Origin of the sequence: Streptomyces sp. NBC_00259 (assembly GCF_036181745.1) — a bacterium.
Lineage (GTDB): Bacteria > Actinomycetota > Actinomycetes > Streptomycetales > Streptomycetaceae > Streptomyces > Streptomyces pratisoli.
The window spans coordinates 7,048,148-7,103,972 of sequence record NZ_CP108080.1; the positions used below are offsets into that span (position 1 = coordinate 7,048,148).

51 protein-coding genes, 2 tRNA genes and 1 pseudogene (1 of these 54 only partly in view) are annotated in these 55,825 nt (G+C 71.4%); 26 read left to right on the top strand and 28 right to left on the bottom strand.

The genetic code is table 11. The features are described from left to right. Both OG766_RS31615 and OG766_RS31620 read left to right on the top strand, forming a co-directional pair. A protein-coding gene (locus tag OG766_RS31615) for a hypothetical protein (protein ID WP_266385880.1) crosses the window boundary here: on the top strand, positions 1-86 show its 3' portion. The gene continues 241 nt to the left of window position 1, outside the view; 86 of the gene's 327 nt are visible here — the last part of the coding sequence; its start codon lies off the left edge, out of view; the stop codon is at positions 84-86. A gap of 167 nt (positions 87-253) precedes the next feature. After that, positions 254-1,294: a DUF6745 domain-containing protein gene (locus tag OG766_RS31620; RefSeq protein ID WP_266385877.1), complete on the top strand. Its 1,041-nt coding sequence runs from the start codon at positions 254-256 to the stop codon at positions 1,292-1,294. Here the strand turns inward: OG766_RS31620 and OG766_RS31625 are convergent. The 6 genes from OG766_RS31625 to OG766_RS31650 all read right to left on the bottom strand — a co-directional run bounded on the left by OG766_RS31625 (position 1,285) and on the right by OG766_RS31650 (position 7,392). Next, a complete protein-coding gene (locus OG766_RS31625; protein WP_266385875.1) occupies positions 1,285-2,205 on the bottom strand; it encodes a carbohydrate kinase family protein in 921 nt (306 codons plus the stop codon). The two genes, OG766_RS31620 and OG766_RS31625, sit on opposite strands and share 10 nt — an antisense overlap. Before the next feature lie 28 nt (positions 2,206-2,233). Then, a complete protein-coding gene (locus OG766_RS31630; protein WP_266385873.1) occupies positions 2,234-2,854 on the bottom strand; it encodes a TetR/AcrR family transcriptional regulator in 621 nt (206 codons plus the stop codon). 43 nt (positions 2,855-2,897) lie between these two features. Beyond that, the gene (locus tag OG766_RS31635; protein WP_328726890.1) at positions 2,898-4,139 is read right to left on the bottom strand and encodes a GDSL-type esterase/lipase family protein; all 1,242 of its coding nucleotides are present in this window, start codon (positions 4,137-4,139) and stop codon (positions 2,898-2,900) included. 106 nt (positions 4,140-4,245) lie between these two features. Then, a complete protein-coding gene (locus tag OG766_RS31640; RefSeq protein ID WP_328726891.1) occupies positions 4,246-5,418 on the bottom strand; it encodes an amidase in 1,173 nt (390 codons plus the stop codon). 112 nt (positions 5,419-5,530) lie between these two features. Further along, positions 5,531-6,718: a glutamate dehydrogenase gene (locus tag OG766_RS31645; protein ID WP_328726893.1), complete on the bottom strand. Its 1,188-nt coding sequence runs from the start codon at positions 6,716-6,718 to the stop codon at positions 5,531-5,533. Positions 6,719-6,783: 65 nt separating this feature from the next. After that, positions 6,784-7,392 (bottom strand): carboxymuconolactone decarboxylase family protein, encoded by a 609-nt coding sequence (locus OG766_RS31650; RefSeq protein WP_266385862.1) that lies wholly within the window; start codon positions 7,390-7,392, stop codon positions 6,784-6,786. 229 nt (positions 7,393-7,621) lie between these two features. Here OG766_RS31650 and OG766_RS31655 point away from each other — a divergent pair, with 229 nt between their 5' ends. Next, positions 7,622-8,824 (top strand): MBL fold metallo-hydrolase, encoded by a 1,203-nt coding sequence (locus OG766_RS31655; RefSeq protein ID WP_328726894.1) that lies wholly within the window; start codon positions 7,622-7,624, stop codon positions 8,822-8,824. Positions 8,825-8,911: 87 nt separating this feature from the next. Here OG766_RS31655 and OG766_RS31660 read toward each other — a convergent pair whose 3' ends face one another. Further along, positions 8,912-9,463, bottom strand: coding sequence for a histidine phosphatase family protein (locus OG766_RS31660; RefSeq protein WP_266385856.1), 552 nt, complete (start codon positions 9,461-9,463; stop codon positions 8,912-8,914). Between the two features lie 491 nt (positions 9,464-9,954). Here OG766_RS31660 and OG766_RS31665 point away from each other — a divergent pair, with 491 nt between their 5' ends. The 4 genes from OG766_RS31665 (at position 9,955) to OG766_RS31680 (ending at position 14,923) form a co-directional block, all read left to right on the top strand. Next, a complete protein-coding gene (locus OG766_RS31665; protein WP_266385853.1) occupies positions 9,955-10,962 on the top strand; it encodes an ABC transporter permease in 1,008 nt (335 codons plus the stop codon). Continuing rightward, positions 10,959-11,888: a carbohydrate ABC transporter permease gene (locus tag OG766_RS31670; protein WP_328726895.1), complete on the top strand. Its 930-nt coding sequence runs from the start codon at positions 10,959-10,961 to the stop codon at positions 11,886-11,888. The genes OG766_RS31665 and OG766_RS31670 overlap by 4 nt, the downstream gene beginning before the upstream one ends. 186 nt (positions 11,889-12,074) lie before the next feature. Continuing rightward, the gene (locus tag OG766_RS31675) at positions 12,075-13,736 is read left to right on the top strand and encodes a hypothetical protein (protein ID WP_328726896.1); all 1,662 of its coding nucleotides are present in this window, start codon (positions 12,075-12,077) and stop codon (positions 13,734-13,736) included. After that, positions 13,733-14,923, top strand: a complete 1,191-nt coding sequence (locus OG766_RS31680) for a Gfo/Idh/MocA family protein (RefSeq protein WP_328726897.1) — start codon at positions 13,733-13,735, stop codon at positions 14,921-14,923. The genes OG766_RS31675 and OG766_RS31680 overlap by 4 nt, the downstream gene beginning before the upstream one ends. Positions 14,924-15,084: 161 nt before the next feature. On the opposite strand, the gene OG766_RS31685 is transcribed toward OG766_RS31680, so the two are convergent. Together OG766_RS31685 and OG766_RS31690 are read right to left on the bottom strand one after the other, a co-directional pair. Beyond that, on the bottom strand, positions 15,085-15,531 hold the full coding sequence (locus tag OG766_RS31685; RefSeq protein ID WP_328726898.1) for a hypothetical protein: 447 nt from the start codon (positions 15,529-15,531) through the stop codon (positions 15,085-15,087). Positions 15,532-15,533: 2 nt separating this feature from the next. Beyond that, positions 15,534-16,094, bottom strand: a complete 561-nt coding sequence (locus OG766_RS31690) for a MarR family winged helix-turn-helix transcriptional regulator (protein WP_328726899.1) — start codon at positions 16,092-16,094, stop codon at positions 15,534-15,536. 285 nt (positions 16,095-16,379) lie between these two features. On the opposite strand from OG766_RS31690, the gene OG766_RS31695 reads away from it, so the two are divergent. The 5 genes from OG766_RS31695 to OG766_RS31715 are packed head-to-tail and all read left to right on the top strand — an operon-like array spanning position 16,380 to position 20,375. Further along, positions 16,380-18,287 (top strand): sensor histidine kinase, encoded by a 1,908-nt coding sequence (locus tag OG766_RS31695; RefSeq protein ID WP_328726900.1) that lies wholly within the window; start codon positions 16,380-16,382, stop codon positions 18,285-18,287. 7 nt (positions 18,288-18,294) lie between these two features. After that, positions 18,295-18,729 carry a roadblock/LC7 domain-containing protein gene (locus OG766_RS31700; protein WP_266385836.1) on the top strand — a complete coding sequence of 145 codons (435 nt, stop codon included), beginning with the start codon at positions 18,295-18,297 and terminating at the stop codon, positions 18,727-18,729. A gap of 2 nt (positions 18,730-18,731) precedes the next feature. Beyond that, a complete protein-coding gene (locus tag OG766_RS31705) occupies positions 18,732-19,103 on the top strand; it encodes a DUF742 domain-containing protein (RefSeq protein ID WP_328726901.1) in 372 nt (123 codons plus the stop codon). Continuing rightward, on the top strand, positions 19,081-19,812 hold the full coding sequence (locus OG766_RS31710) for a GTP-binding protein (RefSeq protein WP_328726902.1): 732 nt from the start codon (positions 19,081-19,083) through the stop codon (positions 19,810-19,812). The genes OG766_RS31705 and OG766_RS31710 overlap by 23 nt, the downstream gene beginning before the upstream one ends. Then, entirely contained in the window at positions 19,809-20,375 is a 567-nt protein-coding gene (locus tag OG766_RS31715; protein WP_266385828.1) for a GAF domain-containing protein, read from the top strand. The genes OG766_RS31710 and OG766_RS31715 overlap by 4 nt, the downstream gene beginning before the upstream one ends. Before the next feature lie 208 nt (positions 20,376-20,583). Here the strand turns inward: OG766_RS31715 and OG766_RS31720 are convergent, their stop codons facing one another. Together OG766_RS31720 and OG766_RS31725 are read right to left on the bottom strand one after the other, a co-directional pair. Next, entirely contained in the window at positions 20,584-21,780 is a 1,197-nt protein-coding gene (locus tag OG766_RS31720) for an acyl-CoA dehydrogenase family protein (protein ID WP_266385826.1), read from the bottom strand. A 479-nt stretch (positions 21,781-22,259) separates the two neighbouring features. Then, entirely contained in the window at positions 22,260-23,348 is a 1,089-nt protein-coding gene (locus OG766_RS31725; RefSeq protein ID WP_328726903.1) for a LacI family DNA-binding transcriptional regulator, read from the bottom strand. A gap of 158 nt (positions 23,349-23,506) precedes the next feature. Between OG766_RS31725 and OG766_RS31730 the strand changes: the two genes are divergently transcribed. From OG766_RS31730 to OG766_RS31750, 5 genes are all read left to right on the top strand, one after another. Next, complete coding sequence (locus tag OG766_RS31730) at positions 23,507-24,370, top strand: ABC transporter permease (protein ID WP_328726904.1); 864 nt, start codon at positions 23,507-23,509, stop codon at positions 24,368-24,370. Between the two features lie 38 nt (positions 24,371-24,408). Next, a complete protein-coding gene (locus OG766_RS31735) occupies positions 24,409-25,431 on the top strand; it encodes an ABC transporter substrate-binding protein (protein WP_266385820.1) in 1,023 nt (340 codons plus the stop codon). Beyond that, positions 25,428-26,294, top strand: coding sequence for an ABC transporter ATP-binding protein (locus OG766_RS31740; protein WP_266385819.1), 867 nt, complete (start codon positions 25,428-25,430; stop codon positions 26,292-26,294). Before OG766_RS31735 ends, OG766_RS31740 begins: the two co-directional genes overlap by 4 nt. Positions 26,295-26,387: 93 nt before the next feature. Beyond that, on the top strand, positions 26,388-26,972 hold the full coding sequence (locus tag OG766_RS31745; RefSeq protein ID WP_266385818.1) for a helix-turn-helix domain-containing protein: 585 nt from the start codon (positions 26,388-26,390) through the stop codon (positions 26,970-26,972). Further along, positions 26,969-27,511, top strand: coding sequence for a GNAT family N-acetyltransferase (locus tag OG766_RS31750; RefSeq protein WP_328726905.1), 543 nt, complete (start codon positions 26,969-26,971; stop codon positions 27,509-27,511). The genes OG766_RS31745 and OG766_RS31750 overlap by 4 nt, the downstream gene beginning before the upstream one ends. 132 nt (positions 27,512-27,643) lie before the next feature. Here OG766_RS31750 and OG766_RS31755 read toward each other — a convergent pair whose 3' ends face one another. The 3 genes from OG766_RS31755 to OG766_RS31765 all read right to left on the bottom strand — a co-directional run bounded on the left by OG766_RS31755 (position 27,644) and on the right by OG766_RS31765 (position 33,134). After that, positions 27,644-28,627 carry a tetratricopeptide repeat protein gene (locus OG766_RS31755; RefSeq protein WP_266385813.1) on the bottom strand — a complete coding sequence of 328 codons (984 nt, stop codon included), beginning with the start codon at positions 28,625-28,627 and terminating at the stop codon, positions 27,644-27,646. Positions 28,628-28,759: 132 nt separating this feature from the next. Next, on the bottom strand, positions 28,760-29,653 hold the full coding sequence (locus tag OG766_RS31760; protein ID WP_266385810.1) for a sugar phosphate isomerase/epimerase family protein: 894 nt from the start codon (positions 29,651-29,653) through the stop codon (positions 28,760-28,762). Positions 29,654-29,666: 13 nt separating this feature from the next. After that, complete coding sequence (locus OG766_RS31765; RefSeq protein ID WP_328726906.1) at positions 29,667-33,134, bottom strand: ThuA domain-containing protein; 3,468 nt, start codon at positions 33,132-33,134, stop codon at positions 29,667-29,669. A gap of 426 nt (positions 33,135-33,560) precedes the next feature. Here OG766_RS31765 and tgmA point away from each other — a divergent pair, with 426 nt between their 5' ends. Together tgmA and tgmB are read left to right on the top strand one after the other, a co-directional pair. Further along, positions 33,561-33,752 (top strand): putative ATP-grasp-modified RiPP, encoded by a 192-nt coding sequence (gene tgmA / locus OG766_RS31770; protein WP_266385804.1) that lies wholly within the window; start codon positions 33,561-33,563, stop codon positions 33,750-33,752. A 15-nt stretch (positions 33,753-33,767) separates the two neighbouring features. After that, a complete protein-coding gene (gene tgmB, locus OG766_RS31775) occupies positions 33,768-34,706 on the top strand; it encodes an ATP-grasp ribosomal peptide maturase (RefSeq protein WP_328726907.1) in 939 nt (312 codons plus the stop codon). Positions 34,707-34,841: 135 nt separating this feature from the next. On the opposite strand, the gene OG766_RS31780 is transcribed toward tgmB, so the two are convergent. Together OG766_RS31780 and OG766_RS31785 are read right to left on the bottom strand one after the other, a co-directional pair. Then, the gene (locus OG766_RS31780; RefSeq protein WP_328726908.1) at positions 34,842-35,048 is read right to left on the bottom strand and encodes a hypothetical protein; all 207 of its coding nucleotides are present in this window, start codon (positions 35,046-35,048) and stop codon (positions 34,842-34,844) included. A 114-nt stretch (positions 35,049-35,162) separates the two neighbouring features. Then, a pseudogene (locus OG766_RS31785) lies at positions 35,163-35,270 on the bottom strand (transketolase); the annotation flags it as partial. A gap of 183 nt (positions 35,271-35,453) precedes the next feature. Here OG766_RS31785 and OG766_RS31790 point away from each other — a divergent pair. After that, positions 35,454-35,527, top strand: a tRNA-Pro gene (locus OG766_RS31790). Positions 35,528-35,623: 96 nt separating this feature from the next. On the opposite strand, the gene OG766_RS31795 is transcribed toward OG766_RS31790, so the two are convergent. Next, positions 35,624-36,322 (bottom strand): SDR family oxidoreductase, encoded by a 699-nt coding sequence (locus OG766_RS31795; RefSeq protein WP_328726909.1) that lies wholly within the window; start codon positions 36,320-36,322, stop codon positions 35,624-35,626. Between the two features lie 342 nt (positions 36,323-36,664). Here OG766_RS31795 and OG766_RS31800 point away from each other — a divergent pair, with 342 nt between their 5' ends. Beyond that, a complete protein-coding gene (locus OG766_RS31800; RefSeq protein ID WP_443045628.1) occupies positions 36,665-38,701 on the top strand; it encodes a DUF1996 domain-containing protein in 2,037 nt (678 codons plus the stop codon). A gap of 96 nt (positions 38,702-38,797) precedes the next feature. Here the strand turns inward: OG766_RS31800 and OG766_RS31805 are convergent, their stop codons facing one another. From OG766_RS31805 to OG766_RS31815, 3 genes are all read right to left on the bottom strand, one after another. Further along, positions 38,798-39,031: a hypothetical protein gene (locus OG766_RS31805; RefSeq protein WP_266385794.1), complete on the bottom strand. Its 234-nt coding sequence runs from the start codon at positions 39,029-39,031 to the stop codon at positions 38,798-38,800. Between the two features lie 127 nt (positions 39,032-39,158). Then, entirely contained in the window at positions 39,159-42,161 is a 3,003-nt protein-coding gene (locus OG766_RS31810) for a helix-turn-helix transcriptional regulator (RefSeq protein ID WP_328727556.1), read from the bottom strand. A 202-nt stretch (positions 42,162-42,363) separates the two neighbouring features. After that, positions 42,364-44,163, bottom strand: coding sequence for a S8 family peptidase (locus OG766_RS31815; RefSeq protein WP_266385788.1), 1,800 nt, complete (start codon positions 44,161-44,163; stop codon positions 42,364-42,366). Between the two features lie 581 nt (positions 44,164-44,744). On the opposite strand from OG766_RS31815, the gene OG766_RS31820 reads away from it, so the two are divergent. Then, positions 44,745-45,164, top strand: a complete 420-nt coding sequence (locus tag OG766_RS31820) for a DoxX family protein (RefSeq protein ID WP_328726911.1) — start codon at positions 44,745-44,747, stop codon at positions 45,162-45,164. A 6-nt stretch (positions 45,165-45,170) separates the two neighbouring features. Here OG766_RS31820 and OG766_RS31825 read toward each other — a convergent pair whose 3' ends face one another. Continuing rightward, the gene (locus OG766_RS31825) at positions 45,171-46,154 is read right to left on the bottom strand and encodes an ArsR/SmtB family transcription factor (protein ID WP_328726912.1); all 984 of its coding nucleotides are present in this window, start codon (positions 46,152-46,154) and stop codon (positions 45,171-45,173) included. A 60-nt stretch (positions 46,155-46,214) separates the two neighbouring features. On the opposite strand from OG766_RS31825, the gene OG766_RS31830 reads away from it, so the two are divergent. Further along, a complete protein-coding gene (locus OG766_RS31830) occupies positions 46,215-47,426 on the top strand; it encodes an MFS transporter (protein WP_328726913.1) in 1,212 nt (403 codons plus the stop codon). A gap of 183 nt (positions 47,427-47,609) precedes the next feature. On the opposite strand, the gene OG766_RS31835 is transcribed toward OG766_RS31830, so the two are convergent. From OG766_RS31835 to OG766_RS31845, 3 genes are all read right to left on the bottom strand, one after another. Further along, the gene (locus OG766_RS31835; RefSeq protein WP_328727557.1) at positions 47,610-48,872 is read right to left on the bottom strand and encodes an RNA polymerase sigma factor; all 1,263 of its coding nucleotides are present in this window, start codon (positions 48,870-48,872) and stop codon (positions 47,610-47,612) included. A 3-nt stretch (positions 48,873-48,875) separates the two neighbouring features. After that, positions 48,876-49,280 carry a YciI family protein gene (locus OG766_RS31840; protein ID WP_266385779.1) on the bottom strand — a complete coding sequence of 135 codons (405 nt, stop codon included), beginning with the start codon at positions 49,278-49,280 and terminating at the stop codon, positions 48,876-48,878. Positions 49,281-49,426: 146 nt separating this feature from the next. Beyond that, complete coding sequence (locus tag OG766_RS31845) at positions 49,427-49,912, bottom strand: DUF309 domain-containing protein (protein ID WP_266385777.1); 486 nt, start codon at positions 49,910-49,912, stop codon at positions 49,427-49,429. A 147-nt stretch (positions 49,913-50,059) separates the two neighbouring features. On the opposite strand from OG766_RS31845, the gene OG766_RS31850 reads away from it, so the two are divergent. Then, positions 50,060-50,133, top strand: a tRNA-Pro gene (locus tag OG766_RS31850). Between the two features lie 147 nt (positions 50,134-50,280). On the opposite strand, the gene OG766_RS31855 is transcribed toward OG766_RS31850, so the two are convergent. Further along, positions 50,281-50,940 carry a 4'-phosphopantetheinyl transferase family protein gene (locus OG766_RS31855; protein WP_266385755.1) on the bottom strand — a complete coding sequence of 220 codons (660 nt, stop codon included), beginning with the start codon at positions 50,938-50,940 and terminating at the stop codon, positions 50,281-50,283. 97 nt (positions 50,941-51,037) lie between these two features. Continuing rightward, positions 51,038-51,499 (bottom strand): Crp/Fnr family transcriptional regulator, encoded by a 462-nt coding sequence (locus OG766_RS31860; RefSeq protein ID WP_266388662.1) that lies wholly within the window; start codon positions 51,497-51,499, stop codon positions 51,038-51,040. Positions 51,500-51,745: 246 nt separating this feature from the next. Between OG766_RS31860 and OG766_RS31865 the strand changes: the two genes are divergently transcribed. Next, on the top strand, positions 51,746-53,332 hold the full coding sequence (locus tag OG766_RS31865) for an adenosine deaminase family protein (protein ID WP_328726914.1): 1,587 nt from the start codon (positions 51,746-51,748) through the stop codon (positions 53,330-53,332). 51 nt (positions 53,333-53,383) lie between these two features. On the opposite strand, the gene OG766_RS31870 is transcribed toward OG766_RS31865, so the two are convergent. Then, positions 53,384-54,274 (bottom strand): LysR family transcriptional regulator, encoded by an 891-nt coding sequence (locus OG766_RS31870; protein WP_266385749.1) that lies wholly within the window; start codon positions 54,272-54,274, stop codon positions 53,384-53,386. A gap of 120 nt (positions 54,275-54,394) precedes the next feature. Between OG766_RS31870 and OG766_RS31875 the strand changes: the two genes are divergently transcribed. Further along, positions 54,395-55,384, top strand: coding sequence for a DMT family transporter (locus tag OG766_RS31875; protein ID WP_328726915.1), 990 nt, complete (start codon positions 54,395-54,397; stop codon positions 55,382-55,384). Between the two features lie 9 nt (positions 55,385-55,393). Here OG766_RS31875 and OG766_RS31880 read toward each other — a convergent pair whose 3' ends face one another. Beyond that, positions 55,394-55,825 carry a hypothetical protein gene (locus tag OG766_RS31880; RefSeq protein WP_328726916.1) on the bottom strand — a complete coding sequence of 144 codons (432 nt, stop codon included), beginning with the start codon at positions 55,823-55,825 and terminating at the stop codon, positions 55,394-55,396.

The window sequence follows — 55,825 nt, forward strand, 5'->3', positions numbered from 1 at the left end:
CGCCGATACCGCTGCCCAAGGGCTGGTACCGGGTGGTGCGCCAGCGGGAGTACATCCCGGGCGCGGTGCGGATCGTCGCGGACTGAGGGCGTCGGCCCGGTCGGGCGGCACGGGCCGCGGCGATCGGGAGATCGGACGCAGACGCAGACACATCCGCATACGCAGCCGCCGGCGCGCATCAGGCAACCGGCAACAGGCAACCGGCGGCAGCCGACTGACAGCAGATGACAGGGAATCAGGGGACGGGGCTTCGATGCAGTACGTGGACAAGTGGCGGGCCGTGGCGGCGGCGACCGGGCAGGCCGACCGGGCGGCCGCGGAGGAAGGCGTCCGGCTGGCCTACCGCACCGCCGGGCTCGCCGAGCCCGAGCGGTTCGTGTGGGCAGCGTCGCCCAGGGCCGGGGCGACGGCGGTGCGATCCCTGGAGGACGCGGGCCGCTCGGTGCGTGAGGAGGTCAGGACGCTGCCCTGGGCCGAGGAGCGCCGCCGGGTGCACGACGCACTCGGCCCCGCGGGCTGGACCGAACTGTGGGGGAGCAGCGGCGCGCTGCTGTGGGAGTCCACGCGCGCCCTCGCCGAGCGGATACGGGCCGGAGTGGCCGACTCCTGCGCCGACGAGGCGGCGGCGCTCGCCCCGGGAGACGCCGAAGCGGCGGCGGACGCCGAGCGGAAGGCCGTCCGGCTGGTGCTGCTGGACGCGGTGCTGGGCCAGCACGACGCGGCCTGGCTCGCCGCCTTCGAAGGCCGCGGCGACCGGCTCACGGGCCTGGCCCGGGTGGCGGAGCACGCGGGATGGTGGTGGCCCTTCGAGAAGGCCGTGGTGATCTGCGAGCGCCCGGTGGAACTGCACCGCGACGAAGCCGGCCGGCTGGACCGCGGTGACGGCCCGGCACTGGCGTTCTCCGACGGCTTCGAGCTGCACGCCTGGCGTGGAATGCCCGTTCCCGCCGCGTTCCTCGCCGGACTGGCCACCCTGACCCCGGAGCGCATACGCGCCGAGGAGAACGCGGAACTGCGGCGCGTCATGCTCGAGTTCTACGGCTACGACCGCTACCTGTCCGAATCGGACGCGCGGCCCGTCCACCGCGACGAGACCGGCGTGCTGTGGCGCATCGCGCTGGACGACGACGAGGACGTCACGATGGTCGAGGTCGTCAACTCCACGCCGGAGCCGGACGGTACGCACAAGACGTACTGGCTGCGGGTGCCGCCCACCACCGGCACCGCGAAGGAGGGCGTCGCCTGGACCTTCGGCCTGGACGCCGGGGCCTACGCCCCGCTGCGTCAGACCTGAGCCGCCGCCAGTTCCGCGGGACCGATCAGCGCCGAACTGCCGACGCCCGTACAGGCGTAGGCCCCCGCGACCGCGCCCAGCCTCGCGCAGTCCTCGATGTGGCGTCCCCCCAGCCGCCCGTAGAGGAAGCCGCAGACATACGCGTCGCCCGCGCCGTTGGAGTCCACCACCGGTGTGGGCGGCACCGTCGCCGGTATGGGACGCGGGGTCCGGCCGCCGTCGCGCGTCATCAGATACGAGCCGCCGGCCCCGGCCGTCGCGATGACCGCCTCGGCCCGGCCCTCCCGCAGGATCTCCCGCATCACCGACGCGATCCGCCCACCGGCACCCGCCGCGCTCAGGAAGACCACGTCGGAGCGCAGCGCGAACTCCCTGTGGTAGTCGTCCACTCCGTCCCAGTCGTGGAGATCGGTCGACACGGTCACCCCGAGCTCCGCGATGTCGTCGTACAGGAACCGGGCGAAGTCCATGATCGACAGATGCACATGGCGGGCCCGCCGGAGATGGGGGAGGTAGAAGTCGCGCGGCATCCGCAGATCACCGGAGTCGCGGGGGTCGTAGAACGACATCCTGCGGCCCGTCGCGTCCACGAGGTTCACCGCACGCCGCGTGCCGGAAGGGGAGACCAGATGCTCGAAGTCCACACCCCCGTCGGCCAGCCGCTCACGGACCTGTTCGCCCGGCCGGTCGTCACCGATGAAGTCCAGGAAGGTCACGCCGAGTCCGAGGGCCCGGCAGCCGAGGGCCACATTGCCGCCCGTCTGGCCGGGCCACTCCACTATCGGCGGTACCCCGACCGAATCCGCCGGCGGGACCGGCAGCGATCCGACACGGACCACCGTGTCGACCCCGCTGCCACCGATCACCAATACGTCGAGGTCCGGCCGATCCGTAAGCTGCTGCGCCGACACCGTCTTCCCTTCTGCGCGCCTTCGGTGGCTACGCACTCTGCCGGGTCAGCGCCTCGCGGTCGAGCCCCAGTTCACGGGCGAGCGCCTCCTCCGCCCACTCCAGCATGGCGGAGCGGCTGAGCGAGCCCGCGTACGACGTCATCTGCACGGCCAGACCGTCCAGCAGAGCCGTCAGCCGCCAGGCCGCCGAGGCCGGGTCCGCGCAGGGGAATTCGCCCGCCGCCGCACCCTCCGCGATGACCGCGGTCAGCTCCGCCTTCCACTGCCGGTCCAGATCGCGGGACACATCGCGCAGCGCGGGTTCCCGCAACGCCGCGGCCCAGCCCTCGATCCACAGCCGCCATCCCTTGGCCTGCCCGGTCGGTGCGTACCAGCGGACCGCGGCCCGCAGCCGCCGTACCGCCGACGTCCGGCGCCCGAGGAGCTTGCGCAGATGGGCCAGGTCACCCTCCGCGGCATAGGTGAAGGCGGCCGCGACGAGCTTCTCCTTCGTCGAGAAGTGGTACAGCACCAGCGCGTTGCTCACCCCGAGGGCCGAGGCGACGTCGGCGATCCGCAGGGCGGCCACACCACGGGCCTCGATCTGCTCCACGGCGGCCCGCAGCAGCTCTTCCTGCCGCTCCGCCACGCTCAACCGGACTCTCGCCACGGCGCCACCCTATGCCGTGGTGACCATGGCGTGGAGCGGCGTCTCAGGAATGCCCGGCGGCGAACGGTCCGGCGGAGCCGAAGGCCGCGGCGGCGAAGCGTTCGCCGATGCGGCGATGGGTCGCGGCGTCCGGGTGGAGCTGGTCGGGCAGCGGCAGTTCGGCGAAGTCCGCCTCGCCGTAGAGGGCGCGCCCGTCGAGGTGGTGGAGGTTCGGGTCGTCGGCCGCGCGCTGCTTCACGACACGCGCCAGTTCGTCCCGGATGACGTTGAGCGTCAGCTTCCCGCCGGCCCGCTCCGCGGGATCGCCCGCGGCCCGGAACCGGAGCCGTCCCTCCTGGAGCATGCTGAAGTCCGGTTCGGTGGGGCCCGGGGTGTCCTCGTGGATGGGGCAGTAAAGGGGCGAGACGACCAGCAGTGGTGTGGTGGGGTGTCCCTCGCGGACGGTGTCGAGGAAGCCGTGCACCGCCGGGGTGAAGGCGCGCAGGCGCATCAGGTCGGTGTTGACCAGATTGATGCCGATCTTGATGCTGATCAGGTCCGCGGGGGTGTCACGCAGGGCGCGGGCGGTGAAGGGGTCGAGCAGGGCGCTGCCGCCCAGGCCGAGGTTGATCAGTTCCACGGCGCCGTGGGACGCGGCCAGCGCCGGCCAGGTCGTGGTGGGACTCTCGGCGTCGGAGCCGTGACTGATCGAACTGCCGTGGTGCAGCCACACCCTGCGGCCCCGCTCCCGCACCGGCTCGACGGGGGCGTCGGTGCGCAGGGCGACCAGCTGGGTGATCTCGTTGTGCGGCAGCCAGATCTCGATGTCCTTCACACCCTCGGGCAGCGGGGGAAAGCGCACGGTGCCGACCGGGCCGGGCCGGGTCTCCACGGACCCGTCGGCCATGTCCACCATCAGGACGTTCCCGCCGGTCGTGCCGGCCCGGGCGGTCAGACGGCCGTCGACGAGCAGGTCGTACACGCCGTCAGGGCGGGGCGGCGCACCTCGATAAGCCGTCTTGGTACGGAGGGTGTCCAGCTCGACGACGGTGGCCTCGGTACGGAACACCAGCCGTACGCCGGACGGCTGTGCCTCGGCCATCGCCAGCTGCCCGTCGGAGCACTGGGCGCGGGCCGTGGCGGGCAGCCGGTGCGGCAGCAACCCGTGCTCGGTGCGTTCCACTTCGAGCGCGCCGAGCAGGAGGTCCTCGGTGACGGGCGTGGCGAACCGCTCCGTTCCCCGGGACGGTCCGGAAGGGCGGGACGGTCCAGAAGGGCCGGCGGTGGGGTCGTGCCGTGCGTTCATGAACTCAGCCTGCCAACGGGATACCTGATCCACACATGGTTTTCCGCTCTCCTTCCGCCCGGTGTCCCGGTCTCTCCTCGCCCGGTGCGCCGTCGTCCGCCCGCGATCAGCCGGCGAGCTCCAGCAGGCGTCGGTCCGCCCCATGGCCACCGACCACCGCAAGGCCGACGGGGAGTCCGTCCACCGACATCCGCGGCAGCACCAGACACGGGAGGCCCGCGCTGCTCGCCGGGCACGTGAGGCGGAAAGTGGCGTCCCGGAGCGCGGACTTGCGCTCGGGGGACTCGTCGATGAGCGGAGCGGGGCCGCCCGCCGCGGGCAGCAGCAGCACCGTGTCCTCGCGGAGGGCCGCCCGCAGGGTGCGGCCCGCCCGGTGGACCGCCACCTCGGCGGTTGCCCGGCGCTCGGCGGTGACCTCCGAGGCGCGGGCGAAGCGGGCGCCGATCCCCGGCCCCAGCACACCGGGATGGGCACTCAGCCAGTCGCCGTCGCACTCCCAGGCCTCGGCCGCCTGGGCGATCGCGAACGCCTGGGCCAGGTCCGTCGGATCGGCGCCCAGGGTCGGTACGTGTGCGAGGTGCAGTCCGGCCCGCTCCGCGAGTTCCGCGGCCGCCGCGGGGAAGGCCTCACGTACCCCCGGATCGGCGAGTGCGAGGAGGTCCGCGACCACCAGCGCCGTACGGAACGGAGCGCCGGCCTCCGCGCCGGCCGGCAGGAGGACGTCGCCCACACGCGCCAGGGTTCCCGCGTCCCGCGCGAGCCAGGCGACGGTGTCGAACGACGGCGCCAGCGGCAGCATCCCGGTGACGGGTACGGCGCCATGGGACGGCCGCAGCCCGTACAGCCCGCAGTACGAGGAGGGCACCCGGATCGAACCGGCCGTGTCGCTCCCGAGACCGGCGTCGGCCTCGCCGAGCGCCACCGCGGCGGCGGGACCGCTGGAGGAGCCGCCGGGCACCCGGCCGGGCGCGGCCGGGTTGGGAGGGGTGCCGTAGTGCGCGTTCGTACCGTTGAGGCTGTAGGCGAACTCGTCGGTCCGGGCGATCCCGGTCACCTCGGCCCCGGCGTCCAGCAGGGCCGCCACCGCCCAGGAGTGGGCGGGCTGCGGTTCGGCCTCGGCCAGCCATGCCGGGTTGCCGGCGCCGGTCGGGTGCCCGGCGACGGCGTACACGTCCTTCACCGCCAGCCGCAGCCCGCGCAGCGGCCCGCGGCCGGAGCCGGCGACCAGGGGCTCACCGCGCTCCCGCCACACCGTCGTGTCCATGTCCGCCGACTTCATCGTGGGCCTCCTTGTCTGCGAGGACAGCCCGCTCATCGAAGCATCCCCGGGACGTGCGGGTGGGCAGCCGGGACGTGCGGGTGGGCAGGCTGAGCAGGCCTGCCCGCAGGCGTCAGGGGGCGTACCACCCGAAGCGGTCCGCGATCTCCGGAAGCCGGTCGGCGACGATCGCGTGGGCGGCGGCGCGGGGGGTGGTGCCGTCCGCCTCCGCACGCGTGAGCATCCGGTCGACCAGGGCGCGCATGGACCGGCGTGTGTACGCGAACGCCTCGTCCGCGTCCGCGCCGATGTCGCCGAAGAGGGTCCACCACCACCAGGCGTTCGTGCCGGAGTTCACGACGACGTCCGGCAGTACGGTGATCCCGCGCGCCCGGAGCAGCTCCTCCGCCTCCGGGAGGACCGGCATGTTGGCCGCCTCGACGATCCAACGCGCCCGGATCAGGGCCTGGTTGGCGAGGTCGACGGCATAGGAGACAGCGGCCGGTACCAGCACCTCCACGTCGGCGGACAGCCAGGCGTCACCGGAAAGTTCGAGGTCGCCGGGCCGCAGCGCCGCACGGTCCACCGTCCCGAAGGCGTCCCGCGCGGCGAGCAGGGCCTCCACGTCCAGGCCCTCCGGGTGGGCGATCGTCCCCTTGATGTCGGCCACGGCGACGATCCTGAGCCCCGCCCGGGACAGGAAGCGCGCCGTCGCCCCGCCCATCGTGCCGAGGCCCTGCACGGCGACCCGGGTCCCCTCGTGCCGCACACCCGCGCGGTCCAGCGCGGCGAGCACCGACTCGGCGACCCCGCAGCCGCCGACCAGCTCGTCGAGGCCGATGCCGTCGACCTCGACGGCGAACGCGTCGGCGAGCCTCTCGCGTGCCGCCGTCTCGTCGTCGAGCAGCGGGTACACGGCCTGCACGGACGAGACGAGCCCTGCCTCGGCGGCGGCCCTGTCGACGAGGTCCTGGGTGAGCCCGAGGTCCTCCCCGGTGGTCCACATGTGCTCGACGTACGGCCGCATCGCGCGCAGATAGCGGACCAGGACGCCGTAGGCCTCCGGGTCGCGCGGGTCGCAGTCGATTCCGCCCTTCGCCCCGCCGAGCGGGACGTACCGGCCCTCCGGGTTGTAGTGCAGCGCCTCCTTCATGGACATGCCCCGCGCCAGCCCGGCCACCTCGTCGAGCGTGCAGCCCTCGCGCATCCGCAGCCCGCCGCTGCACACCCCACGGACGAGCCGGTCGACCACGAGATGGCCCTGGCGCCCGGTGACGTGATCCGTCCAGGTGAGCGAGACCAGCGGGCTGGGGTGGGACATCAGGGCCTCCGGATACGGCTTCGAACTGAACCGTCGGTCAGTATCCGGAGGGGGTCGCAACCATGTCAACGCCGCTCGCCGGGGGCACCGGAACCGGTATCCGCGTCGGCGGCTGCGCCGGCCGGCCGCTGCGGCAGCTCGCACAGGTCCTTGAAGCCCTGGCTGGTGAGCCCCAGCGCGGAATTCATCCGCGACCGCAGGTTCTCCACCGCCACCATCGCGGTGAGCTCGACGTACGCCGCCTCACCCAGCGCCGTGACCAGCCGCTCGGCCAGCTCGTCCGTCACCTCCGGCGGATTCGCGGTCATCGCCTCCGCGTACTCCATGACGTCCCGCTCCAGCGGGGTGTACACCGTGCTCCGCCGCCACACGGGCACGTCACGCACCTTCCGTACGTCCATGCCACGCCGCTGGTTCTCCCAGTGGCCGAAGTCCATGCACCAGCTGCAGCCGATGGAAGCCGCCGACGCCATCACGGCCAGCCCCTTGAGGTCGGCGTCCAGCCGGTTCCACTTCGCGACGGCCAGCTCGAAACGGAGGTCGGCGCGCAGGACCTTCGGATTGTGGCCGAGGGCCTTCGCGGGGTCGAGGACCTTTCCGTACGTCCGCGTCGAGTACCACTCCATGGCGCGGTGGAAGAGCGTACGGGGCGGGGTCAGGGAGATGCGGGCCATCAGGGGCTCCTCGGTCGTCGGGGTGTCGCGGTGTCGTGCCGTTGTGCGGCGACACCCGTACGACGGACGGGCCCGGTACGGATGTGACATCCGGGGCCCGCCCCGGCATTTTTCTTCGCCCTTGTACGTTGCGACTGCCGTGGGGGTTGTCGCGACCCCGGGCCCGTGGGCCCGGCGGGGCGCATACTCGCGCACATAATGGAACAACCCGAAGATCACAGGAGGTGCCGTGACCGGCGCTGCTTCCCCGCATCCGCTGCGCTCCCGGCTGCGATCGCTGCGGCCCGCCGCTTTCGGCGCCGATCCCGTGGGGGAACGCATGGAGCGGATCCGCCGCTCTCCGAACTTCGCCGACGGGGTGTTCCAGAACCCGCTCGGGGCCAGGACCCGGCCGTCCGGCTCCACGCTCGAATTCGCGAAGATCTACTTCCAGAAAGAGGCACGCAGACACCGCGGCCCCGTCGCGCCCGTGCCGCTGCACGCCGCGACCCTCGCCGACCTCGCCAAGGCCCCGGCGTCCGGGCTGCGGCTCACCTGGATGGGTCACTCCAGCGTGCTCGCCGAGATCGACGGCCGCCGGGTGCTCCTCGACCCGGTGTGGGGGCAGCGCTGCTCGCCCTTCCCCTTCGCCGGGCCCAAGCGGCTGCACCCCGTGCCGCTCCCGCTCGCCTCGCTCGGCCCGGTCGATGTCGTCGTGATCTCCCACGACCACTACGACCACCTGGATCTGCCCACGATCCAGGCGCTGGCCTCCACGGACACGCAGTTCGTGGTGCCGCTGGGCGTCGGGGCGCACCTGGAGCGCTGGGGCGTCTCCGAGGGCCGGCTGCGCGAGCTGGACTGGAACGAGTCGACGCAGCTGGACGGGCTGCGGCTGACGGCCACCCCGGCCCGGCACTTCTGCGGCCGCGGCCTGCGCAACCAGCAGCACACGCTCTGGGCGTCCTGGGTCGTCGAGGGCCCTTCGGGCCACCGGGTCTACCACAGCGGCGACACGGGGTACTTCCCCGGCTTCAAGGAGATCGGCGCGGAGCACGGCCCCTTCGACGCGACGATGATCCAGATCGGCGCGTACAGCCAGTACTGGCCGGACATCCACATGACCCCGGCCGAGGGCATGGACGCCCATCTCGACCTGCAGGGAGGCAGGCCGCACGGGGTGATGATGCCGATCCACTGGGGCACGTTCAATCTCGCCCTTCATCCCTGGGCCGAGCCGGGGGAGTGGACGAAGGACGCCGCCGAGGAGGCCGGTCAGACCGCGGCGTTCCCCCTGCCGGGCCAGCCCTTCGAGCCGGCCGGGAACGTCCCGACCGATCCCTGGTGGCGGGCTGTGTCCCACCCCATCCAGCACCCGTGGCGCCGGCCCACGACCCTGGAGGCGCCTGCCGATCCCCGGAGCAGCGGTCTCGACCTCGCGGGCGATCGCTGACCCGGAGCAGCGGCCTCGACCTCGCGGGCGACCGCTGACCGGGCGTGTTCGTGGCGTGCGTTCGGCACCGGCCCCGGATCGCCGGGTTCAGTCGAACCGGACGTCCCAACGGCCGCCCCGTGACGTGAGGGTGACGGCGGACAGCGCCGGAACGTCGTAGTGCCAGAAGGCCCGTGCCGGTGCGGCCAGGGCGTGGACGAGCGAGGCCCGGACGACGGCGGGTTCGGTGACGACCCATGTGTGGCCGTTTCCCGGAGGCACGCTGCCCAGCCATCGGGCGACCCGGCGGCAGAACTCGCGCACCGACTCCCCTCCATGGGGCGTGGCATCCGGGTCCGTGAGCCAGTCGGACAGTCCGTGAGGGTCGGTGGCGGCGACTTCTTCGACGGTGAGGCCGCACCACTTGCCGTAGTCGCAGTCGCGCAGCGCCGGCTCCGGCCTCGAACCCAGGCCGAGGGCGTCGGCGGTCTCCGAGCAGCGGATGGAAGGGGCCCGGACGGCGGGCGCGCGGGGAGGGAGTGCCGCTCCTGCCGCCCTGGCGGCACGCAGGGCGCGCTCGGTCGCAGGACTGTCGCCGAGGACCGTGTCCCTGGGGGTGTCCCCGGTGGTCGTACACAGGAATGTCAGGCGGACCATCATGTCGTTGACCTCCCCGCCGGCCCCGCAGGGCGCGTCTGAGGGTGTGAGTTCCCCGAATGCCGGAATCGGTCGTCCGGTCGGCACAGCCGGTCGTACGTCGCAGGTCACTCACTCAGGATCGGGAAGGCCGCCGGGCCAAACCATCCGGCAGATGTCCGGACCTCCCCCGCGGACTGGCTGGCGCGGCCCCGCCGCCTCGGAGGTTTCCCGCGGCGCTCGCGTCGATCGCGCGTCCCGTGGCCGCCTGCTGTCCATGGAAAGCGTTTGCTACAGATGCGCCCGATCGGCGTGTCCGTGGTGAAACCGAGGCTCAGGTGACCGGAGCGTGACACGGGGTGCCCGTTTGCTTGTTTGTGATTGAAACAGCGAGTTTCCAATCACCTATTGTCTTCACCAATCACGTCGGTGCAAGATTCAGGAGCCCCGCGGCCGGAGAGCACCGCCGCAGTGGCTCCTTGATGCGCTCCCGATCCCCTGCTGAGGTGAAAGTGATGGCCTCCGCGCCCGCGTCACCCCGCCTGGCTTCGCCGCCGTCAGATGCGATCCGTACCGGAACCACGCCCCCCGACGGGCTGAACCGGTCGCATCCGAAGCGGACGTCGTTGCGCCGGCGGTTCCGGCGTGACCGGACCCTGCTCCTGCTGTGCGTGCCCGGCATCCTGTACTTCGCGGTGTTCTTCTACGTGCCGCTGGCGGGCAACGTCATCGCCTTCCAGGACTACCAGCCCTATCTGGGCTTCCAGCAGAGCCCGTTCGTGGGCTGGACCAACTTCACGGCGCTCCTCGAGGAGCCCGAGTTCTGGTCCGCCGTGTGGAACACGCTGGAGATCAGCGCCGTCCAGCTGTTCCTCTACTTCCCGGCACCGATCGCCCTCGCGCTGTTCCTCAACTCACTGATCAGCAGCAAGGTCCGGCGGCTGATGCAGACCGTGGTCTATCTGCCGCACTTCCTGTCCTGGGTCGTGGTCGTCGGGATGTTCCAGCAGGTCTTCGGCGGTGCCGGCACGGTCAGCAGCTATCTGAACGAGCACGGTGTCCACGTCGGCAACATCATGAACAACCCCGACACCTTCATCCTGCTGCTCACCTCGCAGTCCATCTGGAAGGACGCGGGCTGGGGCGCGATCATCTTCCTCGCCGCCATGGCCTCCATCGACAACTCGCTCTACGAGTCGGCGGCGATGGACGGAGCCGGATGGCTGCGCCGCATGTGGCACATCACCCTGCCGGGCATCCGCCCCGTGCTGATCATGCTGTTGATCCTGCGGCTCGGCGACATCCTGTCCGTCGGGTTCGAGCAGATGCTGCTCCAGCGCGACGCGGTGGGCAAGGAAGCGGCCGAAGTGCTCGACACCTATGTCTACTTCCACGGCGTCGTCGACGGCGACTGGGGCATGTCCACGGCGGCCGGGCTGATGAAGGGTGTCATCGGATTCATCCTGATCGTCCTCGCCAACAAGCTCGCCCACCGCCTCGGCGAGCAGGGAGTGTACCGATGAGCACGGCACAGATATCCGGGTTCCTTCGCCGCGGCCGCCGCGGGACGGACCGGCCCGTATGGATGGAGAAGCCCTCCCCGGCGGGGCAGACGCTCAAGCTGCTGGTCATCGTCGCGATGATCGTGGCCGTCGGCTACCCCTTCCTGCTCGCCATCGGCACCAGCCTCTCCACCAAGGCCGAACTGGCCGCCAACGGCGGCTATGTGCTCTTCCCCGCGCACCCCACCCTGGAGTCCTACCAGGTGGTGCTCTCCGGCGGTGTGGTCACCCGGGCCGCGCTGGTCAGCGTGGGTGTCACCGTCGTCGGCACGGCGCTGAGCCTGCTGTGCACGATCTGCCTCGCCTACGGGCTCTCGCGGCCCGGGACCCTTGCCGGGAAGCCGCTGCTCCTCATCGTCGTGGGAACGTTCCTCTTCACGCCCGGCATCATCCCCAACTACCTGGTGGCGCAGTCGCTGGGACTGCTCGACACCTACGGGGCCATGGTCGTCCCCATCATGCTCAACGCGTTCAACGTCATCGTCGTGCGGGCGTTCTTCCAGGGCATCCCCGAGGAACTGCACGAGGCCGCACGGCTCGACGGGGCAGGCGACCTGAAGGTGCTGCTGCGGATCGTGCTCCCGCTGTCCAAGGCGGTGATCGCGGTGGTCGGCATGTTCTACGCGGTCACGTACTGGAACAGCTTCTTCAACGCGATGCTCTACATCAACGACCCGGACAAGCTGCCGCTGCAGGTCGTCCTGCGTTCGTACGTCCTCCAGGGCGACACCTTCAACGCGAAGGCGATGGGCGTCAGCGTGCTCCCGGCCTCCACGTCGCTGTCGATGGCCGTGCTCATCCTCGCCGTGCTGCCGATCATCGCCGTCTACCCCTTCCTCCAGAAGTACTTCAACAAGGGCGTGCTCACCGGCGCCATCAAGGCCTGAGCCGTCCCCCCGCCGCTCACCCTTCACCCTCACCCCCCGCCGCTCACCCTTCACCCTCACCCCCCGCCGCTCACCCTTCACCCTCACCGTTCATTGGGCTGGAGAGCAACAGCCACACCCGACATCCCTGGGTCTCCCGATCCTACGAGTGACCGGAATCAACCCACCAACAACGTAAGGAGAGCCATGTCCTCCAGAAACCTCAACCGTCGCGGTTTCCTCGGCGCCGCGGGCGCCGCCGGCCTCACGGTCGCCGGCGCCGGTGCCCTCACTGCCTGCAGCACCGGTGGGGGAGCGGCCGGTGGAGGCGGTGCGGAGGCCTCGGCCAAGCTGAAGCTGCCGACGTACGTGGCGGCGGGAGTCCCTGCCCCGGACCTGCCGGGCAACGCCGACGGTCTGGACCCGGCCTACGTGCGCTACCCCAAGGACCTGGTCCGCAGCGTCGCCGCAGCGCCGGGTGACGGAAAGCCGGTCACCGTTCTGACGGAGACGTTCACCACCGCCGCCCCCGCGATGAACCGCAACGCCTACTGGCAGGAGCTGAACAAGCGGCTCGGCTCGGAGCTGCGGATGACGATCGTCAACGGGCTCGGCGCCGACGACGTCTACCGCGCGAAGTTCAACGCCACCATCGCCGGCGGCGACATGCACGACCTGATGTGGTTCCCGCCGAACCAGGGCCTCAAGAACGTCCCGGCGCTCCTCCAGGCGAAGTTCCACGACCTCACCCCGTATCTCTCCGGCGACGCGGTCAAGAAGTACCCGAACCTGGCCAACATCCCCGACTTCGCCTGGCGGACCGCGGTCCTGGGCGGGAAGATCTGGGGAGTCGCCGTCCCGTACGGCCGGATGGGCCAGGTCTACGTGGCCAACGAGGACTTCTGGAAGCCGGTCGGCGGCGTGCGGTTCGACAGCGCCCAGGACTTCCTCGACAAGGGCAAGGAACTGCTCGACACCAAGCGCAAGAAGTACGTGCTGGAGCCCGCCTACACCAACCACCTCCTGCAGTTCGCCATGTGGCACGGCCTCCAGAACAAGTGGGCCATGAACGGCGGCAAGCTCACCTACATGTTCGAGACGGACGAGTACTTCGCCGGGCTCGAGTTCGCCCTCAAGTGCCAGGAGGCGAGGCTCTTCTGGCCGGACCCGAACCTGCCCACCACCCTGGAGAAGATCGAGGGCGGCTTCCTCGGCGTCCACGTCCAGTCCTTCCCCGGCTTCCTCGACGACAGCAACATGTACGACTGGCCGGCGAAGGTCATCGTCCCCTTCGCCGCCGAGCCCGGGATGACACCCAGCTGGCACTTCGGCTACGGCTCGGTCGGCTTCACCGCCATCAACAACACGGTGCCCAAGGACCGCATCGAGACGTTGCTACAGGTCATGAACTATCTCTGCGCCCCGTTCGGCAGCGAGGAGCGACTCTTCCTCGACAACGGTCTGCCGGGCACCCACCACTCACGCTCCAAGGACGGCGACGTCGTCCTGAACACCAAGGGCAACGCCGAGGTGCTCACCACCCGGCAGGCCATCACCTTCTTCGGCAACAGCCCGCAGACCCTGTACCTGCCCGGAAAGCCCGATGTCACCCGAGGCGTCCACGCCACCGAGGTCGAGCTGATGAAGATCGCCAAGGCCGACGCCAGCGCCGGATACTTCTCGGACACCTACGCCGACAAGGGCCCCTCCTCCTCCGACGAGCTGTACCAGAGCGTCAAGGACATCATCGCCGGGCGCAAGCCGCTCTCCTCGTACAAGAAGGAGATCCTGCCCAAGTGGCGGCGGGCGGCGGGCGACGCGATGCGCCGTGAGTACGAGAAGGCCATGGAGAAGGGCGCCGGCAAGTGACGGACGACCTGCGTATCGGTGTCATCGGCCTCGGGCTGCGCGGCAACCTCGCCGCTGTCGCGCACAGCCCGGGCGCCGGATCGGTCGTCGCCGCCGTCGCGGACACCGACCCGGCGGTGCTCGCGACCGTCGCGGACCGGTTCCTCGGCGCCGCCGCCGTCGCCGGCCATCGCACACTGCTCGACGACGACGGCATCGACGCCGTCCTCGTCCTCACCCCGGACGACACCCACGAGGAGCTCGCCTGCGCCGCCCTGGAGGCGGGCAAGGCCGTGTTCCTCGAGAAGCCCATGCACATCACCGTCGAGGGCTGCGACCGCATCCTGCGCACCGCGTACGAGACGGGCAGCCGGCTCTACGTCGGGCACAACATGCGGCACATGGGGGTCGTACGGCTGATGCGCGACATCATCGCGCGCGGTGACATCGGCGAGCCGAAGACCGTGTGGGTACGGCACTTCGTCTCGTACGGCGGCGACTACTACTTCAAGGACTGGCACGCCGACCGCCGGCGCACCACCGGCCTGCTGCTGCAGAAGGCCGCGCACGATCTGGACGTCGTCCACTGGCTGGCCGGGGGTTACACCCAGCGCGTCAACGCCCTGGGCGACCTGATGGTGTACGGGGATCTGCCGCGACGGGAGCCGGACACCCCGCGGCCGGAGGGCTGGCTGCGGGAGTTCGAGTGGCCGCCGACCGAGCGCAAGGACCTGCACCACGTCGTGGACGTCGAGGACGTGTCGGTGATGAACATGCGGCTCGACAACGGCGTCATCGCCGCGTACCAGCAGTGCCACTTCAGCCCCGACTACTGGCGTAACTACACGGTCATCGGCACCGAGGGCCGGCTGGAGAACTTCGGTGACCGGCCGGGGGACGAGGTCCGGGTCTGGAACACCGGTCCGAGCGACTACCGCGCGGACGCCGACGCGGTCCACAAGGTGCCCGATGCGACCGGCGGCCACGGCGGCGCCGACCAGCGGATCATGGAGGAGTTCTGCCGCTTCGCACGCGACGGCGGAGCCACGGACACCTCACCGGTCGCCGCCCGGATGAGCGTCGCCGCCGGCGTGATGGCCACGCGTTCCCTGCGCGAGGGCGGCGCGGCGTACGAGGTGCCACCCCTGGACCCGCGGCTGGCCGCGTACTTCGCGAACGGACAGCGACGCACGGAGGCGGTTCGGTAAGGCTCCGGGCCGCAGGGCTCCCGCCCGCGAACCGGACGGGAGCCGCCGCCGACCGCCGACCGCCGAACGCCGACCGTCGCGCCGGATTCCGCAACTGCCTCACGCAGCGGTTGAATCCGGCGCGGTCGTGCGACGGCACGCAACCGGCCGCTCCGCTCGGCCTACGCGGCCGCGTCGAGTTCGGCGTTCGCCCGTGCCAGGACCGTGGTCAGGACGCGGGCGGCGGTCTCCATGTCCTCCGCCGGGATTCCGCCGTACAGACGAGAGGTGATCGCGGCGGTCGCCTCCTTGAGACGGTGGCTCAACTCCTCGCCCGTGCCGGTGAGCCGGAGCCGCGAGGGATCGTCCGGTGCCGGTTCGACGAGCCGGGCCTCGGCGAGTTCGGTGAGGATCGCCGTGGCGGAGGTGTCGTCGACCTTCAGTCCGGTGGTCAGCCGGGTGGTCAGCTGCTCCCGGGCCATGCTGTCGCCGTTCCCCGCGAGCGCGTTGACGGCCACGGCGTGCTGGAACGTCGCCCCGCTGCCGGCCAGGGTCCGCTCCAGGACGGCGCGGGTCGCGTAGTGGGTCATGCCGATGGTCCGGCCGGTGAGCTTCGGTGCGGTGGACATGCCTACTCCTCGGTCTTGGTCTTCTTGCTCGGGCGCCCGGTGAGCGAGGCGCCGAGTGATACGTCGCCGGGTGGTACGTCGATCGGTGCTTCGAGCAGGGCCGTGAGCTCACGGGCGAACGCCTGCGTGCCCGGCCCCTCCAGCCCGCCGAGCGGCGCCAGCATCCCGTCCATGACCTGACGTACGACCGCGATCGCGCGTTCGGCGGCCTCCCGGCCCTCTTCGGTCAGCGACAGCTGGACCGCCCGGGTGTCGGCGGGGTCCTCCGCGCGCTCGATCAGGCCGGCGGCGGCCAGGGCTCGTGCCAGCTTCGAGACGTAGAGCGGTTCGAGGCCCGTGTGGTCGGCCAGCTGCCGCTGGCTGGGCCGCAGACCGGCGCGCTGCACGTCGTACAGCGAGCCCAGCAGGGAGTACTGAGCGTGCGTCACCCCCAGGGGTGCGAGCGCCCGGTCGACCGCCCCGCGCCACTTCATCGACAGGCGCCATACCAGAAATCCCGGCGTCGGTCCGGGCGTCGGGGCGTTTGTGGGGTCGTTCGTCGGTCGGCTCGACCTCTCGCTCATGACGAATAGAGTACATGGCTACTATGTCCATGGCTACTAAAAGAGAGTCCAGGGCGTCCCAGGGCGCATTTCTCGGCCAGGACGGCGGGAAATTTCGGCCCTTCGTGCGAGGCCTCATACCAGAGCGGGACGCTCTACGGGCAAGTTTGTCAACTGCACTCCGCACCTGAACGGTTGGCGACTACCGTGTGTGCCCAGTGATCAACGGTGGGCTCAACACACACCCTTGGCGCCGCCGCACACCGCTCGGTACACCGAATCCTGGGCCACGTACCAAGGACGCTGATGTCTCAACTTCGCGCACCCGCCGCGCGGCCGGACCGCCGCGAGGGCGGCGGGCGGCACGGCCGGTCGAGCGCCCGCTCTCTCTCCTCCGCGGGCAGGCCGCAGTCCACGCCGTCGACCCCCGAAGCCCGTATACGTCCCCAACTGCTGCGCACCGCCGTGCTGCCCGCCGTCGTCGTGGCGCTCAGCGGCGCCGCCGCGGTGCTGTTCACGATCCGCTCCACCGACGCACGGCCGTCGGCCGCGCTGTGGGTCGCGCTCGTCGGCTCCGCGGCCCTCGCCGTCGCCGCCGTGGTGGCGGCGGCGCTGGGCGCCGAACGCACCGCGAGATCGGTGCTCGACCGCGTCCACGGCCTGCGCCGCTCCAGCGCGCGCGGACAGGCCGAACTGCAGGCCGTCGTCGACGGCCTGCGGCGCGGCGAACGCCCGCCGGCCCGCGAGAGCCTGCCGGCCCCCGCCGCCGACGGCGACGAGTTCGACCTGCTGGCCCAGGAGCTGGGGCGGTCCTACGACGCCGCGGTGACCGCGGTGCTGCAGGCCTCCCGGCTCTCCAGCAGCGTGGGCAACGAACAGAAGGTCGAGGTCTTCGTCAATCTGGCCCGCCGCCTGCAGTCGCTCGTGCACCGCGAGATCCAGCTGCTCGACGAGCTGGAGAACGAGGTCGAGGACCCGGAGCTGCTCAAGGGCCTCTTCCACGTCGACCACCTCGCCACCCGTATCCGCCGGCACGCGGAGAACCTCGCGGTCCTCGGCGGCGCCATCTCCAGGCGCCAGTGGTCCAACCCGGTCACCATGACGGAGCTGCTCCGTTCCGCGATCGCCGAGGTGGAGCAGTACCCCCGGGTCAAACTGGTGCCGCCCATCGACGGCACCCTGCGCGGGCACGCCGTGGCCGACGTCATCCATCTGCTCGCCGAACTGGTCGAGAACGCCACGCTGTTCTCCGCGCCGCACACACAGGTCCTGCTGCGTGCCTCGCACGTCACGGCGGGCCTCGCCGTGGAGGTCGAGGACCGGGGCCTGGGCATGCCGGTCGCCGAGCAGAACAAGATGAACGCCCTGCTCGCCGACCCCGACCAGGTCAATGTGGCGCACCTCCTCCAGGACGGCCGCATCGGGCTGTTCGTGGTCTCCGCGCTCGCCCGCAGGCACGGCATCGCGGTGCGACTGCAGTCCAACATCTACGGCGGCATCCAGGCCGTACTGGTGCTGCCGCAGGGGCTGCTCGGCGTCGATCCCGGCGGCCAGGCGGGTACGGACCGGACGGCCGCCCCGCGTCATGGCGACCATCCGCCGGTGGCGGCGGCCGCCGTGGCGGGCGGAGTGGCCGGCCGCGAGCGGGCCTCCGCACCCGTCGGCGCCGCGCCGCATCCCGCCGAACAGCCGGCCCATGCCTCCGCGGAAGGGCCCCACACCGGCAGCCAGCGCACGCTGACCTACGCGACGAGCATGCCGGGCATGCCCCAGCAGCCGCCCCCGGCGGACGGTCAGGCGCCCGGACCGCTCCCGGTGCGCGGCGAGCATCCCGAGCGTCCCAACCCGGCCACCGGACGCCCCGGGGCCGGCCACAACGCGCCGCACCCGGGCGCACGGCCACCGGCCGCGCAGCCACCGGCCCCGCAGCCACCAGCCCCCCGGACCGCGCCGCCCGCGGCCGAGTCCCACGCCGTACGCGGCACCATGGGCCGCCCGCAGCTGCCCAAACGGCGGGCCCAGGAACACCTGGTGCCCCAGTTGCGAAGTGAGCCCCCCGCCCCGCGCAGTAGCGAGGACGAGGCGCTGCACGACCCCGGTCTGATGGCGGCCTTCCAGCGGGGCATCGGCCTGGCCGAGTCCCAGACGCAGGGCGCCTCCGTGGCGGCCCCGTCCCATGAACCGCAGCAACAGGACGAAAACCACAAGGAGTAGATGCACCATGGCGAGCGATGTGCCGACCGGCCATTCCTCGGATCTCGACTGGCTGCTCAGCGGTCTGGTCCAGCGGGTGCCGTACACCCGGAACGCGGTTCTGCTCTCCTCCGACGGCCTGGTGAGATCCGTGCACGGCCTCGACACCGACAGCGCCGACCACATGGCCGCCCTGGCGTCCGGGCTGTACTCGCTCGGCCGCAGCGCCGGTGCCCGGTTCGGCGACGGCGGGGAGGTGCGCCAGGTCGTGGTGGAACTCGACTCCACCCTGCTGTTCGTGTCCACCGCCGGCTCGGGCACCTGTCTCGCCGTGCTGGCGGGGCGAGAGGCGGACGCGGCGGTCCTCGGCTACGAGATGGCGATGCTCGTCAAGAGCGTACGGCCGTATCTGGTCACCCCGGCCAGAGCGGCCACCGGGGCGCCGAGCGCCACGGGGCTCTGACCGTGGCGGCCCGGCAGGACGGGCCGTGGCTCGACGACGCGGCCGGCCGTCTGATCCGCCCCTACACGGTGAGCGGCGGCCGCACTCGTCCGACGGCCGCCCTCGATCTGCTCTCCCTGGTGATGGCCACCGGTTCGGTCCCGCAGGGGCCGCTCGGGCCGGAGCACGCCCTGGCCCTCGGCCTGTGCGACGGTCCGACGTCGGTGGCGGAGATCTCGGCGCACTTACGCCTCCCGGCGGTCGTCACCAAAGTGCTTCTCTCCGATCTCGTGGACTGCGGGGCGGTCACCGCTCGGGCGCCCCGCTTCCAGGAATCTCCCACCGACCGTTCCTTGCTGGAGGCAGTGCTCGATGGCCTACGACGACGGCTTTGACCACAGCCCTGGACACAGCCCTGACAACGGCCCCGAACACGGGACCGGATTCGGGCCCGAACTCGGGCCCGGACCTGGTCCCGCGCACGGGCCCGGACACGACGCCAGCCCTCACCACCGGGCCGACCCCTTTCCCACCGCGCTGAAGATCCTCGTCGCCGGCGGCTTCGGGGTGGGCAAGACGACCTTCGTGGGCGCGGTGAGCGAGATCGAACCGCTGAGCACCGAAGAGGTGCTGACCACCGTCAGCGTCGCGACCGACAGCCTGGAGGGGGTGGAGTCCAAGACCACCACCACGGTGGCGATGGACTTCGGACGGATCACCCTCGACGACCGGCACGTGCTCTATCTCTTCGGCACACCGGGCCAGGAGCGCTTCTGGTTCATGTGGGACGAGCTCTCCGAGGGCGCGCTCGGCGCGGTCGTCCTCGCCGACACGCGCCGACTGGAGGACAGCTTCTCCGCCGTCGACTTCTTCGAACGGCGCGGCCTCGGATTCGTCGTCGCCGTCAACGAGTTCGACGGTGCCTACCGTTACGAGGCGGAGGAGGTGCGGGCCGCGATCGACCTGAAACCCGAGGTCCCGGTGGTGCTCTGCGACGCCCGCACAGCCAGCTCCGGGATCAGCACCCTGGTCACCCTTCTCCAGCATCTGCTCACCACCATCCCGGCACCGGCAGCGGCGCCGAGCTACGGAGCTCAGTCATGACCTACGACCCGACCGGCCATCTGCTGCTCACCCCTGTCGACCGGGAGGCTCCCGTGCGGGTGCAGCGGCTGCGTCAGCTGGGACTGGGCGACAGGCCCGATCCGGCGTTCGACGAGTTCGCCCACAAGCTCGCGGAAGTGACCGGAGCGCCGTACTCGATGGTCAACTTCATCGACGAGAACCGGCAGTTCTTCGCGGGGCTGCACACGCCCGCGGGTACGCACTCGGGCAGCGACCTCCCGGGGGCGGCGGGCGGGGACGTCAGCCGGTTCATGGCGCGCGACCACGGCTACTGCCCGCATGTCGTGGTGCGGCGCAAGGCGCTCGTCCTGGAGGACGTCTGCGACTATCCGCGGTTCGCCGGCAACCCCGTCGTCGACGAGATCGGCATCCGCTCCTATCTCGGGGCGCCGCTCATCGACCGTACGGGCATCGCGCTCGGCACGATCTGCGTCGTGGACACCGAGCCGCGGCCGTGGGGCCGGGCGGGCCTGGAGACGATCAAGACGCTCGCCGCGGAGCTGATCGAGCAGATCCACCGCCGGGAGGACTCGCGGCTGTGACCGATGTGAAGTGACGTCCCCGGGGCCGATCGCGTGCCACCGGGGACGTCATGTGTCCGGACCGGCCGGTCTCGCGCCGGTTCCCTGTCCTGTCCGCTCTCCGGGGGTCCCTGCGGGTCTCTGCGGGTCTCTGCGGGTCTCCGCGGGTCTCCGCGCGTCCGCGTCCGCGTCCCCGTCCTGGTTCACGTCCCCGTCCCCGTCCCGGGCCTCAGACCAGGGCCTCCATCCGCGTCAGCTCCGACAGACGCTCCGACCACTGCCCCTTCGACGTACCGAGCGCCACCTCGGCCAGCCGCAGCAGCTGGATGTCGGAGGTACCCGCGGGCGCGAAGATGTGGTGAGCGTCGCGGAGATACCGCTCGATGGGACGGTCGGTGAACAGCCCGGCCGCCGCGTGGATCTCCATCGCGTTGCGCGCCGAGTCGAGCGCGGACTCCACGTTGACCAGCTTCGCGTTCATCAACTCGGCGTCGCAGGGCAGCCCCTGGTCCAGCAGATGCACCGCGTGGTACGCGGCGAGCCGCGCCGTCATCAGCCGTGACTGGAGCTGTCCGAGCTTCAGCTTGATGGACGGCAGTTCGTGGAGCGGCTTGCCGTAGCGCCGGCGCTCCGCACAGAACCGGCTGGTCTCCTCCAGGATCGCCTGGTGCAGGCCGAGGGCCACGGCGGTCAGATTGGCCCGGCCGTAGAGCACGCTGGAGGAGTAGGCGACGGCGAGGCCGGAGCCCTCCGCGCCGAGCCTGTTGTCCACCGGCACCCGGCAGTTGTCGAAGAGCAGCTCGCCGAAGCTGAACCCGTGCAGCCCCATCGTCGGCTTCTGCTCGCCTATGTGGAACCCCGGCCGGGACGACTCGACGAGGAAGGCGGTGAGCCCCTGGGAGCCCGGCCCCGTACGGACCACCACACCGTGCAGATCGCCGACATGACTGTTGCCGACGTACACCTTCTGGCCGTTGAGGACGTAGTCGTCGCCGTCACGGACGGCGGTGGCGGTCATCCCCAGCACATGGCCGCCCGACTCGGGTTCGGTGACCGCGATCGTCGGCAGACACTCGCCCGCCGCGATCGCCGGGAGCCAGGTCTTCTTCTGCTCCTCGCTCCCGAAGTGGACGATCTTGGCGACGCCCAGCTGGGAGGCCTGGACCATGGCCCCCATCGCGCCGCTCACGCGCGACAGTTCCTCGATGATGATGGTCTTCGCGAGATGTCCTGCCCCCATCCCGCCGTGCGCCTTGCCGATGGTCGCTCCGAGCCAGCCCTGCCGCGCGATCAGCCGCGACAACTCGCCGTGAACCGTGCGGGCCGCCTCCATGGCGGGAACCCGCGGGCGTACCTCGCTCTCCGCGAAGAGCCGGACCTGGTCCCGGAGCTGGTGATGAAGTCGACCGGCGAAATACCCGTCCATCGCGAGCCCTCCTCTGCGAAACGCCTGCTCGCGCGTGTGTTCGAGCAGGTGGTGCATCGGCATGGTCCCGTCCCGTGCAGGCCGACCACATCATGGTGTTGATCGCTTACGGACGGTACAACATCGTGGCCAAGTTTGGCCGAAATGCGGTCCCTTGATGTGTGATTGGGTGTGCGTCGTCGGTGGTAGTGGCCTGTCCGGTCCCACCCGTAGGGCATTCCCACGGGGCCTGTTTCTGCCACATGCCATCGGCAAAGGTTTGGTGGGCATATGGCACTGAGGGACAGCATTCCGCTTCCGGTGGCCCGTGAACAGGCCCGGAAGCCACGGGAGTCCACTCAACTCCCCTGTGGGGCCCTACGTTGCCCTACGGCGGTCGATGCCGTGGCATGCCTCACCCCGGCGTACGGACGTACCACCCGGCGTGTACCCCCGGTCGGTGCGCCGCCCGAGAGCGTCCCGAACGGGCTCGATGCTCATCAACGCGACATTTCTCTACGGGAGTTGCGGTCCGGCCGGGCGGGTGGTGCCGTGCTGGCGCGCAGGACGACCTCGCCGCCGACCCGCAGCACACGTGAGCGCCGTCCCGCCGGCTCCCGCAGTGCGAGGGCCATGACGTCCTGCCCCATGGCGGTCAGCGGAAGGGCGACCGTGGTGAGCGGTGGTGTCAGCTCCCGTACGAGGGGGATGTCGTCGAATCCCGCGAGCGAGATGTCCTCCGGTACCCGCACACCCGCTTCCCGGAAGGCGGCCAGAGCCCCGACGGCCATCACGTCGGTCACGGCGAACACACAGGTCGGGGGCGGGACGTCGGTGCGGGCCAGCAGTTCCCGCGCGGCGGCGTGACCGCCCTCGCGGGTGAAGGCGCCGTGGACGACCCGCTCGGGCGGTAGCGCGGCCCCGCCGGCGGCGAGACCCTCGCGGAACCCGGCCAGCCGGTCGGCGACCGTGGTGAGTTCGGCGGGCCCGCTGAGCACCGCGAACTCCCGGTGGCCCAGGGCCAGCAGGGCCCGCGCGAGCGCGGCCGCCCCGGCGCGGTTCTCCGGCAGGACGGCGTCCACGCGCAGGCTGCGGTGCCGGCTGACGACGGCGACCCGGCCGCCGGCCCGTACGTACGGTGCGAGCTCGGCGGCCAGTGACTGCTCCCAGAGGCGGTCCTGGAAGCCGGACCCGATGAGGAGGATGGCGCGGGCGCGCTGGGCGCGGAGCATCGAGACGTACGCGATCTCCCGCTCCGGCTCCCGGAACGTGCTGGCCAGCATGACCAGGAGGTCCTGCTCCGCGGCGGCCCGCATCACCCCGCCGGCTATCGCGGCGAAGTACGGGTCGCCGACGTCGTGGCAGATGACGCCCACGGTGTTGTTGGAGGCGCTGGCGAGCGCCTGCGCATGGGCGTTGGGGATGTAGCCAAGGACGTCCGCGGCGGCGCGCACCCGCTGTCGCAGTTCCTCCCGGACCCGGGTCGTGCCGTTGAGCGCCCTGGACGCCGTCGCCAGTGACACGCCCGCCCTGCGGGCGACCGTGTCCAGCGTGACGTGAGGGTGTGCCTGTGCTTGCCGTTCACTCAACCCGACCTCCCGGAAACTTCGGGACGACCTATTGACCGTGCGTGCAGGCAGTCATTAGCGTGGCGACACCTTAGCAGAAAGCGCTTTCTGAAAGCGCTTCTTCGGACCGAAGCGAACACCGCTCTTCGCAACTGCCCCGGATTCCCGAGGAGTTCACCGTGAGCCAGAGCGTCATACCGGCACCGTCGGCAGAGGTGAAGGGGGTCGCCGAACGCAGCGCACCAGGAGCGGGCGAGCGGATCGCCCGCGCCCTGGAGAAGAGCTGGCGTCCCTTCGCGCTGCTGCTGGCGTGCTTCGGCGCCTGGTGGGTCGTCGCCGCCGCCGAACTCGTCGAGGCGTATCTCGTCCCTTCGCCCGGCGCGACACTGGACGTGCTGCTGGAGAAGACCGACTACGTCTGGCACCACACCTGGGTGACGACGTACGAGACCCTGCTCGGCTTCGTGATCGCCGTCGCCGTGGGCGTCTTCGCGGCCGTGGTCATGGTCTATTCGCAGACCGTCGAGAAGACGCTCTATCCGATCCTGCTGTTCGCCCAGGTCGTACCCAAGATCGCGATCGCTCCGCTGTTCGTCGTCTGGCTCGGGTTCGGCATCGCGCCGAAGATCCTGATCGCCGTGCTGATCGCCTTCTTCCCCGTGGTGATCTCCATGGTCACCGGCCTCAAGGCCGTCGACCCCGAGATGCTGCAGCTCTCCTCCACCATGGGGGCCGGTCCCTGGCAGACCTTCGTCAAGATCCGCTTCCCGGCATCGCTTCCGCATCTGTTCGCCGGCCTCAAGGTCGCCGTCACCCTCGCCGTGACCGGCGCCGTCGTCGGCGAGTTCGTCGGCGCGAACGAGGGGCTCGGCTACGTGATCCTCCAGGCCAACGGCAACCTCGACACCCCGATGCTGTTCGCCGGGCTCCTCGTCATGTCGCTGATCGGCGTCGTCCTCTTCGTCCTCGTCGAGGTCGCCGAGAAGCTGCTGCTCCCGTGGCACGCCAGCCGCCGCGGCACCGATGTCACCACCACGTTCTGACACGTTCTGAGACCACCGGACTTCCGAGAGGGCCAGCCATGACTGCGCGCAGACTCCTGATCGGCCTCGTACCGCTGCTCCTGGCCGCAACGGCCTGCGGCGACGGCGACGACGCGGCGACCACGACGAGCGACTCCGGCAAGAAGCTCGACAAGGTGACGCTGACGCTCAACTGGTATCCGTACGGCGAGCACGCGCCGTTCTACTACGGCAAGCAGCAGAAGATCTTCGAGAAGCACGGCATCGATCTGACGATCAACGCCGGGCAGGGTTCGCAGAAGACGGTGCAGGCGACCGGCGCCGGCCAGACGGACTTCGGCTGGGCCGACACCCCCGCGGTGCTCGCGGGCGTCGACCAGGGCGTCAAGGTCAAGAGCCTCGGTGTCTTCCTCCAGACGACGCCGTCGTCCGTGCAGTCCTTCGACTCCGCCGGCATCAAGTCACCCGCCGATCTCAAGGGCAGGACCATCGCGGGGACGGCGGGCGACGCGCTCTCCAAGACCTTCCCGATCTTTCTCGAGAAGAACGGCCTGAGCGAGACCGACGTCAAGGTCCAGAACACCGACCCGGCGGGCAAGATCGCCGCGGTGATCTCCGGCAAGACGGACGGGCTGCTGGGCTACGCCAGCGACCAGGGCCCGACCATGCAGAACAAGGCCAAGAAGAACGTGTCGTACCTGCGATTCTCCGAGAACGGGCTCAACTTCTACTCCAACGGGCTCATCGCCGGCCAGAAGACCCTCGGCGGCCGGTCCGACGTCGCCAAGCGCATGGTCCAGGCCGTCAGCGAGGCCTGGGCGGCGGCCGAGAAGGCGCCGGGTCCGGCCGTCGCCGCGATGGACGGCGCCTCGGAGCAGCTGCCTCCGAAGGAGGTCCTCGCCGAGCAGTTCAGGACGACCGTGACGCTGCTGCACACCGACGCCACCCAGGGCAAGGCGCCCGGGGTCAACACCGAGGCGGACTGGCAGCAGACCATCGACGTGTTCGCCGAGGCCGGACTGGTCAGGAGCCCCAAGGCCGTCTCGGAGTACTGGGACAGCGCCACCGCGCTGAAGGGATGACGATGACCAGGGACACGAGCCTGCGGGACTCCCCGGGCACAACGGCGCCGGGGGCGGCGGGGGACTCCGGGAAGACGGCGGAAGCGGGGGCGGCGGCCGCCGTCGGCCTGGAGGAGATCGCCGTCCGCTTCCGCTCCCGGCGCCGCGACGTCACCGCGCTGCACGAGGTCTCGCTCGACGTCGCCATGGGGGAGTTCGTCGCGATCGTCGGTCCGTCGGGCTGCGGGAAGTCGACGCTGCTGAAGCTGGTCGCAGGGCTGCTGAAGCCCTCGGCCGGCCAGGTCCGGCTGAACGGCGAGCAGGTGAACGGGCCGCGCCACGACATCGGTTACGTCTTCCAGCGCGCCGCGCTCCTGGAGTGGCGCTCGGCCCGGCGCAACATCCTCATCCAGGCGGAGATGCGCCGGATGCCGTCCGTCCTGGCCCGTGCCCGCGCCGACGAACTCATCGCGATGACCGGACTCACAGGTTTCGAGGACGCCTATCCGCACGAACTGTCCGGCGGAATGCAGCAGCGCGTCGCCCTCTGCCGCGCCCTGCTGCACGAGCCGCCGGTGCTGCTGATGGACGAGCCGTTCGGGGCGCTGGACGCGCTGACCCGCGAGCAGATGAACATGGAGCTCAACCGCATCTGGCGGGAGACCGGCACGACCGTGCTGCTGGTCACGCACTCGATCTCCGAAGCCGTCTATCTGGCCGACCGGGTGGTCGTGATGAGCCCTCGTCCGGGCACCATCACCGAGATCATCGACGTCGGCCTGCCGGCCGAGCGGGACTACACGCAGACGCTGGCCCGGCCGGAGTTCCATGAGGCCACCGGGCACATCAGAGACCTGCTGGGAGCGGCCTCGGCGCACGACTGACGCACGCTTCCGGCGGTGTCGCCGCTCGTCCTTGCACGGCCGGGCGTCCCTGGCCCCGCCGGCTCATCCCGAATCTGGGATACGCTTCCGGATATGAGAGAAGCGGACGATGACGGGGAGCGAGACCCCATCGACGTACGGCTGGCCGAGCGGCTGGCCGAACTCCGGGCCGACCGGGGCTGGTCGCTCGACGAACTGGCCCGGCGCAGCGGCGTCAGCCGCTCGACCCTGTCCCGTGCGGAAAGGGGAGAGATCAGCCCCACCACCTCCCTGCTCGGCAAGCTGTGCGCGGTCCACGGTCGCACGCTGTCCCAGCTGCTCAGTGAGGTGGAGTCCGCACCCGCCCAGCTCGTACGGGCGGCGGACCAGACGGTGTGGACGGACGCGGCCGCCGACTTCGTCCGCCGCTCCGTGTCGCCGCCGTACGCCGGTCTGCGCGCCGAGGTCGTCGAATCGAGGCTCGCGGCGGGCGCCGACCTCGCCTATGAAGCGCCGCCCGTGCCCGGGATGGAACAGCACATCTGGGTGCTCGACGGAACGGTCGAGTTCACCGCCGGAGGGACGGCGTACGAACTGCGCGCGGGCGACTGCCTGCGGTTGCGCCTCTGGGGACCGACACGCTTCCGCTGCTTCGGCCCGGACGGGGCCCGCTACGCCGTGGTGGTGGTGCTGCCGTGACCAGCCCCACCGTGTCCCGGCTCCGGCCGGACGAATTGGGCGCGGCCGCACCACAGTTGGCGGAGCTCCTCGTCGACGCGGTCGACGGCGGCGCCTCCGTGGGCTTCCCGGCATCGCTCGACCGCACCGCCGCCGAGGCGTGGTGGCTCTCGCGCGCCACCGCGCTCGCCGACGGCAGTCACGTCCTCCTGACGGCTCGCGACGGCGACCGGATCATCGGAACGGCCAGTGTCGGCTTCGCCTCGTATCCGAACGGACGGCACCGCGCCGAGATCTTCAAACTGCTGGTCCACCGCGACGCCCGGGGCCGGGGCCTCGGCCGCGCCCTGCTGGCCGCGGCCGAGCACGGCGCCGCGGGCGCCGGTGCCACCCTGCTCGTCCTGGACACAGAAACCGGCAGCCCCGCCGAGATGCTGTACCGTTCGGCCGGCTGGACGGCGGCCGGAGTCATCCCGGACTACGCCGCCGACCCGGCCGGTGAGCTGCGTCCGACGACGTTCTTCTTCAAGAGCCCGGTCTCCGAGTGCCGGACGGAATGACCGAGCCCGCCTGAGCGGCAGAGTCGCCCGCTACCGGCAGCTCCATCAGAGGGGCCGGTCGCCCCTCGACCCGACGCGGACAGCGGACTTCCTGATCGACCGGGACAGCCGTTCACAGAAGAGGCAGTCCTCTCAGTTCGTGCGGATGCGGTCAGCCTCCGCTACGAGACTCCGAGGCAGCTTCGGCCCCGCACATGCGTAGTCGATCAGCAGGTTCCGGTAGGTGGTGTTCGCGAGCTCCGGCGCCAGGGCGATCAGCGTCTTCAGGTCGTCGGACGAGCCGGAAAGGCGTGTGCGGTAGGCGGCACCCGCCGCGCGCAGGGAGACCTCGTGCGGTTCGTACTCCAGGCCCTGTTCGACGAGGCGCGCAGCTGCGGCGAAGTCGCCCTGCTCGGCACGCACGTCCGCCAGGTCCAGGTAGAGGGACCAGTTGCCGGAGTCCAGGGTCAAGGCGCATTCGAAGGACGCCGCGGCCTGCTCCAGGTCGCCCATCACGCGCCAGGTGGCCGCGCGCGAGACCGCGGTCCACATGACCCGATCGACGGCATCGGCGCGGTCGCACAGCTCGAAGGACAGCTCGTAGCGGCCGCAGGACCGGGGGAGCCGTGCCATGGCGGCGAGCGACTCCGGGACGGGACTGCGTGCCGACACCACCTCGATGGCATGGAACCAGGGCGCGAACCGCTCACGCATCGCGTCGGTGTCCAGGTCGTGGCCGTAGTCCAACGTCCGCAGACACGCCTCGGCCAGTGCCTCGGCACTCACTGCGCCGAGGAAGCGTGCATCGCTGAACCATGGTGCAGCGCCCCATGCGACGTCGGGCCGCGCACCCGTGACCGAACCTAGGGTCATCACCGCGCCGTCCATGTCCCCGTCGAGGAACAGAAAGAACGCCTGTGCCAGCACGGCGCTCAAGGAGCCGTCTCCTTCGAGGCTCGCCTTCAGTTCCGAGCGCCGGTCCTGCCACAACTCGGCGAGGGCCGCGTAGGGCTCGGGGGCTGTCGGTGCTGAGGCTATGGCCCCCGCCAGAAACTTCACGGCGGCGGCCGGACTTCCGCCGCAGTGCGCCATGACACCAGCGAGACCGACGCCCGCCGCCACTGACCTGTTCGACATCGCCAGAGAATATCCGTGGCCAAGGGTTCTGTGAGCCGTGGCCCGAGTCTTCACGTGTCCCATCGCCGGACTCCTGTCGCCAGACCCCCGTCCCGGCCCCGCCGACGAGGCCGGGACGGGGGAGATCCGGAGTCAGTACCTCAGCCGCGACAGATACGTGTAGCTGTTCAGCGCGGTCGCGAACGGATCGGCGGGGGAGTCGTGTTCGACGAGCCACTGCCGGACGCCGCCGCTCTTCGCCGTGTCGAACATCGCGGCGAAGTCGAGGACGCCCGAACCCACATCGGCGAAGTCACCGTCCGGGGCCATGTCCTTCACATGGAGCGCGGGGAAGCGGTGCCGGTGGCGCACGAACAGCGATCGTGGATCGGCCCCGCCCTTCGCCGCCCAGTACACGTCCAGCTCGAAGCCGACCAGTTCGGGGTCGGTCTCCGTGAGCAGGATGTCGTACAGGTTCTCCCCCTCCACGACCGCGTGATCGCTGCCGTGGTTGTGGAAGAGCAGTGGCCCGAGCCCGGCCTCCCGGGCGGCCAGGCCCGCCTTGTTGAACTGCCGCGCCGCCTCCCGGAACCCGGCCGGACTGTGCATCTCACCGGGCAGGCTCGGGACGACGATCCACCGTGCGCCCAGCGTGTGGATGTCCTCCAGCGCCTGCGGCAGCCCGCTCCCGGTCACCGTGGAGTGGCCGACGTGCTCCAGGACCGCCTTGAGCCGTGTCTCGTCGAGCATCTGCCGGATGGCGGCGGCCGAGTGCCCGTGCCGGCCGCTCACCCCGACCGTCGCGTATCCGGTCTCGGCGAGCCGGGCGAGGGTGCCCTTGAAGTCCTGGGCCAGCGGGGTCCGCATGGTGTACAGGTGCATACCGAGCCCCGACGGCGGGATACGCCGGCGTCGGCAGCCGTGCCGGCCGGCGGCCGCGGACGCGTCCGCGGCGTGGGCGGTCGTGCCGAGCCCGGCCGTCAGTCCCGCCGTGGTCGCGGCGAGCCCGAGCGCTGTGCCGAGGAACGCGCGTCTCGAACCGTGCATGGTCTGTCCCCTCTCAGCTCACTGTGATGCGGACGGCGCCGGTCGTCGTGTCGCCCTTGTCGTCCGTGACGGTCAGATGCGCCGTGTACGAGCCCGGCCTGGCGTAGGTGTGCGTCGCCGTCGGTCCCTCCGGGGCGGTGGGCTTGGCGTTGTCGCCGAAGTCCCAGTGGTACGAGGCGATCGTGCGCCCGGACGCCGGCTTCACCTTCGAGGCGAGCTGGACGGCGAGCGGTGCCGTCCCCGTCGCCGGAGCCGCCGAGACGGACACCTGGGTGCCCTTGCCCTTCTCCACGCCGGGGCCGTTGAAGTGCAGCCAGTCCACGGCGTAGAGATCCGGCTTCTCGGCGGACCACTCGGGGTTCGTGAAGACGGCGTACAGCCTCACCGTGCGGCCCGGGTCCAGCAGCGGTGTGGTGGGCGAGACGACATTGCCCCAGTCGCCCGTGCTGGGGACGGTCACCTTGCCCAGCAGAGGGCCGGTGGGTGAGTCGGCGCGGAACTCGACCGTGCCGCCCAGCCCGGCCGACGCCGCGCCGACCGTCACCGAGTCGACGCCCTTGAGGTTCACCGGGTCGAAGCTGATCCAGTCACCGGACTCGATCTCCGTCAGCCGCTTGCCGCCCGACGCGTCGGTACGGCTCGCCACCACGGCGCCGCCCTGCGCGCCTCCCGTCGCCGTGAAGTGCTCGGCCTCGCGGAAGGACGTACGCAGGGTGAGCGAGGAGGAACCGGTCAGCGCTGGCACCCCGCCCGGGCCGCCCTTGTCCTCGTACTGTGCGCTGATTCCGTAGTACAGGTTCTGGCCCGGCCCGTGGCTGTCCCCGGCGTCGGTCACGATCTCGCCGGCGCAGCCCGTGTAGTTGTCGAGCGGATGCAGATGCGAGTCATGGCCGAGCTGCGACTGGACCACGACGCGCGAGCAGTCGATCCTGCCGTTGCGCCCGTCCTCCCGGTCCTTCACCTTCACGGTGAACGGGATGGTGTCGCCGAAGCTGAACATGCCGCCGCCCGGCGGCTGCTGGATGGTCACTTCGGGGCGGGTGTTGCCCACGGTGATGTCCTGGACGGCGAGCGCGGTCAGCTCCTGGGGCCCGGTCACCGTCAGCCGGGCCGTGAACCTGCCCTTCGTACGGTACGTGTGGGTCGGGTTCGCCTCGGACGAGTCCGTCGTCCCGTTGCCGTCGAAGTCCCAGGCGTAGCTGACCGGTTTGCCGTCCGGCAGCCCGGATCCCGCACTGGAGAACTTCACGGTGAGAGGCGCCTGGCCGCTGTCGGGTACCGCGGCCGACTTGGCGTCGGGCAGCCGGCCGTCGGCGACGTAGTCGATGCGGTAGATGCCGGAACCCTCGTTGCTCCCGCCGCGTCCCGTGCCGCTGCCGAGCCCGAAGTCGATGACGTAGAGAGCCCCGTCAGGACCGAAGTCCGCGTCGAAGGGCTGATTCCACTTCATGTCCCCGAAGATCGCGTTGATCGAGTGCAGATCACCCGCCTTGGCGGGCGCGAAGCGGGGATCGGTGAACGTCTGGTCCTGCTGCTGGAGGGAGAAGGACTTGAACCAGGTGCGGGTCAGCTCGTAGGTCAGCCACTTGCCCTCGAAGGACTCGGGGAACTTGGTGCGGTAGGTGTTCGCCGGGTCGTAGTCGTAGACCGGACCGCTCATCGGGCCGCCGCCTCCGGTGCCCAGTTCCGGGAACTCGGCGGAGGCGGAGTAGGCGTACCAGACCGTGGCGGGCTGGGCGGGCGGAAGTTCGCGCAGCCCGGTGTTGTTGGGGGAGTCGTTGACCAGGTTCGCGCAGTCGAACTTCGCACCGGAGGTCCTGGTCGCGAAGTCGTAGTCGTTGAAGGGGGTGTTGTTGCCGACGCAGTACGGCCAGCCAAAGTTCCCGGCCTTGGTGACACGGGTGTACTCGACGGTGCCCTCGGGTCCGCGGTCCGGCTTGGCCTGCCGGGCGTCGGGTCCGTAGTCCGCGACCAGCAGCGCACCGCTGAGCGGATCGGTCGTGATCCGGAACGGATTGCGCATGCCCATCGCGTAGACCTCGGGCCGGGTCTTCTCCGTGCCGGGTGCGAAGAGATTCCCCTCGGGCACGGTGTACGTGCCGTCGTCCTGCGGGGTGATGCGGAGGATCTTGCCGCGCAGATCGTTGGTGTTGCCCGCGGTGCCCTGGGCGTCCCAGGCCCGGCGGCCCTCCTGCTCGTCGATCGGCGCGAAGCCGTCGGAGGCGAACGGATCGGTGTTGTCCCCGGTCGCGACGTACAGATTGCCGTTTCTGTCGAAGGCGAGAGAGCCTGCCATGTGCGAGTTCGCCCGGCCCTCGCCGCGCAGCGTCGGAACGGTCAGCAGCCGCTTCTCGGAGGCCGGGTCGACCGTGTTGCCGGTGACCGTGAACCGCGACAGATTGAGCTGCTTCTCGGTCTTGTCCGAATGCAGCAGGTACAGCCAGTTGTTGGAGGCGAATCCGGGATCGAGGGCGAGCCCGAGAAGGCCGTCGGACTGGCTGGTCATGTCCGGGGTGTAGGCGAGGTCCAGCGCGGTCGTGACCTTCAGCGTCGACTGGTCGATCACCTTCAGCTTGCCGGTGCGCTGGGCGAAGAAGACCCGGCGGTCGGGCGCGACGGCCAGCTCGAACGGGTCGGCCAGATCGCTGGTGGCGAGCGGGGTCCGCTGGAAGGCGCCGGTGCGGCCGGCGGAGCAGTCACCCGGCTTGGCACCGGAGGCCCACTCGATGCCCCCGAGCAGATGCTTGAGGAAACCCTCTTCCTGGAAAGCGGACTTGGCGTGGCCGCCGGCGGTGAACCAGGAGCGGCCGCCGTCGTAGTTCTGGCACCACGACCAGGGGTGGTCGACGCCCTCGTCGAGACCGGTGATGCCGTCCCGCACCTTGATCTGGGCGAGCGTGTGGACCTTGCCGGTCGGGTTGGTGCGCCAGTTGTACCACTCCTCCGTACGCTCCCAGAGCTCCGGAAGTCCCCGGGTGGAGGGGTGGGTCCGGTCGAGCACCTTGACGCGGCCGGTCTGTACGGCCGGGTGCTGGTCGAAGATCGCGCCGACCAGGCCCTCGTACCACGGCCAGTCCCGCTCGCTCGCCGACGCGGAGTGCAGGCCGACCCAGCCGCCGCCCGCGCGGACGTACTTCTGCAGGGCCGCCCGCTGCTCCGCGTCGAGCAGGTCGCCCTTCTCCGGCGTGGAATTGGTGTTGTTGAAGACGATCGCCTGGAACCGGGCGAGATTGGCGTCGGTGAAGGCCGCGGCATCATCGGTGGCTTCGACCTCGAAGCCGTTCTCGCTGCCGAGCTTCTTGATGGCGTCGATCCCCGCCGGGATCGAGTCGTGCGCGAAATTCGTGACCTTGGAGAAGACCAGAACGCGGTACGGGACCGCCGCCTCGGCCCGAGGGGTGGCGGCGATCCCGAGTCCCAGGATCAGCGCCAGCAGAGCCGTGATGACGGTGACGGGGGACGGTGTTCTTCGACTGCTCATGGCGCTCCCGGTGCTGGTGAGACGGCTGCGGGTGTCGTCGTGCCTAGAAAGCGCTTTCTGGAGTGCGTCGCTCAGCGTAGGTTCCGGCATCACGAGGGGTCAATGGGTCGGAAGAGGGCTGTGCGGCGCGGCTGCGGGCGAAAGGCCGATCCGGCGCCCGGTGTTGTCGTGGGGCGCTCGGCGGGTTCGCGACCCGGTTCACGCGCCCTTCAGCGGACGTCCCCGTCGGTCGATGTCATGAAGTGACGTGATGAGGGAACCCCGGCCATTCCTTCATCCGTCTATCGATCGGGGTCGATCGCACAGGGTCGATTCCGTGTGACGACATTCACGCCCAGCCCGGCCCAAGGTGACGGATAGTAATGAGTGCCCTACATCATCGGCACGTACTGTTACGTGTGCCCAGACAGTCGACGAAGGAGACTCATGCGACCGTTCGTACTGAACTACGTACTTCCGGCCGAGAGTCCAGTGGTCACCGTGCCTTACACCTACGACTCCGCCCTTCAACTGAACGTGCTGCCGGACGGGCGGCCCGCCATCGCCGATCGCGAGCTGATCCTGGCCGTCGGTACGACGACGTCCACCGCCGGCTCCAAGACTCATTTCGACGACTGACCGTCCGGCGCATCGATGACTGTCCTGATACTGACGAGCCGTCAAGACGTGACGGCGGACATGGTGATCGCCAAGCTGCACGACAGGGGCGTCCCTCTGGTGCGTCTCGACCCGGCCGACCTTCCCGGCGAGGCGGCCCTGTCCGCCGAGTACGTACAGGGTGACTTCTACGGTCATCTGTCCACGGACGGGCGGCTGGTGAGCATGGGCGCCCTGCGATCGATATGGGTGCGAAGGCCGGGGGAGCCGGCGGCACACGCCCCCGAGCCCTCGAAGTGGCTGACGGCCGAGACCGAGCAGGCCTTGTACGGGATGCTCTACTCGGCCACGGTGCGCTGGATGAACCATCCGTGTGTGGCCGCGCAGGCCCGGTGCAAGCCCTGGCAGTTGAGCCTCGCGCACCGCAGTGGGTTCGCCGTCCCGCCCACGGTCATCACCACGTTCCCGCGTGTGGCGCGCCAGTTCGCGGCGCAGTACCGCGACATCGTGGTGAAGTCCGCCTCGGGCCCGCCGCCCGGTGATCCGCCGGTCGCCCTGCCGACCACCCGAGTCGCCCCCGGCACAGACTTCTCGGGTGTGGCCGCCGGCCCCACACTGCTCCAGCAGTACATCCCCAAGCGGGCCGACGTCCGGCTGACGGCCGTCGGCACACGGCTGTTCGCCGCGCGGAAGGTCTCCGCGTCCGGGCAGGTGGACGGGCGCTACGGCGACACCGGCCACGCCTGGAAGCCGTTGGACGTACCGGACCGCATCGCCCGGGCCGTGCGGGACTACATGAGCCTCGCCGGACTGGCCTACGCGGCCTTCGACTTCGCCGAGGACGAGGAGGACGTGTGGTGGTTCCTGGAGTGCAACCAGGGCGGCCAGTTCGGCTTCATCGAACTGGAGACCGGTCAGCCGATAGCGGAGGCCGTCGCGGCGTGGCTGTCCCCGCCCGCCCGGGAGCCGTCGTGAGGGCCCAGGGCCGCCGCGTCAGCGTCGGCCCTCGTCCGCCCGGAACCGGCTGATCCGCTTCCGCGGTCCTGCCGGGGTCGGGCCGTGAGCCGTCGCGTGCTCCTCGAACCGCCCGCAGCGCCGCAGCGCCGCGGCTCACGCCGGGTGCCGGGTGCCATTCGGGTGCGTCACCTGGTGCGCCGGATCCGTCAGCGCGTCGTTCACGGCGGCCGTCGACGTCGCCGCGAGATACGGCTCGACGATCACGACGTCGGCCGCCCCGGCCCCCGCCCCGTGCACGGCCGCCCGCCTGACCGTGGCCGACGGGCCGCAGTCCGGTCCGCGCCGGCCCGCTGCCGACATCGATGATCAGCTGTTCGCGAATGCCGACCGTTGATCACCTGGTCGGGGTGCGCCTGACCGGCGGGCCGACTGCCGTCCGATCCATGATCGATATCCCTTTCGCCTGGTAGGGCGCGCCGGACCGGCGTAGGCGAGGGCCTCGTGGTTGCCGCCCTCCTTCGGCTCGGCGTCGCCGATCAGCACCCACACCCGGGGCCTGGTCGGCCCTTGTGCCCGCAGCCCCCAGGTCCTGGTGGTCGTACGCGCGGTCACGGATCGCGATGAGCTCTGAGGTGTCCATGACGCTCCGACCTCGACTTAAACCTCGCTTGAGGTCGACGGGCAATCGGTTCGTGACCACCCGAGGAAGTGCGGTATGGTTCTCATGCGCGTTCGGCCGGGGGAAACCCCAGGTCAGGCGGGCACCGGGACGTGGCGCAGCTTGGTAGCGCACTTGACTGGGGGTCAAGGGGTCGCAGGTTCAAATCCTGTCGTCCCGACGGTGCAGAAGGGTCCAGGACCCGATCGAGAGCCCCGTCTCACACACATGTGAGGCGGGGCTCTCGACCGTTCCATGGCCGTCGTGTCCTGCTCGGTCAACGATTGGCGTACAGCGTCTCCAGATCCCCCGAGAGCGCGGCGCGTATCTGGCGGGTGGTGTCGTCCACCAGCACTTCGGATTCGTTGTTGAGCAGCGCCGCCATCGTCTTCTCGGCCACGTCGGTCGCAAGGATCTTCGGGGAGTCGATGTCCGCCGCCAGGTCGGTGTCGACGTAGCCGGCGTACACGCCGACCACCAGCGTGCCCTGCTCCCGCAGCGCCAGCCGGAAGGCGTTCGTCAGCGACCACTGAGCGGACTTGGACGCCGCATAGCTCGGAAGCCGCCTGTTGGCCACCCACGACGCCACGGACAGCATGTTGACCAGCGCTCCACCGCCATGGGCGGCCAGTACGGGCGCGAACGCGCGCGAGACGGCCCAGGTTCCGAAGTAGTTGACCTCCATCTCGCGCCTGGCACCGTCGAACGACCCTTCGAGGAGGGACGGGCCGCCGGCGATCCCGGCGTTGTTGACGACGATGCCGACGTCGTCGGCCGCACGTGCGACCGCAGCGACCTGCTCCTCGTCGGTGACGTCCAGCCGCAGCGGGACGAGCCCGGGATCCCGGACGGTCTCCGGCTCCCGGGCACCGGCGTAGACCTTGGCGGCGCCGTGCGCGAGCAGTGCCTGGGCGAAGGCTTTCCCGATGCCCCGGTTGGCTCCCGTGACAAGGGCCACCGAACCCTGGATCTCCATGGTCACCCTCCCTGCGAGCGGATGTGGAGGACTCCTCTCTATGACGCTAGGCCCCGGACGGCGGCTCCTCCACCCGTCACCTGGCTGCACCCGCGTCGTCATCGTCCGTCACGGCTTGTGGTGGACGCGGCCGACGTGGTGGTCGTGGTCACCGATGCCGACGAAAAAGCTGTTGTCGGTGAACACTTCGCGCGTCTCCTCCGTATGTAGCTCCGTGCCGCCTCCCTCACCCGGGGCACGAGCACGGCCGGCCGGAAACAACGCAGAGGAGTTCCCTTGAGATCTACTACGCGGAGACGCTCGAAAAGCGGCAGAAGAGTGGTCGGTGCCTCGATCGCGCTGATGCTGGCCGGGGGAGGACTCATCGCGGTCAACTCCTACGCCTCCGCCGGCGAAGGGTGGGGTTGGGCCGGCGAGCAGAACGAGCAGCAGAACCAGACCCGGAACGCCGGTTCTTCCGCGTCCACCATCAAGTGCCCCGAGGTGGCGAACGGGCTCTCCGAGGTCCCGGAGGGCGCCAGGCCGGAAGTCGATCGCGAACTCGCCACGATGGACAGCCAGATCACCGAGGCGTACGAGCGGTTCGTCGATCAGAGGGAACAGATCGAGCGCGACCCGCAGTTCGCCCAGAACGCGGTACTCGCGCCGCTGCAGAGCAAGCGCGAAGCGAGTATCGAGCGCATCGTCATAGCCATCGGCCGGGTGGCCGGCGAGGGACCGCAGGGGCTGGAGTCCATGGCCCCGTGTGCCCTGCAGGTGGACGACGCGGAGGACGCGGGAGGCGCCGACTCCGGTGAGAACGGCGGCCAGGGCCAGGACCAGGGTGCGGGACAGGACGGCAACGGGCAGGACGGCGGCAACGGCGACGGGGACCAGGGCGACGGCGGTCAGGGCGACGGCGGTCAGGGCGGTGCCGGCCAGGCGGGCAACGGTCCCGAGGCGTCCGACTTCGTCTCCATCGAGTCCGTCCAGCCGAACGCCCAGAGCCCGCGCAAGCTCCGGAACGCCTCTCGTGGCACCTTCGCCACCGACTGCGGCGTGAACGCGAACGGCAAGTTCAACCCGGACAACGTGATCGTCGCCCCCGGTGTGAGCAACGGCGCGCACCATATGCACGACTACGTCGGCAACCAGGCCAACGACGCCTTCGCCAGTGACGACGACCTCGCGAACGGCGCGACCACGTGCCGCGACCAGGGTGACAAGTCGACGTACTACTGGCCCGTGCTGCGCGTGCAGAACGGTCAGAACGAGGGTGACGCCGACGCGGACGGCGGCGGCAAGGACAAGAACGTCGGTGAGATCCAGACCCCGGCCCAGGTCACGCTGAACTTCGTCGGCAGTCCGGTCTCGAAGGTCACCGCGATGCCGCGATTCCTGCGGATCATCACCGGTGACGCCAAGGCCTTCGTCAACGGCAACGCGAACGCCAACGCCTCGTGGAGCTGCACCGGCTTCGAGGACCGCCAGTTGAAGGACAAGTACCCCGTCTGCCCCCAGGGCAGCAAGGTGGTGCGGTCCTTCAAGTTCCAGAGCTGCTGGGACGGTCAGAACACCGACAGCGCCAACCACCGTACGCACGTTGCCTTCGCCGACGAGGGCGGCCGCTGCCCGGACGGCTTCAAGGCCATCCCGCAGCTGGTGCAGCGGATCGTGTACGACGTGCCACCGCCGGTCCTCGAAGGGGCGAATCCCGTGGTGTTCGCGGTCGACTCCTTCCCCGAGCAGCTGCACAAGCCGGTGACCGACCACGGCGACTTCATCAATGTCTTCGACGACGAGCTGATGCGGACGATGGTGGACTGCATCAACGGCGGACGCGAGTGCGGCCCCGGCGGCGCCGGCGAGCCCAGTGCCCCTCCGGCGGACGACCCTGCTCCTCCCGCCGACGAGCCGGACGCTCCTCCGGCCGACGACCCTGCCCCTCCGGCTGACGAGCCCGACGCTCCTCCGGCCCAGGACCCCGCTGCTCCTCCGGCCGACGACCAGCAGGAGCCCGGAGGCCAGGAGCCCGAGGGTCAGGAGCCCGGAGCGCAGGAGCCCGAGGGCCAGCAGCCTGAGGCGCAGAAGCCCGACGCGCAGAAGCCCGACGCGCAGAAGCCCGAGGCTCAGAAGCCGGCGAATCAGAAGCCCGTGACCCAGGACTCCGAGGTTCTGTCCGGGTCGGCCGCCGGCACGTCCGGTGGGCAGTCCACTCCGGACGCCCGCCAGACCACCCCGGTGCCGGACTCCGGCACCGAGCCCCAGGCGAGCCGGGGCGGGCTCGCCGCCACCGGTGCGCAGCTGTGGCCCTCCGCGGCCGGAGCCGCGCTGCTGATCGCGGGCATCGTGCTCCTTCGGACACGTAACCGCAGTGAGCGTGCCGCCCGTCACCGGTGACATCGGCACCGCTCCGGTCCGGCCGGACCGTCCGCGTTCGGGGGGACGCGGACGGTCCGTCGTCGTCGGCCCGTCCTGCGTGCTCCCGTCGCCGGGTCAGCCCTCGTGCGCGGCGCTCTGCTCGTCCTGCAGGACGGCGCCGTCATGGCGCACGATCCTGATCTGCACACTTCCGTCGTGGAACTCGTGCCGCGACCGGCGGCAGCCGCATGCGTAGGTCACCTTGTCGACGAACAGCCCCGCGGCGTCGTTCTCCTGGTACCGCAGCCCGTCGACGATCCGTCCGCACGGAGCCCGTTCCTCGGTGAAGTCAATGGTGTTCCCGACCATTGCCCACCTCCTCGACGGCTGCGGCCGAGCCTTTACGACCCATCACTCACCGTGATCGTACCGCCCGGGGAGGGGCCTCGCAGGCCGGGCACGAGGCGGGAATCAGGCGGGAGCCGAGCGGGGGAACCTAGGACGCGGGCCCGTCCGGAGGGATCGCCGGGGGACGCAGCCCCGGCCAGGCGCCCAGCGCGGTGGCCAGCTGGGACCGTGAACGGACGTCCAGCTTCTGGTAGATGCGGGTCAGCCGGGCCTCGACCGTCTTCACGCTGAGGTAGAGCCTGGCCGCGGCCTCCTGGTTGCTGGCGCCCTGCCCGACGAGCAGAGCGAGATGCAGCTCTGCCTCGGTGAGGGACGACAGCGCGCCGCCCTGGGACGGCGCGGGCTCTGCGGTGCCCGTGGGGGTTTCCGTGGCCAGTGCCAGCCAGGGAGCCGCGCCCGAGCGTTCGAAGACCGTGGCCGCCGCCTGCAGTGCGCTCTGGGCGGCCGAGCGCCTGCGGCGGCGGCGCTCCACGCGCGCGAGCGCGATCAGCGCCCGGCCGCGCTCCAGAGGCAGGCCCGCCTCGTCGAAGCGCCGGGCGGTGTCCGACAGCAGCGTGGCCGCCTCGTCGGGCTTTCCGCTCGCCGCCAGATACAGCGCGTACACCCGGTCGCAGCCGAGCAGCACCGTGGTGCGTCCCAGGCGCTCGGCGACCGGACGGACGTCGGCGAGCAGTGCCGCGGCCTCCTCAGGGGAGTCGTTCGCGAGCAGCGCCTCGGCCAGCTCCTCGTGCCAGCGCAGCATGGACGGGTCGACGGCCGACTGGGCGCGTTCGCCGGCCTGGACCCGGCGCAGGGTCTCCAGGGCGTTCGCGACATCGCCGGTGACGAGCTGGACCCGGCCGAGCGCGTACAGACTGCGGGAGAGGAAGACGTGGTCGCCCTCCTCCTCGGAGGCCTGGGCGCTGCGACGCGCGTAGCTCGCCGCACGGGCGAAGCTCCCACCGGCGGTTTCGGCGAGGGCCAGCCCGTACCAGGCCGGGCCGGGGGAGAGGCCCGCCTCCAGCGTCAGGGCCAGTGACCGGCCGGCGTGCGACAGCGCCGCCGCGCAACTGCCCCTGCGGGCCTCGACCTCGGCGGAGGTGTTGAACAGCTCGATGGCGTCCTCGATCGTGCCACGCCGCTCGACCAGCGGCAGCAGCGCGTTGAGCTGGTCGCGGGCGTCACCGAGCCGATCGTCGAACAGCGCGTGACGGATCGTCAGTATCTGGGCGGCGTTACGGATTCCGAGCGGGCGCTCGACCAGTTCGAGCGCCCGTGCCTCGGCGAGCACCCGCTCGGCGTCCGGAGAGCCGAGGAAGCGTTCCATTCGTGCCTGGACGGTCAGCGCCCTGGCCGTCGTCCGCGCGTCGCCCACCGATCCGGCCAGCGCGGCCGATTCGACGGCGGCGTCCCGGGAGCGCACCGGATCGCCGTCGGCCAGCACGTACTTCACCGCGAGCCGCAGCTGTACGGCTGCCCGCAGCGCCGTGTCCCCCTCGGAGTCCTCCATGGCGTGTACGTAGATCTCGTCGAGGTCCGTCAGTCCCTGGCCCGCCGTGTCCAGCACCGCGAGCCGGGCGCGGACCCGGTCGGCGGGGGCCGTGTCCCGGGAGAGGAGATCGGTCGCGGCGCGCACGGCCAGATCGGCGCGGGCGGCACGGGCGGCCTCCTCGGCGGCGTCCACGAGGCGGGCGATCCGCTGGGCGCCGTGCCGTCCGGGCGTGGACTCGGCGGCGAGCAGGGCGAGTTCGGCTGCCAGCCGGCTGTTGCCGCGGCGGCGTGCGGCGTCCGCGGCGGCCGCCACCTCGGCGGCCAGCCGCTCGTCGGGGATGTCCGTGGCGAGCGCCCGGTGCCGTACCTCCTCGACCGGGTCGTCCACGACCCGCGCGAGTGCCGCGTGCCCCTCGCTGCGCTCGATCCAGCAGGCGTCGTGCACGAGCGTGGACGGCAGCACACCGGCGGTGAAGGCCACCGTCCCGTCCTCGGTGAGCGAGACCAGTCCGGCTCGCTCGGCCACGGCCAGGTCGGACTCGGCGGTGGGCCGCCCCGCGCGCCGGATCAGCGAAGCGGTCGGCCGCAGCGCGAGCGCCGCGAGCAGGAGGGTGCCGCGTACGGCGGGGGAGGAGACGCCGAGCAGCTGCCGCGCGAGGTCGCGGGCGCGGCCGGACAGGGACAGCGCCTCGGCGTGGTGCACCGGCGTCCGCGCGTCGGCGAGGGAGCGCCCGATGGCGAGCGCGAGCCGTGGGTTGCCGCCGCTGGCGCGGTGGATGCGGCCGGCCATCCGGGACGGGAGCCGGTGGTGGATGAGGAGTTCGGCGATCTCGTCGGCGTGCAGCGGCGCCACGGTCAGTACGTCGGCCTCGGACGGCACCCAGAGCGGTTCCGGGGCGTCGGCCGCTGTGCCGGGGTCGTACGCCTCCGGGGTCTCGACCGCGATGACGCGCAGCGCGGCCGGGGCCAGGTGCAGCGCGAAGCGCAGCAGATCGGCGCTGTCGGCGTCCATCCGCTGGACGCCGTCGACGACGAGCAGCACCGGGCTGCGGTCGGCGAGCGCCCGGAGGATCTGTGCGAGGGCGAGCCGCAGGGCGATGCGGTCCCAGCCCTCGTCGGGCACCGGCGCCTCGCGGCACAGCATGGCGACGGCGCTGCGTTGCGGGCCGGGCAGCCCTTCGAGGGCGTCATGGGCCCGGGCCGTCGCCGGTGTGCCGGACGCGGCGGACGCACGGGCCGGGGCGGCAGGACCGGACGTGGCGGCAGGACCGGACGTGCCGGAGGTACGAGGTGCGCCGGACGTGCCGGAGGCCGCGGACCGCCGCCGGGGCGCGGGCGCGGCCGGCTGTGCGCAGACCAGGGCGACGAGCGCGGCGGCCACCGCACCGGGAGTCGTACGGTCGCCCGGGAGGGTGGCGAGCCACAGCACCGTCTCACCGCGGGCTTCGGCGCGGGCCGCGATGGCGAGCGCGACCTCCGACTTGCCGACTCCCGCGGGGCCGGTGAGCAGCGCGCGCCCGCGGCCGTGCAGGACCCGGTCGAGGCGCTCGAGGAGTTCGGCCCGGCCGACCGGCGCCGGGGGGCCGCCCACGCCCGCGGGGCGTGGCGGGACGTACGACATGGACGTCACGTACCCACCACCACCTTCCGGCGTGCGCGGGCCCCCTGCCCGTTCGAGCAGAGGATACGAAGCAGATCGCCCCCGTCCAGGCCCAGTGTCCGGCATGCGGACAGGTCTGGACCGGGACGAGGGCGGGGCGCGCCCGCGGTATTCGCCCGCGAGCACGCCCCTGACCAGCGAAGATGCCGATCTCTCAGTCGTCTCAGAAAGTGAGACTCCAGGAGTTGATGTAGCCGGTGTCACCCGAAGCCACATCGCGGACCCGCAGCTGCCATGTTCCGTTGGCGACCTCGCTGGACGCGTCGACCGTGTACGTCGCGAGGACGTTGTCGGCGCTGTCCGAACCGGACGAGGACTTCAGGTTGCGCACGGTGCCGTCCGGGGCGACCAGGTCGACGACCAGGTCCCCGCGCCAGGTGTGCTTGATGTCCACGTCGACCTTGAGGGCGGCGGGGGCGTTGCCGGTGCGGCCGGTGACGGCGATCGAGGACGAGACCGTCGCGTTGTCGCCGATCGCGACGTCCGTGCCGTTGGTGAATGTCGTACCGCCGGGGGTGGTGCCGGTGACGGCGTTGACGGTCTTCGCGGCATCCGCGACACCGGTGCCGCAGCCTCCGCTGCAGGTGCCGGGCAGCGGACGGGCGTTGGCCTTGATCGCGGACTCGATGTCGGCCGGGGTGAGCGCGGGCTTGGCCGACTCCAGCAGGGCGGCGAGCCCGGCGATGTGCGGTGCGGCCATCGAAGTGCCCTGGTAGGGCTTGTAGTTCTCGGCCGCCTGGGTGGTGGCGCCCGCGTTCAGCGTGGAGAGGATGCCGTTCTGGGGCGTGGTGACGGTACCGGGCGTGTCGGTGGCACGGCGGGTCTCACCGCCGGGCGCGGCGACATCGACGATGCTGCCGTAGTTCGAGTAGAACGACCGGTTGCCCTCACGGCTGGTCGACGCCACGTTGATGATGTTGGCGCAGTTGGCCGGGGTGAAGCCCGAGGCGTTGGCGTTGCTGTTGCCGGCCGCGACGACCACGGTGGTGCCGCGCGAGACGGCGCCGTTGATGGCGTTCTGGTAGACGCTCGGGCAGGTGGAGCTGGCGCCGCCGAGGCTCAGGTTGATGACCTTCGACGGGGTCGGGTTCGCCGGGACGCCCGGGACGCTGCCGCCGGACGCCCAGGTGATCGCGTCGGCGATGTCCGAGGACGCGCCGCCGCACTTGCCGAGCACCCGCACCGGCTGGACCTTCGCGCCGTAGGCGATGCCCGCGACGCCCTTGCTGTTGCCGGTCGTCGCGGCGATGGTGCCCGCGACATGCGTACCGTGCCAGGAGGAGTCGCCCGCGGTGGAGCCGAGTCCGCACTCGCCGTCGGTGGCGTTCCAGTCGCCCTCGTCCTTGGCGTCCGCGTCACGGCCGTTTCCGTCACGCGCGTCGGCGGAGGCGGAGATGAAGTCGTAGCCGGAGACGACGTTGGCGGCCAGGTCCGAGTGGGCGGCGTAGCCGGTGTCGATGACGGCGACGGTGACCCCGCTGCCGGTGGTCTTGTCCCAGGCGGTCGGCACGTTCATGCCGCCGGTGGCCTCGAACAGGTCCCACTGCTTGGCGTACTCGGTGTCGTTCGGGGTGACCGCCATCGCGTAGGCGCGGATGTCGGGCTCCACGCTGGCGACGGAAGGATCGGCGCGGAAGGCGTCCATGACCTCGGTGAGGTCCTTCTTCGAGGCCTCGCCGCCCAGGTCCACCAGGGCGGCGCCGCCGGCGAGGCGGCGCTCGAACTTCAGGCTCTCGCCGGTCTCGGCGCCCTTGGTCCTGGCGTCCCCCGCGGCCGCCGTGTTCGAACCGGCCTCGGCCGACTTGGACTTGTAGGTGACGATGACCTTCTCGACCGGCGAGGAGGGCAGCGTCGTCAGGGAGCGCGAAGCCGGGGCGGGCTTCGGCGAGTCTTCCCCCGGGGCGGCGGCGAACGCCACGGTGGAGGTGGCGGCGACACCCACGATCGTGGCACTCGCGGCCACGATGGATATGAGTCTCCGTCCGGAACCGTTCAAGGTGTTCCCTTTCACATGACGGTGCGGAGCGCGGGCGGGCGGCGCATGGGTACCGCGGTTCGCTGTGGGGGTGCGATCCGTGGTCCCCCGGGCCGGGTCGCCCGCGCGCCGCCGCCGGCGCGACGGCCCCTGGTCAAGAGCCGCCACCGGACGAAACCCGGAACTTACATGCACCTGACAGCTACGAGTCAGAGGCCGGAATCCGCCGGTGCGGCAGACAGTAGGGAAAGGCGAGATGAACCCGATACGGGGAAAACCCTTGTCACCCCCCGCGCCGCCACCCGGGGCCGGGCGGCGGCATGGCGCGGGTCCGGCCCGCGGCGACACCGCGTGGCCTGTTTCCTCGCTCGGAGCGACGACACCGCGTGGCCTGTTTCCCTTGCTTGCAGGGAGGACACCGCGTGACCTGTTCCCTCGCGCGCAGCGAGGGACAATGGGCAGCGACGATACGGAGAGACAGCGCGGTCGAAGGCCGTCGCGCGAAATCCGGAGGTCATCGCTCCGATTCCGCCGGGCCGGACCGCCGCCAACGATTCCGGGAGGCAGGTATGGATGTCCTGGTGCTGATCGGCCGCATTCTCTTCGCGGTGGTCTTCCTCTCCTCCGCCGTGGGGCACCTCACCCATTCCAGGGAGATGGGCGCCTACGCCGCCTCCAAGGGCCTGCCCGCTCCGGTGGCCGCCACCGTGGCGAGCGGGGTGCTCCTTCTCGTCGCGGGGCTGAGCCTCGTCCTCGGCATCTGGGCGGACCTGGGCTGTCTGCTGATCGCGGTCTTCCTCTTCCCGACCGCCGTGCTGATGCACCCGTTCTGGAAGGAGACCGATCCCCAGACACGTCCGACGGAGCAGATCATGTTCCTGAAGGACACCGCGCTCGGCGGCGCCGCACTGATGCTGCTCGCGTTCTTCTCGTACGCGGGCCACGACCTCGGGCTGACCCTCACCGGCCCGCTGTTCCGCATCGGCTGACGCCGCTCATCCGTCCTGCTGCGCCTTCACCAGGACCTCGCCCGCGGCCGTACGGTGGTAGAGCACCGACCGCCCCGCCCGCCTGCGCCCGACCAGTCCCGCGTCGAGCAGCACCTTGAGATGGCGGCCCACCGACCCCAGCCCCTGCCCGGTCAGCGCCACCAGCTGCGTCGTGCTCATCGGCGTACCGAGAAGGACCAGCACACCCGCCCGCGCGGGCCCGAGGAGCCGGCCCAGCGACTCGGGCACCGCTGCCCCGAGCGGCCCGGCCAGCACGCCCGCGCACGGGTACACCACCGCGTAGCGGTGCGGCTGGTCCCAGGCGACCCAGCCGTGGCGCGGAGTGACGGGGACGAACAACAGCTGCGCCCCGGTGATCTCGCGAGGCGGGTTGTCGTACGGGTTGATCTGCAGCCGGCCCTCGCCGAGCCAGCCCATCCCGGGGCGCATGCCGTCCAGGACGGCGGCCCAGCCACCCTGGCTCAACTGCCCCGTCCGCGCGACGACATCGGCTTCGATGATCCGCCGGCGCCGGGGCCAGTACGGCAGCACGGCCTCCGCCCACACCCACTCCAGCAGAGCCGCCGCGCGCTCCGGGAGGCCACCGTCGCGCAGCGCGCGGGGAAGCGGGCCGCCCAGCGACACCTCGAGGTCCGCGCGGGCGGTGTCGGCCGGAGTGTCGCGTATCCGCACCAGCTCCTCCTCGAACGCGGGCCCGGCGCCCGGCGGCCCCTGCCCGGCGGGTGCCGGTGTGAGGAAGTCGGCGGTCCATCTGTGCCCCAAAGCCGCCCGCACGAGCAGCGCCGTGACCGGATCGGCGGCCAACCGCTCCTGATACGCGGCCAGATGGGCGTCGAGCCATGCGCGCTCGCCCGGATGCGCGGCCGTGCCCCGCTCCAGGGCCATCAGGCTCGCCGTGGCCTCGGCCAGGGGTGAGACGACGAAGCGGCTGCCCGCGAGCGTGTCCGCACCGACCTGCCACCAGCCCATCGTTTCGCCTCCCCGCGAAACAATAACGCCGTCCTGCGCGGGCGCCCGACACTCCCCGGCATGCGCACCTACAGAGAGCTGTTCCGCACCCCGGAGTTCACTCCGCTGTTCCTGAACACGACCACGCAGATCGCGGCCTCGACCGTGAGCGGGCTGGCCATGGGCACACTGGTCCACTCGGCGACCGGGTCGCCGCTGCTGTCCGCCCTGGCCATGTTCGGGCCCTCGCTCGCCCAGGTGCTCGGCGCCACCACGCTCCTCTCGGCGGCCGACCGGATGCCGCCGCGCGCCGCGCTGACGGCGATGGCGCTCGTCTTCGGCCTGGCCACCGCCGCCATGGCCGTTCCCGGGCTGCCGGTGTGGGCCCTCTTCGCCATCCTCTTCGGCCTGGGGACGATCGCGGCCGTCGGCGGCGGCGTCCGGGGCGGACTGCTCAACGAGATCCTCACGACCGACGGCTATCTCCTCGGCCGTTCCGTCCTCAACATGTCCGTCGGCACGATGCAGATCTGCGGATACGCGGTCGCCGGAGCACTGGTCACCGTGCTCTCGCCGCGCGGCACGCTGCTCACCGGCGCGGCTCTGTACGTAGCGGCCGCGGCCGTCGCCCGGTTCGGCCTCACCCGGCGGCCGCCACGTACGACCGAGCGGCCGTCGATCGGCAGGACCTGGCGGAACAACGCACTGCTCTGGTCGTCCGGGCCGCGCCGCTACGTCTATCTCGCCCTCTGGGTGCCCAACGGGCTGATCGTCGGCTGCGAAGCCCTCTTCGTCCCGTACGCGCCCGCGCACGCCGGGCTCCTCTTCGCCTCGGCGTCGATCGGCATGCTGTTCGGGGACACCGTGCTCGGACGCTTCGTCCCGGCACGGTGGCGGGAACGGCTCGGCGCTCCGCTGCGCCTGCTGCTCGCCGTCCCGTTCCTCCTCTTCGCCCTGCACCCGGCACTGCCGCTCGCCATGGCGGCCGTCGCCGTCGCCTGTGTCGGCTACGCGGCGAGCCTGCTGCTCCAGGAACGCCTGATGGCGCTGACGCCGCATGAGCTCAGCGGACACGCCCTCGGCCTGCACACCTCCGGCATGCTCACGATGCAGGGCGTCGCCGCCGTGCTGGCGGGCACCCTTGCGCAGTTCACCTCGCCCCCGACGGCGATGACGGTCATGGCCGCGGCATCGGTCGCGGTCACCCTGGCCCTCGCGCCGGGCCTGACCCCCCGGCCCCGGGACGCCGACGACACGGCTGCGCCGCCGCACCGGGTCCCGCGGCGGACGTGACGCGCCGCCGCCCACGCGCGGCCCGGGTCGGGTGCCGTACACGGGCCCTCCGGGCGCGGGACGCGGCGGGCCGACGGGATCCCGTCGGCGCGAGTGCGCGGCGGGCGGGCAGCCGCCCAGCGAGACCCGGGCCGACCGAAGCCGACCGGGGTCGCCGCAAGGGCCACCCGGCGGCTCTGTCCCTCAGCGCTCCCCTGCGCCGCCGAGGCGGGCGGCTCGTATCGTCAGATAGTGCCGCTCCGGCAGGCTCGTCGTACGGTTCGCGGCGGCACGGTAGTTCGCGGCCGCGCCCTCCCGCTCGCCGGCCGTCTCCAGCAGATGCGCCCGTACCACGTACAGCCGGTGGTGGTCCGTCAGGTGCCCGCTCGCCTCGATGGCGTCCACCATGCGCAGACCCACCTCCGGTCCGTGCACCATGGCCGCCGCAACGGCCCGGTTCAGCCGGACCACGGGGCTGTCGGAGAGCTGCTCCAGCACCCCGTACAGCGCGAGGATCTGCGGCCAGTCCGTCGCCCCGACCGTCCGTGCCTCGTCGTGCACGGCGGCGATCGCCGCCTGTACCTGGTAGGGGCCGAGCGGCCCCCGGGGCAGGGCCTCGGTGACCAGCGCGACGCCCTCGGCGATCGCCGCCACGTCCCACAGCCGGCGGTCCTGCTCGGCCAGCGGGATCAGCTCACCGCCGGGGCCCGTGCGGGCCGCGCTCCGGGCGTGGGTGAGCAGCATCAGCGCCAGCAGGCCCGTCACTTCGCTGTCGTCGGGCAGCAGCCGGTGCAGCGCCCGGCCCAGCCGGATCGCCTCCCGGGACAGCTCGACGCGCTGCAGAGTCTCGCCCGCGCTCGTCGCGTACCCCTCGCTGAAGACGAGGTAGAGGACATGCAGGACGGCGTCGAGCCGGCGCTGCCGGTCGGCCTCGTCCGGCATCCGGAACGGCACTCCCGACGACGTGATCCGCTGCTTCGCCCGGCTGATCCGCTGCGCCATCGTGGCGTCCGGCACCATGAAGGCCCGCGCGATCTCCGTCGTCGTCAGCCCGCCGACCGACCGCAGGGTGAGCGCGATCGCCGCCGAGGACGTCAGCGCGGGATGGCAGCACATGAACAGCAGGGTCAGGGTGTCGTCCTGATCCGCCCCGGCATCGCTGTCCGCCGCGGGCGCCGTCCAGTGGTCCGCGGGCTCCCGGCCGGCGGCGAGGTCCTCCCGGCGGCGCCTCGCCTGCTCGCTGCGCACGTGCTCGGTCATGCGCCGGCTCGCGACCTGGATCAGCCACCCCCGCGGACTGCGCGGTAGTCCCTCCTCCGGCCACTGCAGCGCGGCCGCCAGCAGCGCCTCCTGCACCGCGTCCTCGGCGGCGGCGAAGTCCCCGTACCGCCGTGTGAGCACGCCGAGGACCTGCGGCGCGAGTGAGCGCAGCAGGTCCTCGGGGGTCGGGTCACCTTCTCCGGTCAGCGCTCACACGTCCTCGGCCGGAGCGGACATCACCTGGCGCACCTCGATCGGCATGTTCAGCGGCCCGCCGCCGGGCCCGGGCGCGGTCGAGACGAACGCGGCCAGCTCCACGGCCCGTTCGGGGGTCTCGCAGTCCACGATCCAGTACCCGGCAAGGAACTCCTTGGTCTCGGGGAACGGTCCCTCGGTGACCACCGCAGCGCCGCCTCCGGCCCCGGCCCGGACGATCCTCGCGGCCTCCGGCATCGCGAGGCCCTGGCCGTCCACGAACTCCCCGCTGTCCACCATCTGCTTGTTCGCGTCGTGCATGAACGCGATGTGGGCCTGGATCTCGTCCGGAGTCCAGGTGTCGATCCGGGGGAAGTCGACGGTCGACTCGCTGAACTGCATCAGCAGCATGTACTTCATGGTCCGCTCCTTGTTCTGCGGGGCGCCCTCGTGACGCTCTCACGGGTAGGTAGAAGCACGTCCCGTGTTTTCGACATCGGCGCGGAGATTTCCCGCAAGATCTTTTACGGACGGTGCGATGACGCCCGTTTCCGTGTCCGGGACCCTCAGCCGTCCCGCAGCCGCGGCGCCCGCCCGGCCGCGGGCACCGCGACCCCGCCGCGCCGCAGTTCGCCGGTCAGTCCCTCCGACCAGCGGATCAGCCCGCCGATGTCGATCCCGTACGGTCGCGCGGCCTCGTACGGTGCGATGGACGCCGCCCCGCGGGTCAGCAGGGCCGCGCCGCCCGTCGCATTGCCGCGGGCGGCATGGGTGAGCCCCACCGCCAGCTGCGCCAGGCCCCGCCACAGCCCGCGTTCCTCGTCCGGCCCGGACTTCCAGGCGTCCTCCAGCACCTCATGGGCGTGGAACGGCATCCCCGCGTCCAGCAGCCGCTGGGCCTCGGCGAGGGTCTCCCGCGGTGGGCGGACCACGCCCTCCGGCTGCCGGGCGACGCCTCTCTCCCCGTACGGAAGAGGCCGTCCCAGCCCGTCACGCGGGCGCGCGCTGCGCGCCCGGCCCTCGGTATCGCGATCCCTCGGCGTCCTGTTCACGCCCCCGATTGTCACTCGTCGCGGGCGGACCGGCAGAACCGCAGGCCGGGCGCGCGCGACGAGGACCCACGTGGCCATACCGGGCGCGGATTGAGGTAATGTTCTCTTGCGCGCTCGGCAGGGGCCCAGCCCCGCGGACGCGCGCATCGGGACGTGGCGCAGCTTGGTAGCGCACTTGACTGGGGGTCAAGGGGTCGCAGGTTCAAATCCTGTCGTCCCGACTTTTCGAAGTCGTGGTGTATTGGCCGAAGGCCGTTCCGGATTCCGTCCGGGGCGGCCTTTCGTCGTTTCGAGCCCGAGCGACATCCCCGTTTCCGAACATCCCATTACCCCGCCGGGCTTGGCGTGCGACGACCTCGTCGACGCCGTCAGCGCATGACCGCGATCGCCGTGACCACCAGGCCCGACTCGACCAGCCAGCGTCCGTCGAAGCCGGACAGCCGGCGTCCCTCCACCACCGGACCCTCGACCAGCAGCCGGGCGTGGAACGAGGCGTCGTCGGGGTCGATCGTGATGACGGCCTCCTCGAAGTCCAGCCAGCGGCCGGCCAGCGGGTACCACGCCTTGTAGACGCTCTCCTTGGCGCTGAACAGGAGCCTGTCCCAGCAGACTTCCGGCCGCAGCGCAGCCAGCCGCGTCAGCGCCGCCCGCTCCTGCGGCAGGGTCACGAGATCGCGTACGCCCTCGTCCGGAAGCGGCAGATGCGGCTCCGCGTCCAGGCCGATCGTCAGCACCTCGGACGAACGTGCCACCGCGGCGGCCCGGTAGCCCTTGCAGTGCGTCAGGGCTCCGACGGCGCCCGACGGCCACTGCGGCGCCCTGCCGGGTCCGGGAAGGATCGGCGCGGGCGCGAACCCCAGCTCTTCCAGGGCCTTGCGCGCGCACACCCGTACGGTGCCGAACTCCCGCTGCCGCTCGGGAACGGCGTTCGCCACCAGCTCCCGTTCCTCGGGGAACATCCCGGTCACCGGCGGATCGCCGAACAGCTCGGAGGCCGCGATCGGCGGAGGCAGTAGCTTGCCGATCATCTGCGCGCTCCGTCCGGTGTGGGATCGTCCGCACAGAATAGTCGTCACACCGTACGGACCGGCCGGCGGGACCGCGCCCCGGACGAGCCGGCCGGGGTCACTGTGTGAGACCGCTTCCGTACGGGGCGTACAGGTCCAGCAGGCGGATCCGGGCGGAGTGCAGCCGGTGCGCGAGCACCCTGCCGACCCAGTGGCCGATCGCCGAGCCGAAGGCGGGATCGGCGTCCATCAGCAGCCGGATGGTCACCGCGTCGAACTCCTGGGCGCGCACCGGGGTCATGGCCTCGGCCCCCAGCTGCCAGACGTACGGTGGGAACAGCCAGGACCAGCCCACGAGTTCACCGAAGCCGAGGTTCTCGATCACGGCCGGCCGGCGGCCCGGGACATGGATGTCCAGGGTGACGGTGCCGGACCGGATGATCCAGAAGCGGTCGGCCAGATGTCCTTCCTCGAAGACACGGGCCCCCTCGCGAAACTTGACGTCCCTCGCCGTCTCCAGCAGCCGGGCACGGTGCTCGGCCGACAGCGCCGTTGTCATACGGATCGAAGAGTTGCTCATCATGGGCCTCCGTTCGCCTCAAGCCCATCGTGAGCCGTCCGCCCCCGGGGCGCACGGCCGGACGGGTGACGGGCCCGTCCGGATCTTCGACGAGGTCCCGCCGGGCGGAGGGCACACCCGTGCGGCGCACCCGCGCGGCGCCGTGGGACGAGCGGTGCTTCCGGGCGGTCCACACGGCCGGGTGATCGTCCGCGCCGGTCAGCCTGTCGCCCCGTCCGCGCGGCACCCCGCTGATCACCTTGAGGGGTGAACTCCCACCGCCCGCGGGCGGCGTGCCGCCGCGCCGCCCCGCTCCACGCCGGCCTCGGCTGTCTCGCCGTCCTGTCGCTGCTGCCCGCGCTCCCCGCCGCGGCACGGCCCGCGCACGCCCGCGCGCCGCGGCCGGAGACGCCCGCGGAGCGGCGCGTCTCCTCGTACCTGGACTCCGTGCGCGACCGGCCCGAGGCGCTGCGCGCCTTCTTCCGTGCCCTGCCCAAGGGCGGCGATCTGCACCATCACCTTTCCGGCGCCGCCCCCACCGAGTTCCTGATCCGGCTCGCCGGCGAGGACGGGCTGTGCGTCGACGCGTCGATGACCGCCGTGCCGCCGCCGTGCGGTCCTGGCGCCCGGCCCGCGTCCGACGCCGCGGTGGACGCGGCCTTCCACCGCTCGATCCTGCGCGCCTGGTCCATGCAGGACTTCCCGCCCGGTCAGCCGGGCCACGACCACTTCTTCGCCACGTTCGGCAAGTTCGGCGCGGTCACCGAGCCCAACCGGGGCAAGCTGCTCGCCGAGGTGGCCGCCGGCGCCGTCGCACAGAACCAGCTCTATCTGGAGTCGATGGTCACCCCCGCCGTGGCCGGCGCGGAGCGGCTCGCCGACGAGGTCGGATACGACGAGGACCTCGGCGCGCTGCACCGCAAGCTGCTCGCGGGCGGCCGGATGGACCGGCTCGTGGCCGAAGCACGCCAGGAGGCCGACGCCGCCGACGCCCAGTTCCGTACCGCCGCCCACTGCGGCACCGCGCGCCCGGACCCCGGCTGCTCCCTGCCGGTCCGCTGGATCTCGCATGTGTACCGGGCGAGTTCGCCGGAGCGGGTGTTCACCCAGATCGTCCTCGGCATGCGGCTGGCCGAGCGCGACCGGCGCTTCGTGGCCGTGAACCTCGTCCAGCCCGAGGACTGGGAGGTGCCGCTGCGCGACTACCGCCTCCACATGCGCATGCTCGACCATCTCCACCGCGCCTACCCCCGGGCCCGCCTGACCCTGCACGCGGGGGAGCTGGCTCCCGGGCTCGTCAAGCCCGAGGACCTGACCTTCCACATCCGCGAGGCGGTCCGCACGGGCCACGCGGAACGCATCGGCCACGGTGTGGACCTGCGCCACGAGGACGACTGGCAGGAACTGGCACGCCTCATGGCCCGCCGCCGGATCGCCGTGGAGGTGCCCCTCACCAGCAACGCGCAGATCCTCGGTGTGTCCGGGGACGCGCACCCCTTCCGGGCCTACCGCCGCTACGGCGTGCCGGTGGTGCTGTCCACCGACGACCCGGGCGTCTCCCGTACGGACCTCGGCACCGAGTACCAGCGCGCCGCCACGTCCTACGGCCTCGGCTACCGCGAGCTGAAGGACCTGGCGCGGGACTCGCTGGAGTACGCCTTCCTGCCCGGACCGGGACTGTGGCGTGCCGACGGGGACGGCGGCCGGCACCGACCGGCGGGTCCCTGCCGCCGCGAACGGCCGGGCTCGCAAACGCCGCGTCCCGCCTGTGCCCGCCTGCTCGCCGGGAGCCCGAAGGCGGCGCTCCAATGGCGGCTGGAGGCCGCGTTCGCGAGGTTCGAGCGCCGCTTCTGACGCCGCCGCCGGGCCGCTCCCTGCACCGCCGCCGAGCCGCTCCCGGCATCGCTACTGAACGGCCGCGTCCCTGAGGGCGTCGAGCAGTCCGCGCAGCGCGGGCGTGGCCGGCGCGGTCTCGCGCACGGCCGCGTGGACGGCTCGCACCGGCTCGGGCCGGCGGACCTTGCGTACGACGACACCGGGATGCGGGGCGCGCAGCCCGGTCAGAGGGATCATGCCGATGCCCAGTCCGGCCGCGACGAAGCCCTGCGCCGTGGCGTAGTCCTCGCTGTCGACGACGAACTCCGGGCTGAACCCGGCAGCGGCGCAGGCGTCGAGCACCGCGTCGAGACACGGGCCGGGCCATTCGCTGCCCACCCAGGGCTCGTCGGCGAGATCGGCCAGGTCGATGACGCGTCTGGTGGCCAGCCGGTGTCCCTTGGGCAGCACGGCGCGGTACGGGTCGTCCAGCAGGTGCTCCAGCCGGATGCCGTCCACGGACCGGCCGTGCGGCCGCACCACGAGGGCCACGTCGGCCTGCCCCTGCGCCACCTCCGGCAGCGGGTCCACGGGGTCGGACAGCTTCAGCTCCACCTGGACGCCCGGATGGTCGCGCCGCAGCCGTGCGAGCGCGGGAGCGACCAGCGGGGCGCCGACCGTGGCGAAGTAGCGCACCGAAAGCCGCCCCGTGCGGCCCTCCTTGAGATCGGTCAGCGCCGTCTCCGCCTCGGCGACCTGGCGGCTGATGGCGGCGGCGTGCTCGGTGAGCAGCAGCCCGGCCGCCGTGGGCCGCACGCCCCTGCCGACGCGTTCGAGCAGTGCCGTACCCGCCTCCTTCTCCAGGGCGGCGACCTGCTGACTGACGGCGGACGGTGTGTATCCCAGTCGTCCGGCCGCCGCCGTGACCGATCCGCTGCTGACGACCGCTCTCAGGACCTGCATGCGCCTCACATCAAGCATGCAGTACAGGTTAATGGTGTGTGCAGTACTTTTCACTTGTCCTGTCGAATGTGGTGCGGGACGGTTGCCCGGGAGAGCGATGGCGACCTGACGTCGCACACCGGGCAGGGGAGACAGGGCATGACGAGCGGCAGTCGGGGAACAGCGGTGCGGATGGGCGTGCTCGCCCTGTTGTGGGGTTCGGGCTTCCTCTGGATCAAACTGGCCCTCAACCACGGCCTGTCGCCGCTCCAGATCACCGTGGCCCGCTGTGTGCTGGGCGCGGCGGTCCTGCTCGCGATCGCCCTTGCGTCCGGCGCCCGCCTGCCGCGCGACAGGCGGACCTGGGGTCACCTCGTCGTCGCTGCCTTCCTCTGCAACGCCCTGCCGTTCTTCCTGTTCGGCCTCGGCGAGCAGACGGTCGATTCGTCGGTGGCCGGCGTCCTGAACGCGACGACCCCGCTGTGGTCACTGCTGATCGGCATCGGGCTCGGCACGGAACGCGGGCCGCGGCCCATCCGGCTGGGCGGACTCGTGCTCGGATTCGCGGGTACGCTGCTGATCTTCGCCCCCTGGCAGCGGTCCGGGCTGTTCGGCTGGGGCGCCCTCGCCCTGCTGGGCGCGGCGGTCAGCTACGCCGCGGCCTTCGCCTACATGGGGCGCACACTCACCGGCAGAGGCACGGAGCCCCTCGCGCTCTCGGCAGCCCAGCTCGTCACCGCGAGCGGCCTGAGCATTCTCGCTCTGCCCGCGGGCGGACTCGCGCCGGTGCGGGCCGACGCGACGGCACTCGTCGCCGTCGTCGTCCTCGGGATCTTCGGCACCGGTTTCACGTTCTTCCTCAACTACCGCCTGATCGCGGACGAGGGTGCCACCAGCGCCGCCACCGTGGGGTACCTGCTGCCGGTCGTCTCGGTCGCGCTCGGCGCGGTGGTGCTCGGCGAGGCGATCGGCCCGCGCGTCGTCCTCGGCATGCTCACCGTGCTCGCCGGCGTGGCCATGACCCGCGGCCGGGGGCGTGCGACGCAGGAGCCTGGTGCGGGGTCCGTGTCCGTGTCCGTGACGTCGGTCTCGGCCACCCCGTCGGTGACCGCGGCCGTCAGCGAGGCCGTCAGCGACTGCCGTCGGTGACTGCGGACGTCAGTGCGGCCAGTCCTTCGTGATCTCGAAGCTGTGGGTCTCACAGCCCAGGATCCGCCCCTCCTTGTCCACGAAGGTGCCGGTGACCTGGTAGACGTCCCTGGCCATATGGCCGATCGGCAGCCGCTCCGGCGGCAGCACGATCTCGTACGGGCCGCCGTGCCGGTAGTCGCCCAGCAGGATCTCCTGGTGGCCGACCGTCACGCCCTGCCGCGTGCGTTCGTCGATGAAGCGCAGCCCCGCCAGGTCGTGCCCCGACCCGACGGCGAACTTCAGCCCCACCCGGAACTCCGCGCCCTCCCTGAGCACCAGCGGCGCGGGCGGCGGCTCACTGCCGCGCTCCGGCGCGGGCGCCAGGCGTACGGGCATGTCGGGGCGGCCCTCCACCTGGATCGTCACGGCCAGCAGCTCGAAGTCGGGAGTTGAATTCAT

Bases quoted from the DNA above. Each gene is read 5' to 3' on its own strand.
- OG766_RS31620 (WP_266385877.1), top strand. From the start codon at position 254: ATGCAGTACGTGGACAAGTGGCGGGCCGTGGCGGCGGCGACCGGGCAG.
- OG766_RS31635 (WP_328726890.1), bottom strand. From the start codon at position 4,139: ATGAACGCACGGCACGACCCCACCGCCGGCCCTTCTGGACCGTCCCGC.
- OG766_RS31640 (WP_328726891.1), bottom strand. From the start codon at position 5,418: ATGAAGTCGGCGGACATGGACACGACGGTGTGGCGGGAGCGCGGTGAG.
- OG766_RS31645 (WP_328726893.1), bottom strand. From the start codon at position 6,718: ATGTCCCACCCCAGCCCGCTGGTCTCGCTCACCTGGACGGATCACGTC.
- OG766_RS31650 (WP_266385862.1), bottom strand. From the start codon at position 7,392: ATGGCCCGCATCTCCCTGACCCCGCCCCGTACGCTCTTCCACCGCGCC.
- OG766_RS31660 (WP_266385856.1), bottom strand. From the start codon at position 9,463: ATGATGGTCCGCCTGACATTCCTGTGTACGACCACCGGGGACACCCCC.
- OG766_RS31665 (WP_266385853.1), top strand. From the start codon at position 9,955: ATGGCCTCCGCGCCCGCGTCACCCCGCCTGGCTTCGCCGCCGTCAGAT.
- OG766_RS31670 (WP_328726895.1), top strand. From the start codon at position 10,959: ATGAGCACGGCACAGATATCCGGGTTCCTTCGCCGCGGCCGCCGCGGG.
- OG766_RS31675 (WP_328726896.1), top strand. From the start codon at position 12,075: ATGTCCTCCAGAAACCTCAACCGTCGCGGTTTCCTCGGCGCCGCGGGC.
- OG766_RS31685 (WP_328726898.1), bottom strand. From the start codon at position 15,531: ATGTCCACCGCACCGAAGCTCACCGGCCGGACCATCGGCATGACCCAC.
- OG766_RS31690 (WP_328726899.1), bottom strand. From the start codon at position 16,094: ATGAGCGAGAGGTCGAGCCGACCGACGAACGACCCCACAAACGCCCCG.
- OG766_RS31695 (WP_328726900.1), top strand. From the start codon at position 16,380: ATGTCTCAACTTCGCGCACCCGCCGCGCGGCCGGACCGCCGCGAGGGC.
- OG766_RS31700 (WP_266385836.1), top strand. From the start codon at position 18,295: ATGGCGAGCGATGTGCCGACCGGCCATTCCTCGGATCTCGACTGGCTG.
- OG766_RS31710 (WP_328726902.1), top strand. From the start codon at position 19,081: ATGGCCTACGACGACGGCTTTGACCACAGCCCTGGACACAGCCCTGAC.
- OG766_RS31715 (WP_266385828.1), top strand. From the start codon at position 19,809: ATGACCTACGACCCGACCGGCCATCTGCTGCTCACCCCTGTCGACCGG.
- OG766_RS31720 (WP_266385826.1), bottom strand. From the start codon at position 21,780: ATGGACGGGTATTTCGCCGGTCGACTTCATCACCAGCTCCGGGACCAG.
- OG766_RS31735 (WP_266385820.1), top strand. From the start codon at position 24,409: ATGACTGCGCGCAGACTCCTGATCGGCCTCGTACCGCTGCTCCTGGCC.
- OG766_RS31740 (WP_266385819.1), top strand. From the start codon at position 25,428: ATGACGATGACCAGGGACACGAGCCTGCGGGACTCCCCGGGCACAACG.
- OG766_RS31745 (WP_266385818.1), top strand. From the start codon at position 26,388: ATGAGAGAAGCGGACGATGACGGGGAGCGAGACCCCATCGACGTACGG.
- OG766_RS31755 (WP_266385813.1), bottom strand. From the start codon at position 28,627: ATGTCGAACAGGTCAGTGGCGGCGGGCGTCGGTCTCGCTGGTGTCATG.
- OG766_RS31760 (WP_266385810.1), bottom strand. From the start codon at position 29,653: ATGCACGGTTCGAGACGCGCGTTCCTCGGCACAGCGCTCGGGCTCGCC.
- OG766_RS31765 (WP_328726906.1), bottom strand. From the start codon at position 33,134: ATGAGCAGTCGAAGAACACCGTCCCCCGTCACCGTCATCACGGCTCTG.
- tgmA (WP_266385804.1), top strand. From the start codon at position 33,561: ATGCGACCGTTCGTACTGAACTACGTACTTCCGGCCGAGAGTCCAGTG.
- tgmB (WP_328726907.1), top strand. From the start codon at position 33,768: ATGACTGTCCTGATACTGACGAGCCGTCAAGACGTGACGGCGGACATG.
- OG766_RS31780 (WP_328726908.1), bottom strand. From the start codon at position 35,048: ATGTCGGCAGCGGGCCGGCGCGGACCGGACTGCGGCCCGTCGGCCACG.
- OG766_RS31795 (WP_328726909.1), bottom strand. From the start codon at position 36,322: ATGGAGATCCAGGGTTCGGTGGCCCTTGTCACGGGAGCCAACCGGGGC.
- OG766_RS31800 (WP_443045628.1), top strand. From the start codon at position 36,665: ATGCTGGCCGGGGGAGGACTCATCGCGGTCAACTCCTACGCCTCCGCC.
- OG766_RS31805 (WP_266385794.1), bottom strand. From the start codon at position 39,031: ATGGTCGGGAACACCATTGACTTCACCGAGGAACGGGCTCCGTGCGGA.
- OG766_RS31810 (WP_328727556.1), bottom strand. From the start codon at position 42,161: ATGTCGTACGTCCCGCCACGCCCCGCGGGCGTGGGCGGCCCCCCGGCG.
- OG766_RS31820 (WP_328726911.1), top strand. From the start codon at position 44,745: ATGGATGTCCTGGTGCTGATCGGCCGCATTCTCTTCGCGGTGGTCTTC.
- OG766_RS31825 (WP_328726912.1), bottom strand. From the start codon at position 46,154: ATGGGCTGGTGGCAGGTCGGTGCGGACACGCTCGCGGGCAGCCGCTTC.
- OG766_RS31830 (WP_328726913.1), top strand. From the start codon at position 46,215: ATGCGCACCTACAGAGAGCTGTTCCGCACCCCGGAGTTCACTCCGCTG.
- OG766_RS31840 (WP_266385779.1), bottom strand. From the start codon at position 49,280: ATGAAGTACATGCTGCTGATGCAGTTCAGCGAGTCGACCGTCGACTTC.
- OG766_RS31855 (WP_266385755.1), bottom strand. From the start codon at position 50,940: ATGATCGGCAAGCTACTGCCTCCGCCGATCGCGGCCTCCGAGCTGTTC.
- OG766_RS31860 (WP_266388662.1), bottom strand. From the start codon at position 51,499: ATGAGCAACTCTTCGATCCGTATGACAACGGCGCTGTCGGCCGAGCAC.
- OG766_RS31870 (WP_266385749.1), bottom strand. From the start codon at position 54,274: ATGCTTGATGTGAGGCGCATGCAGGTCCTGAGAGCGGTCGTCAGCAGC.
- OG766_RS31875 (WP_328726915.1), top strand. From the start codon at position 54,395: ATGACGAGCGGCAGTCGGGGAACAGCGGTGCGGATGGGCGTGCTCGCC.
- OG766_RS31880 (WP_328726916.1), bottom strand. From the start codon at position 55,825: ATGAATTCAACTCCCGACTTCGAGCTGCTGGCCGTGACGATCCAGGTG.